This is a genomic window from Candidatus Planktophila sp. (assembly GCF_040402315.1).
Classification (GTDB): domain Bacteria; phylum Actinomycetota; class Actinomycetes; order Nanopelagicales; family Nanopelagicaceae; genus Planktophila.
Genome location: NZ_JBBAMU010000002.1, coordinates 1 through 57,671, shown reverse-complemented (window position 1 = coordinate 57,671; position 57,671 = coordinate 1). Strand labels below are relative to the sequence as shown.

Here is a 57,671-nt window from a genome sequence, read left to right as displayed (position 1 = left end):
CATCTTCAAATCTGAAGAGATACATATACGGACTGGGGTTATTGAGGCGCAGCATGCGATAGATATCTAAGGCATCTGCTGAAGTTGGCATGGAAAATCTCTGCGAGAGAACTATTTGGAAAGCTTCACCTGCTCGAATTTCCTCCTTCGCAATCTCAACCTTGCTTTTGAAATCCTGCTCGCTCATATTGCGATCAAATAGGGGTTTAGCAAAGGAGGGAAGAGCCGATACATCGCCAGCGATGGGACCAAGTAACTCCTGTTGCATCCGATCTAAGCGAGAGACTGCATCAAGATAAGAATCATCTACTCGTTCACCTGAGCCATCCCAGTTGATTGCATTTGCAATCAAGATGATGGTGCCATCTGAGTGATCCATGACAACCAGATCACTTGTGAGCATGAAGGAGATTTCCGGAAGTTCAATATCTCTCGCAGAACTTGTCGGCAACTTCTCTAATCTTCGCACCGCGTCATAGCCCATATAGCCAACAAGTCCCCCGGTCAGAGTTGGCAGGCCATCAATTTTCGGTGACTTTAAATGTGCAACGCTCTGACGTAGCGCTGTCAGTGGATCGACTCCAGTGGGAACTCCTACTGGGGGTTTTCCAATCCAGAGCGCTTGCCCATCTTTTTCGGTCAACGTGGTCTGACTTTTCACACCGATAAATGAATATCGCGACCAGACTCCTCCGTGTTCAGCCGACTCCAGCAGAAAAGTACCGGGCTTATTTTGAGCTAACTTCTTATAGATATTAAGTGGGGTTTCGCCATCAGCAAGAAGTTTTCGATAAACCGGAATGACATTGTGAGACTGTGCATGATTGCGAAATTCTTCAATCTTCATGTGATGCGGCCAATGCTTGGTGAAAACAAGTGCGGTCTCCTGTATGACAGGCGGCGCCCACTTGGTCAACGGTAATCAGAAGTGCATCGCCGTCACAATCAAGTGCCACCGAATGCACCATCTGGGTATGACCCGATGTTTCACCTTTAACCCAAATCTCATTGCGACTTCGGGAAAAGTAGGTTGCCTTACCGGTTGCAAGAGTCAGCGCAAGTGCGTCGGTATTCATATAGGCAAGCATGAGAACTTCTCGGGTATTAACATCTTGGGCAATCGCAGGAATCAAAGTTGTTGGGTCCTTCAAGAGCGCGAGTATTTCAGGGGAAAGTTCAGCTCTCATGTGCTTATTCTGCCTTACGCGCTCTGGGTATTGCGCACCGAATAATTGTGAGCATTCAGATATTTCTTTACATCCCCGATGCGATGCACCCCAAAGTGAAAGACGCTAGCTGCAAGTAGGGCGTCAGCGCCGGCATCTAGAGCGGCGCTGAAGTCGTCAAGAGAACCTGCCCCTCCGCTTGCAATTAGGGGAACCTTTGCCACGGCTCGAACCGCCTTGATCATTCCGATGTCATATCCGGCGCGAGTTCCATCGGCATCCATTGAGTTGAGCAATATTTCGCCAACTCCTAGTGCACATGCTTTTTCGACCCAGGTAAGTGCATCGATGCCAGCACTCTGGCGGCCGCCGTGAGTTGTTACTTCAAAACCAGATTCGGTTCGTGCCCGGCGGGCATCGATAGAGATCACAAGGACTTGCGAACCAAAACGATCTGCGATTTCAGAGATGAGTTCCGGTCTGGCAATGGCTGCAGTATTGATACTGACTTTATCCGCACCTGCACGTAGTAATCGGTCCACATCTTGCACCGTGCGAATACCGCCACCCACAGTCAGTGGGATAAAAACTTGTTCCGCAGTTCGGCGCACCACATCAAGCGTTGTTTCGCGTCCGGCAACACTTGCCGAGATATCTAAGAAGGTAAGTTCATCAGCGCCCTCTTTGTTATAGAGCGCAGCCATCTCAACCGGATCACCAGCATCAACGAGATCTGTGAAATTAACTCCCTTCATCACTCGGCCATCAGTGACATCAAGGCACGGAATGATTCGCACGGAAAGACTCATAATCGTGTCTGCTCGAGTGCTTGTTCCAGCGTGAAGGCACCGGCGTAAAGCGCCTTTCCAACAATCGCACCTTCCACGCCGAATGAGTTCAGCGCTGAAAGTGCAGCAATATCTGCCAAAGATGAAATCCCGCCAGATGCAACTACTGGCTTTGAAGTAACTGCGCATACCTCTTTTAGTAACCCAATATTCGGTCCTTGCAGAGTTCCATCTTTTGTCACATCAGTGACCACATAGCGCGCACATCCATCACGCTCTAAGCGTTCAATAGTTTCAAAGAGATCTCCACCTTCTTTAGTCCATCCACGTGCGGCAAGCACATGGCCGCGCACATCAAGGCCCACCGCAATCCGGTCACCGTGTTCAGCAATAACACGAGCAGTCCATTCCGGATTTTCTAACGCTGCGGTTCCAAGATTGACGCGAGTACATCCAGTTGCAAGTGCTCGCGCAAGTGATTCATCGTCACGAATTCCACCGGATAGCTCCACCTTGATATCGAGTCTGCCAACAACTTCTGCTAACTGTGCACTGTTCTCACCGATTCCGAAGGCGGCATCGAGATCTACCAGGTGTAACCATTCAGCACCTGCTGCTTGAAATTCAAGAGCGACTTCCAATGGATTTCCGTATGCAGTCTCAGCGCTGAGTTCACCTTGGACAAGTCTGACGGCGCGACCATCTTTGACATCCACTGCTGGAAGTAGTTCTAAATAACTCATAGCGTCTGCGCCCAATTCTTAATCAAATGTAACCCGGCATCGGAAGACTTTTCTGGGTGAAATTGGGTAGCGCTCAGTGCGCCATCTTCAATAGCGGCGATGAAATCTTCACCATGATGGGCAAGGGTAGGCATAGCTCCCACCGATTCTTTTGCTGCATATGAGTGCACGAAATAAAACGATTGATCTTCAACGCCAGCAAAGAGCGTGCTGCCTGCAGCAGGGCGGACGGTATTCCATCCCATATGCGGCAATATCGGCGCGTTAAGTTTCTCAACAGTGGCGCCCCACATTCCAACTCCCGCATGCTCGCCATGTTCAATGCCGCGCGCAAAGAGGATTTGCATACCAACACAAATTCCAAGAGTTGGACGCTTTGCCGCAAAACGTTCGCGCACAATCTGATCTCCGCGCACCTTTAGAAGTCCTTGCATGCATGCGGCAAATGCACCCACACCAGGAACTACTAAGCCTTCGGCATTGAGGGCAGTCTCGTAATCAGAGGTGATGAGAACCTCTTTGCCGGATGTTTCAAAGGCGCGTTGTGCCGACCGAAGATTTCCAGAGCCGTAATCGAGAATTGCAATCACGAAGCTAGAGAGATCCTTTTGTTGAAGGAATCCCTGCAACTCGTGGATCAATGGCAACGGCATCGCGCAGCGCACGTGCCACCGCTTTAAATTGCGCTTCGAAAACGTGGTGGGCGTTGCGCCCTTCAAGAACTCTTACATGCAGTGCAATTCGAGCCTCTGCAACGATGGATTCCCAAATGTGCTTACCCAGAGTTGTATCGAATGTGCCAATTAGTTCAACAATTTCTGGTTGACGGTGCACTAAATATGGTCGGCCTGATAGATCTACAGCAGCCTGAACCAGAACCTCATCGAGTGGAACCATCGCATCACCAAAACGTCGGATGCCAGCTTTATCACCTAGCGCCTCGCGTAGCGCCTGACCAAAAGCAAGAGAGGTATCTTCCACAGTGTGGTGTGAATCAACATCGACATCACCTGTTGTCTTCACGGTGAGATTAAATCCAGAATGTTTTCCGAGCTGTGAGAGCATGTGATCGAAGAAGGGAACGCCGGTATCTACTGAGATCTCACCGGTGCCATCGAGGTTGAGTTCAACAAGAACACTCGATTCTTTCGTAGTGCGTTCAACGCGTGCTGTTCTCATATTTCTACTCCTAGACATGCCGATAGTGAATCGATAAATTTCTTATTCTCGGCCACATTGCCAATGGTGACTCTTAGGTAGCCCAATAATCCCACATCTCTAATGAGAACTCCTCGATCAAGCAGTGCCTGCCAGAGTTCAGGCGATGACTGCTCAAAACCTGTGAAGAGTAGGAAGTTGGCGCTGCTTGGAAGAACGGTGAGGCCTAATTCTTCTAACTCCTGCGCCATCTGATTTCGCGCGCTGCGAAGCTGATCCACTGTCGCCAAGAGCTCTGTGCTGAAATCGAGAGCAACCTCGGCGGCGGCTTGGGTGAGAGCGCTTAGGTGATAGGGCAAGCGCACTAAAAACATGGCATCGATCACCGATGGGTGGGCCACTAGATATCCCACGCGCGCTCCGGCAAATGAGAAAGCCTTGCTCATTGTGCGAATGATCACTACGTGTGGATATTTCTCAATCAGAGTTATGGCAGATGCCTCATCAGAGAACTCTGCATACGCTTCATCAACAACAAGCAGCCCAGGGGTGTTGATAGCTAACTTCTCAATTTCATCGAGGGTGACTGCAGAACCGGTTGGATTATTGGGAGTTGTAATAAAAGTCAATGATGGTTTTGAGCTTTGAATCTGGGAAACTGCGCTATCAATATCAAGTGAGTAATCCTCTCTACGAGAACCATTGGTCCACGCAACCTGACACACGCCGGCAATAAGGGGGTGCATGGAATAGGAAGGAGTAAAGCCAATCGCTGATCCCCCACCGAAGGCTAGAAAGAGTGACTGAATAATTTCGTTGCTGCCATTAGCAGCCCATATATTTTTAGATGTGAAAGAGGTTGCAGAAAGATCATTCACAAACTCTGCCAGCTTGGTGCGCAGAGATATTGCGTCACGATCGGGATAGCGATTTAAGGAACTTGCAACAGTTAATACCCGTGTGGCAATTGCCTGCGCTAGCTCTGGTGAAGGCGGGTATGGATTTTCATTGGTATTCAAAACAGCATCGGCGGGTAACTGCGGTGCACCGTAAGCTGAAAGCTCGCGCAAATTACCGCGCAAGGGCAACCACGATGGCCAATCTTGGCTCATCATAGATTTTCCAATCGAGCAGTCATCGCTTCACCGTGTGCTGGAAGATCTTCAGCTTCGGCAAGAGTAATGACCGTACTTGCAATATCTGTAAATGCTTTCTGGTCATACTCGATGAAATGTAGCCCTCGTAGGAAAGTTTGCACTGAAAGTCCACTGCTGTGACAGGCACATCCCCCAGTGGGTAAAACGTGGTTAGACCCTGCTGAATAATCTCCCAGTGAAACTGGTGAGAAGCGACCAATAAATACCGCGCCTGCATTGCGAATCTGCAACGCATCGGCACTCGCATTTTTTGTCTGAATCTCTAAGTGTTCGGCCGCATAGGCGTTGACAACATCCAGACCCTGTTCGATTGAATCAACAAGTGCTATCGCCGACTGAATTCCTGAGAGTGCAGTTCGTATCCGCTCTGCGTGTTTCGTCTTTGCCACTCGCACCTTTAGCTCGGCAACTACATCTGCCGCAAGTGATTCCGATGTGGTCACTAATACTGCAGCGGCAATCACATCGTGCTCAGCTTGGCTGATCAGATCTGCCGCAACCTCTGCTGCGATCGCACTTTCATCAGCCAAGATTGCAATCTCAGTAGGACCAGCCTCTGAATCAATTCCGATGATTCCACGAAGTGCCCGCTTGGCAGCGGCCACATAAATATTTCCTGGTCCAGTGACCAAATCACATTTTGCGCAGAGATCTTTCATGCCATATCCGAAGAGTGCAATTGCTTGCGCTCCTCCCACTGCATAAACTTCCTTGATTCCAAGGAGCGCGCACGTTGCAAGAATTGTTGGGTGTGGCAGGCCACCGAATTCCTTCTGTGGCGGTGAAGCAACAGCGATACTAGAAACCTTCGCAATCTGTGCCGGAATCACGTTCATCATCACACTACTTGGATAGACCGCGCGTCCGCCTGGGACATAGAGCCCCACGCGATCAACGGGTATCCATTTTTCAGTGACGACGCCACCATCGACCACAGTGGTCTTGGAATCTGTGCGAATCTGATCGTTGTGTACTGTGCGAATGCGCGCCGCAGAAACTTCTAGAGCAGTGCGAATTGCCGGATCTAATTGGGCAAGTGCGTCATTCAGTGCTGATTGTGGAACTCTGATTGCTGCTGGCGTTACACCATCGAATTCTTGCGCAAGTGCAATCAGGTCTGCTTCGCTACCTTCGCGAACGCGCTTTAAAATAGGTTCGATTGCGACCATCGCTTGTGCAACATCTAGCGTGGCCCGTGGAAGCAGGCCTTGATAGCCAGCCTTATCAAGGCTCTTTCCACGCAAATCAAGGGTGCGAATCACGCCATCATTCTACTTTGTTAGCGCTGCATCACGTGACGTGATTACCGATGCCTTAAATCCGGACCAGGCACTCCGGCCCCAAAATTGCTTTGAGGTCGGCGCTCAAACTTGGCGATGATGTTACTAGCGCGTCAATTTTCAGAGTGGTGGTCTTCTGCTGATCGACCACGTGCAGATGGACTTCACGTATTCCAGGATGAGAACGCAGAATCTCTTTAATTCGCTCAACAATCGGAGGTGTCACTTGCGTTGCTGGCAAGGTGATAAGTAAAGGCCCTGTTGGTGCTCCGGAAATATCTGGCATCTTCATTTCCAGGGCGGTAAATCTGACTTGTTCATCAGTGCGGGAGAAGCGTCCCTTGACAACCACTACACGATCTTCGGTGAGTGAGAGCGCATATTGATTATATGTATTTGAGAAGAAGAGAACTTCAATTGCTCCTTCTAAATCCTCAACGTTTACCACTGCCCATGATGCACCTTGGCGAGAAACTTTTCGCTGGATGCCAGTTATTAGCCCACCGATAGTGACGACGCCATCAGGCAGACTTTCACCCAGTAGTTCGCTAATCGTCATATCCGTGTGTGAACGAAGCACGTGCTCCACCCCAAGCAGCGGGTGGTCAGATACATAGAGACCGAGCATTTCTCGTTCAAAGGTAAGCAGCGTGGACTTATCCCACTCCATTGCTGGAATCTCAATATCCATACTCGCCACTTGTGAAATTGAATCACCTCCGAATAAATCGAACTGACCAATTGCCTCCGCCCGTTTTGTTTCAATGACGGAGTCGATAGCTTCAAGATGGATAGCCATCAGACCCTTACGCGAATGACCTAAGGAGTCAAATGCTCCGGCTTTGACCAAAGATTCAATTGTCTTTTTATTACACACATTGGCATCGACCTTTGCCAGGAAGTCTCCGAAGGAAGTGAATGCTCCCTTAGTAGCGCGGGCAGTTTTAATGGAGGCAACTACGCCTTCGCCAACGTTGCGGATCGCAGCCAAGCCAAATCGGATATCCACACCACGTGGTGTGTACTCAGCATCTGATTCATTGACATCTGGTGGCAAGACTTTAATACCCATGCGCCGGCATTCCGAAAGATAGAGCGCTGACTTATCTTTATCATCGCGCACACTTGTCAGTAGCGCCGCCATATATTCAGTCGGGTAATTTGCCTTTAAGTAGGCCGTCCAGAACGAGACCACACCATAGCCGGCACTATGGGCTCGGTTAAATGCGTAGTCAGAGAAGGGAATCAAAACTTCCCATAGCCGTTCGATTGCAGCTTCGGAGAAACCGTTTGATTTCATTCCCGCTTCAAATGGAATGTACTCCTTATCTAGAATCTCCTTATTCTTCTTACCCATCGCCTTACGCAATAGATCTGCGCGACCCAGCGTAAAGCCGGCAACCTTTTGTGCAATCGCCATTACCTGCTCTTGATACACAATCAGACCATAGGTATCACCAAGAATTTCCTGTAGCGGAAGATTTAACTCAGGGTGAATCGGCTCAACCGGCTTTCGCGAATTCTTCCGATCGGCATAGTTATTATGCGCATTCTCACCCATAGGTCCTGGGCGATAGAGTGCAATCACAGCTGAAATGTCAGCAAAGGAATCGGGGGCCATGCTGCGAAGGAGTGCTCGCATCGGGCCACCGTCGAGTTGGAACACACCGAGTGTGTCACCTCGTGAGAGAAGTTCGAAGGTCTTCTGATCATGAAGAGGTAGATCTTCAAGAACTACATCAATATTTTGGTTCGCTTTAATATTAAGCAGCGCATCGTCTAATACAGAGAGATTGCGAAGTCCCAAGAAATCCATTTTGAGTAGCCCAGTAGATTCGCAGGCTCCCATATCGAATTGGGTAATGATCGCACCATCTGCTTCCCGGCGGTGAATTGGTATTACATCTAATAGCGGCTCGCGCGAAAGAATGACACCAGCTGCGTGCACGCCCCATTGACGCTTAAGGCCTTCTAAACCTTTGGCAAGATCCACCACTCGCTTGGAGTCTGGGTCAGTTTCATAGAGTTGTCTAAACTCCCCCGCTTCTCCATATCTAGCATCTTTACTATCGAATACTCCAAAGAGAGTGATGTCTTTCCCCATCACCGATGGTGGAAGTGCCTTGGTGAGTTTTTCTCCAACGGCATATGGGTATCCGAGAACTCGCGTTGAATCCTTCAGCGATTGCTTTGATTTAATAGTTCCGTAGGTGATGATCTGAGCAACCCGGTCTTCGCCATACTTTTCCGTTGCATAACGAATCATTTCTGAGCGACGACGTTCATCGAAGTCAAGATCGATATCGGGCATTGAGATTCGCTCTGGATTCAGAAAGCGCTCAAATAGAAGTCCGTGCTCAATCGGATCAAGGCCGGTAATTCCTAGTGCATAAGCCACAAGTGAACCTGCGGCCGAGCCACGTCCTGGGCCAACTCTAATTCCAACTTTTTTGGCATGTGCCACAAGGTCTGCAACGACGAGGAAGTATCCGGGGAAACCCATCTTGATCATGACATCAAGTTCGTAATGTAATCGCGTGATGTGCTCTGGTGATGCCTTATCTTTCATGCGTTCATGCAATCCCCGCTCTGCTTCTTTACGCAGCCAAGAATCTTCCGTCTCTGCTTCTGGCACAGTAAAGGCAGGCAAGAGGTTCTCATCTTCACGCAGTTTTACATTACAACGCTCGGCGATGAGCAAGGTGTTATCGCATGACTCTGGAATCTCTTTAAAGAGCTCGCGCATCTGCGCCGGAGTCTTGAGATAGAACTCATCGTTTTCAAATTTAAATCGCTTGGGATCAGCCAGGGTAGAGCCAGATTGCACACAGAGCAGAGCTTCGTGGGCTGCGGCATCTTCATGAAATGTGTAATGAAGGTCATTCGTTGCAAGCAGTGGCAATTTAAGTTCTTTGCCCAGTTTAAGTAAGTCTGCTTTCACGCGAGTTTCAACATCAATGTGGTGGTCCATCACTTCTAGAAAGAAGTTATTGGCACCGAAAATATCTCGATAATCACTGGCAGCACGCAGCGCCTCTTTGTAATTTCCCATACGCAGACGTGTTTGGATTTCACCACCCGGGCAGCCCGTTGTTGCTATGAGTCCATCGGCATATCTAGAGATCAGCTCGCGATCCATACGGGGCTTGTAGTAATAACCTTCTAGTGAGGCAAGAGAAGAGAGCTTAAAAAGATTTGCGAGCCCCTGATTGTTCTCAGCCAGAATTGTCATATGGGTATATGCCCCGCCACCGGAGACATCATCTTCGCCACCATCGGCCCACTGAACGCGCTTCTTATCAAATCGTGATTCAGGTGCAACGTAGGCTTCAATTCCAATAATGGGCTTGACGCCTGCTTTAGTGGCTTGCTTATAGAAATCAAAGGCACCAAATACATTGCCATGATCTGTCATTGCAATCGCCGGCATTTCTTGGCGAGCTACCTCATTAACGAGATCACCAACGCGCGCGGCACCATCGAGCATCGAGTACTCGGTATGCACATGTAGATGTACAAACGAGTCTTTCGTCGATGCCCGTGAAGCTGAAAAATCTTCAGATGACATGGTGGCGCAACATTAGCGCCTAAGGCAGAACTGCCTCGGATAGCAACGCCAAAGAGGCCTGTAGGTCGGGTGGGTACGGCGCAACCAACTCAAGTGGCACACCTGTAATCGGGTGGTTAAAGCGCAGCTCTAAAGCGTGAAGCCAAGGTCGAGATATCTTCATTTTTTTACCCAACACTGGATCTGCGCCATAAGTAGTGTCACCGACAAGTGGATGGTTTAGCGCCGAGAAGTGAACTCGAATTTGATGTGTGCGTCCAGTCTCTAACTCCACCTTTACTAAGGAGACAGAGCGGTAATACTCAATAACTTCATAGTGTGTGATGCTCTCTTTACCGGTTGCAACAACGGCAAAGCGATGATCTTCCTTTGGGTGTCTATCAATTGGGGCATCGATAGTTCCGGAAGAGGGATCCATATGTCCCTGAACAAGTGCGTGATAAGTTTTTTCGACATCATGATCGCGAAACATCTCTTTTAACTTTAAATAGGCAGCATCTGTCTTTGCAATAATCATGAGTCCAGATGTGCCGGCATCAAGACGGTGAACTACACCGGCACGCTCTGCCGGCCCTGATGTTGAGATTGTGTAACCGGCAGCCATAAGTGCGCCAACAACTGTTGGACCCATCCAACCTGGGCTCGGATGGGCCGCACATCCCACAGGTTTATCGATAACAACAATGTCATCGTCGTTATAAACGACAGTTAGGCCTTCAAGTGGGGTCAGCGGAATAGGGTCTTGATTTAGCGGTGCCGGCAGAAGAACTTCAATTACTTGTCCAGCGGTAACTCGATCAGATTTTTGCATAGCGCGTCCACCTGAATTGATATCACCATCTTCTAATAGCTTCACTACTGATGTGCGAGAGAGGCCGAGAACTCGGGTCAGGGCGCTATCAATTCGCTCGCCCTCAACGCCTTCCGGCACACTCAGCGTTCTTAACTCTCTACTCATATGTGACTACCTTACCGGTGTAATCGGTGGCACATTTTTGACGCTCAAAACGAATGCGATACCGGCAGCAATCACGATTGCGCAGTCCGCGAAATTAAATACTGGCCAATTCGGCAGTTGTATCCAATCAATGACATGTCCGCGGAAGAAAGCTGGCTCACGAAAGGCACGATCTGCGAGATTTCCCATTACTCCCCCAAGTAGCAGTCCTGCGGTGAGCTGCCACCCGTGAGATGAGATAGCGCGAGCAAAGTAGATGATAGTTAATATAACAGCGAGTGATAACAGGGAGAACAGAAGAGTTAAGCCAGTTGCAAAGCCAAAGGCTGCTCCCGAATTCTTCACCAGTGTAAGTTGAAGCCATGAACCTAGAATTTGCTTTGGTTCAACTCCTAGCACCGAAATCGCCCATTGCTTTGTTGCAAAGTCAAAGAGCCAAATAGTCCACGCTGTGAGAAAAATTCGGCGCACCTTAGCGCCGCTCTTCCTTCTGCTTGCAGATCATGCACAAAGTTGCGCGAGGGAAAACTTGTAGCCGAGGTTTACCAATAGCGGCGCCACAATCTTCGCAGAGTCCATAGGTCTTATTATCAATTCGTTCTAGCGCACGTTCGGTCTGTAAAACCATGTCGCGTGCATTGCTGACTAGTGACATCTCGTGTTCACGCTCGAAAGTCTTTGTTCCTGAATCGGCTTGGTCATCTCCAGCACCTTCACCAGAATCTGAAATCAATTCATTCATTTCAGCTTCAACTCTTGTGAGTTCTTTACGATAGCGCTCTAGATCTTTTGAAATCTCCGCCTTCACGATCTTAAGCTCTGCCGCACTCCAAGGCGCTTCACCTGCAGCTGCAAGCACTGGAGTAGGTGCGGCCTTGATTGGCTTCAGAGGTGCAACTTTCTTTCCACTTTTTTCTGGACGTGGCGGTGGTGGCATCACTAAGCGACGTTCTTCAACAACGGGCGCTGTAGTAGGTGCCATCACTGTTGCAACTGAGACAGTCTGTGATTTTTCATCTACCGTCAGGGTTGTCTTACCAATTTTCGATGGGAATGGGCGACCAGGTGCCTTATGTGCCGGGGCCTGCTTTGTCGCCACTTTCTTCGCTACAACTTTTTTAGCGGGCGCTTTCTTGGCAGCAGCCTTCTTGGCCGGTGCTTTCTTAGTTGCCTTTTTCGCAGGAGCCTTTTTCGCAGGAGCCTTCTTGGCGACAGCCTTCTTGGTTGCCTTCTTTCCTACTTTTTTTCCTGGCACGCCGCGCACCCTATGCTTTTTTCTCTTCGTAACCAACTTTGCCACGCATGGTTTAGACTTATGCTCGTATTACCTTGCAGGAAAAGTGCGTTGAAGAGGCGATCACCTCGGGAGCACGCTGGAAGATTCGCCCCAAAAGGGTGAGGTAGAACCAGTCGATGTGAGCTAACAAAGAGGTACTCACCGCATCAAGCGGTCAGTACAAGGCGGGTGGTACCGCGAACTGCCTGCAGTTCGTCCCTCCAAGAGTTCTTTACTTCTTGGGGGATTTTTTATGTCATCACCATTTCGCGCTATCGGCGCCCAGATTGATCTGCCAACAATGGAGCACTCAATCCTGAAATTCTGGCGCGATAACGAAATCTTCGAGAAGAGCACCCAATCTCGCGAGGGAAAAGCGCCATGGACTTTTTATGAAGGTCCACCGACGGCAAACGGAATGCCCGGAACACATCACATTGAAGCTCGAGTATTTAAAGATGTATTTCCTCGTTATCAAACAATGAAGGGAAAGTACGTCACCCGAAAAGCAGGCTGGGATTGTCATGGCCTGCCGGTAGAAATTGCAGTGGAGAAGGAACTTGGCTTCGCAGGCAAAGGCGACATCGAGAAGTACGGGATTGCACCGTTTAACGATAAGTGTCGTGAATCAGTAACCCGACATGTGGATGCATTTACGCAGATGACCGAGCGAATGGGTTTCTGGGTTGATTTCGATGAAGCATATTGGACGATGGCACCTGAATATGTTGAATCTGTGTGGTGGAGCCTGAAAGAGATTTGGAAGAAGGGCCTCCTTGTTCAAGACCATCGAGTCGCACCTTACTGCCCACGTTGTGGAACTGGGCTTTCTGATCACGAGCTCTCGCAAGGATACGAGACTGTTGTTGATCCATCTGTCTATGTGCGCTTTCCCATCACATCGGGCGAACTTGCTGATCTAAAAGCATCACTACTTGTCTGGACAACTACGCCCTGGACCTTGGTATCAAATACGGCGATTGCCGTGCACCCAGATGTTGATTACGTTGTAGTCAAAGCAACCGTTGATGATGTCAGTGAAGTATTGGTAGTTGCCGAGCCACTGCTCTCTGTCGTTGCAGGTGAACACGATATTCTCAAGACAATCAAGGGCGCCCAGCTAGAGCGCACCTCCTATACCCGTCCATTTACCTATGTTGATATTCCAGATTCTCACTTTGTTGTTCTAGCTACCTATGTCACAACTGAAGATGGCACTGGTCTGGTGCATCAATCCCCCGCATTTGGTGCCGATGACTTATTGGTTTGTCGTTCCTACGGACTACCGGTAGTAAATCCCATTGCACCAGATGGAACTTTCTTACCTGAGGTTGCAGTAGTTGGAGGGATGTTCTTTAAGGATGCCGATAAGCCACTAGTAAAGGAACTCAAAGCAAGTGGGGCGCTTTATAAGCACCAACCATATGAACATGAGTACCCACATTGCTGGCGCTGCCACACAGCGCTGATTTATTACGCCCAGCCTTCTTGGTATATCCGCACGACTTCCATTAAAGATGAGTTAATTCGCGAAAATGCCAAGACTGATTGGCATCCAGAGACTATTAAGACGGGACGCTATGGCGATTGGCTTAATAACAATATCGACTGGGCTCTTTCACGTAACCGCTATTGGGGAACTCCGCTGCCGATCTGGCGTTGTGAAAATAAGCATGAAGTCTGCGTTGATTCGCTAAAGGAGTTAGGTGAGCTTGCCGGCCAAGAGTTGAGCAACTTAGATCCACATCGCCCCTTTGTAGATGACATTTCATTTGCCTGCAGTGAATGCACATTGGTCATGAACCGGGTTCCCGAGGTCATCGATTGTTGGTATGACTCCGGTGCGATGCCTTTTGCACAGTGGGGATATCCACATCAGCCCGGCTCGGTCGAGAAATTCAAGGCTGCCTACCCAGCAGATTTTATCTGTGAAGCTATTGACCAAACTCGTGGCTGGTTCTACACCCTGATGACAATTGGAACACTGGTCTTTGATCAAAGTTCATATAAGAGCGTTCTCTGTCTTGGCCATATTCTTGATAAAGATGGTCGCAAGATGAGTAAGCATGTTGGCAATGTGCTGGAGCCAATTTCGCTCATGGACCAACATGGCGCAGATGCGGTCCGTTGGTACATGTTGGGAGCTGGTTCACCGTGGTCTGCCCGCCGCGTGGGACACGATGCAATCTCTGATGTTGTCAGAAAGACCCTACTTACCTACTGGAACACAATCTCATTCCACGCTCTCTATGCCGAGGCATCTGATTTCGAACTTTCCCAGAGCCCGGTCTTAAAAGATCGATCGCTAATGGATCGTTGGATTATCAGTGAACTAAACGCTTTGGTAGCTGAGGTTGACTCAGCGTATAACGACTTTGATTCACAGGCAGCCGGCAAAGTCTTAGCCCGTTTTATCGATGATCTATCCAATTGGTATGTGCGCAGATCACGTCGACGTTTCTGGGATGGTGATGTGGCAGCGCTTGCGACTCTGCATGAATGCTTGGTGACCTTAACCCAACTCTTAGCACCGATGATCCCCTTCATTACTGAACATGCCTGGCAAGAGCTCGTGCGAGTTGCTGATACTGGGGCATCTGATTCTGTCCATCTAACAAATTTCCCAACATCCGATGCAAAACTTATCGACCTGTCACTCAATGCTCATGTGGCAATGACCCGTCGCGTTGTGGAACTGGGCCGCTCAGCTCGCGCCGAATCTGGAATCAAGATTCGCCAGCCCCTCCAACGCGCTTTGATCTCAGCCCAAGGCTGGGCCCAGCTACCGGCAGATATGAAAGAGCAAATCTCTGATGAACTAAATGTCATCGACCTGGAAGATATCGCCGATGCTGATGGGGATCTGGTAGATATTTCGGTGAAGGCAAACTTCAAATCATTGGGTGCTAAATATGGAAAAGCAGTTCAGGATGTCGCCAAACTTATTGGCACAACTGATGCCACCGCACTAGTGAAGAAATTAAGAAGTGCAGGATCAGCAGAGGTTGGCCAGTTCACGCTCGGTTTAGATGACTTGGTAATTACCGAAGTCCCAAAAAGCGGTTGGATGGTGGCTAGCCACGATGGGGAGAGCGTTGCGCTAGACCTTGCTCTTAGCCCCGAACTCATTTCTGCCGGGCACGTGCGCGAAGTGATTCGCCTCATTCAAGAACGCAGAAAGAGTGACGGATTTGAAATCTCTGATCGTATTCACGTCAGGTGGAACGCACCTGCACAATTAGTTGCGACAATTAATTCCAATATCGCACACATCTCAGATGAAGTTCTCGCGCTCTCTATGACTGAAGATTCAGGTATTTCAACTATTGAGAGTGAACTCGGTGTGAATGTGGAGCTGAGTAAAGCTAAATAGTCGTAGCGAAAATTTACAGAACTATCAGAATTACTCGCTGCAGCAGACTCAAAGCAATTAAAATCACGATGAAAGAAAGATCAAGTGCTACTCCACCAACGCGCAGTGGAGGTACGAAGCGCTGGACAAACTTCATGGGTGGATCTGTGATCGAATAAATTACTTCAAATATGGATGAGATGAAGGGCGAGGGGCGCCAGTCACGCTTAAACATTCTTACGTAATCAATAATGATTCGGGCAAAGAGCGCAAATTTAAATAGACCGATTACTTGCAGTAGTAATGAGGTAATCATGAAGAACTACCTCAGCTCTGGTTGAAGAAGCTTGCTTGCGCAGCTGTCTTATCTTCGTTACTCACATTTACATTTGCAGGTGAGAGCAAGAAAACTTTTAGGCTAATACGCTCGATTCGACCATTCAGGCCAAATACAAGACCACTGGAAAAATCAACAAGGCGCTTACGTTCACTCTCTTCCATGTCATCTAAGTTGATGATGACTGGGTTACCTTCACGGTAGTACTCGCCCACTTTGCGGGCCTCTGAATAAGAACGTGGTTGCAGAGTAACAATGTTGTAATGAGCAGCTGACTCTTCCAGCATTGCAGGCTGACTTGCTGTATTGGAAGCGCTATGAGAACCAAGAACTGTGACGCCAGTGCGTTCGCGTTGTGCACGTGGGGCGGCAGGACGTGAAGGAGCTTCTGCGATTGCGGTCTCTTGGTCGGTATCGACGAGGCCGAGGAAGCCCATCATTTTATTGAGTGCTGACATGTGATTAGGTTACCCGTGGGGAGGGCGCATCCCGAGGATTTGGCTACCCACTCGAATATGTGTCGCACCACAATCGATGGCTACTTCAAAGTCGCCTGACATTCCCGCAGATAGAGATTTCGCGGCAGGAAATTCACCTTGAAAATCGCGATGGATTTTAGCGACTTCGGTGAAGCCGATCCGCGCTTCGATACCAAGTGGCAGTACACACATCACACCGACCAGATTCAAATTCGGCAAAATTTGCAGATGTGCACCAAGAGCGGCAAGCTCTGAATCCCTTACTCCCCCGCGTGTAGGGTCGCCATCGAGTGAGAGCTGCAAAAAAATATCGATCTCTTTCTCTGTCACAGAATTTAGCTTTGTGGCGTGAGCTGCATCATCGAGTGAATGAATGACATCTGCCCACCGCGCTATATCGCGTAGTTTGCGACTTTGGATTTCTCCTTGGAAATGCCACCGGCCCTCTACTTGTGCGGCTTTTTCCAGCCCTTCTTCGTTTCGATTCTCACCAAAATTTCTAATGCCTAGCTCATGCAAAATCTGGACATCACTTACCGGATAAGTCTTTGTTACAGCGATAAGAGTGATGTCGGGAACGGTAATTTTCCCCTGAACAGCCAATAGATTCTGAGCAATCTCATCGCGGCGGTTCATAGCCAGACCAACCCAGCCTGGCGCCCAGTGACTCCATCGCGCCGATATGAGAAGAGCTCACTATTTTCTACCGTGCAACCACCCACAATTTCAACTTCGATGTTCTGGCCCTCTAGTACCTTGACAAGTGCCGATGGTAAATCAAGGGCGAGGTTACCTCGCACACTTTTGGATGCGGCCGCAGGGTGGAGTGCGGTCACCTCGGTAAAGATTTCTGCTGAGACTTCATAACACACACCGCAGATTGCAGGTCCTGCTACTGCTCGGATATCGCTAGCTCCCATATCTCGCATTACTTCTAGTGCGCGTAAGGTCACTCCGTTCACGAGTCCCTTTCTTCCAACATGTACTGCCGCAACTGATTGCGAAGCGATGAGTAAGAGCGGAATACAATCTGCTACTTGCACCGCCAATGCTATTCCCAGAATTCCAGTAACAAGGGCATCGGCTGTGGGATCCACATCGCTGAGATCTTCAACGACCGCTACTCGATCGCCATGCACTTGTGTCATAAAAGCTACCGGGCCAAACTCTTCGAAAAGCTGTGCCCGATTTTGCGCTACCTGCTCTGGGTTATCCCCCACATGAAAACCCAGATTTGCAGATGCAAAAGCACCGGTGCTTGCGCCTCCGGTGCGATTGGTAAAGCGGTAATTCATAGTGCCGATTTCATGGCGATGAGCCCCTGGCCTACTTCATAAAATCTGGTACATCTATTTCATCTTCAGCAATCAACTCTTCAAAAGTCACGCGCTTACGTGGTCCAGATGAGTCGAGATCAAGTGCTACTGAAAGCGGATCGTTGGAAGGAATGGGGTCAGCCACCCCACCCAAAGTCGATGCGTTAATTACCGGCATCTGAACTTTTGTTGGTTCCCCGCTAGCAAAACCAGCTGCAATAACGGTAATGCGTACTTCATCACCGAGGGCATCATCAATAGTTGTACCGAAGATAATGCGCGCCTCTGGATGTGCTGCGCTCTGTACCAATTCACACGCTTCGTTAATTTCAAAGAGGCCAAGGTCAGAGCCACCTGCAACAGAGAGAAGAACTCCCATCGCTCCATCGATAGATGCTTCAAGGAGTGGACTCGAGATTGCTAACTCAGCCGCGCGCGTTGCCCGGTTTTCACCACGCGCAGAACCGATTCCCATCAGAGCAGATCCGGCATCAGTCATTACAGTCTTAACATCTGCAAAATCGAGGTTAATCAGACCCGGCTGTGTGATGATCTCTGTAATTCCTTGAACACCAGAGAGCAGAACTTGATCTGCACTCTTAAATGCATCTACTGCCGTAATTGAACGATCAGAGATTGCAAGGAGTCGATCATTTGGAATGACAATAAGAGTATCTACTTGTTCGCGAAGTAATTCGATTCCTTCATCAGCTTGACGAGAGCGAATCTTTCCTTCGAACGAGAATGGTTTCGTGACAACACCGATTGTGAGCGCTCCGAGATCTCGTGCGATTTTTGCAACGATGGGTGCACCACCAGTTCCTGTGCCACCACCTTCACCAGCAGTAACAAAGACCATGTCTGCTCCGCGAAGAATTTCTTCAATCTCTTCTATGTGATCGATTGCAGCTTGACGACCCTTTTCTGGCGCAGCTCCTGCTCCCAAACCCTTTGTTGATGTGCGACCAATATCTAATTTCACATCGGCATCACTCATTAATAAATGTTGTGCATCTGTATTAATGGCAATGAACTCAACGCCTTTTAAACCGACATCAATCATTCGGTTAATTGCATTTACTCCGCCGCCACCGATACCGACAACTTTGATGACAGCTAAGTAATTTTGTGGTGCAGCCACGTGAGTCCCCCTTGCGAACTGTAAACCTCGACTTGAGACTTACATTTCTTCTCTTTATCTTTGCGCTGAAGGTATGGCGTTAGGTAGTAGTAATCAAAGACCGCCACGAACTATTTTCTCAACTACACGTTGATAGATTGTAAGAAGAAATCAATGTAAAAAAGATTGATCACTCATCGCTATTTAACAATGGGTGCATGTGCAGCCGAGAGATCTACTCTGCGAAGATTCTTATTCTCCGGAAGTTTCATAAGAGCGTTAAATACTTGAACTTTCAAGGCACTTTTCTCGCTGGCGCCCCACTTCACCACCAACTCTCTGCCTTGATAAGCAAGGCGCATGGAGAAGTTGGATTCATTGCGTGCGGATAGCGAAATTATCTTGCCTTGAAATGACGGTGGAAGGGAGCTAAAGAGGGCGATGGCATCGACTCCAAGGGCTGGAGTTGCGGCGGCCACATAGGGCAGATCTGCTCCGTTAAATCCAGGGAGAAGAAATATCGTCCCCGTGGAATCGATAGTTTTGCCAGCAAAATACGCACTAGGTTTTCGAGGCTCGACCGTGATTCCCACATCGCCACTAATCCAGTTCCGCGAGACCTGAACGTCTTGAATCCATGTCAACGAACTCAAACGTTGGGCAACTGATCGCGGTTCGATGCGCGCCATCTTCTCTCCAACAAGAATGCCAGATGTCGTGAGCACTAACTTCTTTGACTCAACTGTTGGCGCACCAGATATCACAATGCTCTTGGCGGTAAATATTGGAGACCATGCAAATAGATAGATGAGACCAACAAAAATCAACAGAAGCGTTCCAGTGATAAGGGTGAGTCGATTAATTTTAGGCAAAGCGCTTGTTCAGCCCTTCAGCAATGATGGGGGCGAGTGAATTAACATCTCCAGCACCCAGGGTGATGATCACATCTCCAGGTTTGGCTAATTCGATCATGCGCTCTGCGGCAAGTGCAAAATTCGGAATAAAGTGTCCATGTTGCATCTTTTCGGCAATGAGTTCTGCCGAAATTCCAGGGATTGGTTTCTCACTCGCGGCGTAGATTTCTAGCAACGTGACATCATCAGCCTTATCTAGTGAGGTTGCGAATTCATTCAAGAAAGCCTGGGTGCGTGAATAGCGATGTGGCTGGAAGATGACCAGGACGCGTCCATCTCCTGCATATCTGCGTGCCGCATCTAAGGTCACAGATATTTCAGTCGGATGATGGCCGTAATCATCAATAATCCGGATTCCGTGTTCGGTAGCTTTAAGTTCAAAGCGGCGACCGGCGCCACGGAAACTATGCAGGCCAGCTAGCAGTTGGTGAATGGGCTCGCCCAGACTTAGCCCCATTGCAATACATGCAGCGGCATTTAGCACATTGTGATGGCCTGGTACTTGCAGCTCTAGCGTTCCCACCGTGCGACCATGCCAAATAACTCGAGCGCTGGAGCCCATGGGTAGAAGTGCGATCTGATCAAGGCGAAGGTCGGCGCCCTCATATTCGCCATAAGAGACAGTGGTGAATGGGTGTGATTGTACGCCTAGCTTCCGAGACCCCTCATCGTCGGCGCAGTAGATAAGAAATCCTTCGGCTGAAATGGTTGCCGCAAAGTTGGCAAAAGCAGCTGTTACCTCTTGTGGGGTATGAAAGAAGTCAACGTGATCGTGTTCAATATTGGTAACAATTGCCGATAGTGGTCTGTATTCAATAAATGAGCCATCAGATTCATCTGCTTCGGCCACAAAATATTGACCCGTGCCTCTATGTGCATTAGCACCCGATGCCATCAGGGTGCCACCAATCGCAAATGATGGATCGCTTCCACAAGCCTGCAAGGCAACGGTCAACATCGACGAGGTCGTGGTTTTTCCGTGCGTGCCGGCGACTGCGATGCTCTTTGTGCCAACCATTAATTGAGCCAGTGCTTGCGCACGGGTAAGGATTGGAATGGATCGCTCCACTGCATATGACATTTCTGGGTTGGTAGATGAGATAGCGGTTGAATAGATAACAACATCAGCTCCCACAACATTTTCAGCTGCATGCTGTGAATACACGGTGGCACCCAAAGCAACAAGGGCGCTGAGTACGGTGGAATCTTTTGAATCTGAACCACTTACCGTAATTCCATCGGAGAGGGCAATCCGTGCCAGCCCACTCATGCCAGAACCACCGATTCCGATGAAGTGAATCTTCTTACCGTGTAGGGAGTGCATCTATTTTCCGCCCGAGAGTACAAATTCCATCAGTGATGCAATCTTTGCAGCTGCCTGCATATCTTTATCTGATCCGCTGGCTGGGCGTTGGGAACTTTTTTCCAGAAGTCGGTCGATATTTGCGCTAAGCCAGATAGATGTGAATTCTCGCTGCTCACATATCTCGGCTCTCGAGTCACTTACCAACTCTGCGGCATTGAGGCTCTGTTCACCGTTACCAACAGGAAGGGGAATAAAGAGCGCAAATTTTCCTAAGGTGCTGACCTCGGCACAAGTCACAGCGCCACTTCTAGAAATAATGAGGTCAGCTGCTAAATATGCTGTTGCCATATCTGAAATGTACGGTTGAACCTGGTATTTCTCATCCGATGAGATGAGCTCAGCCGAGCCGCCAGCACCATGCAAGATTTGAAATCCTCGCACTGCCAACTCGCCTCTGCACTCAGTGATTACATTATTGATTGCCATGGAGCCTTGGGAACCCCCAAAGACAAATATCAGGGGCTGCTGCGTACTAAAGCCGAGTTCCGACTTAGCTGCTGCGCGCGCACCAGCCCAATTTTTTTCAGCGCGAGAAAATGCCAGCGCAATATTTTCTTTCAGAGGCAGACCCACAATGAGTGAATGCGCAAGCGAACCAGTCGAGACAGGGTAAGAAAGCGCAGTATTCTTGGTAAAAAGGACACCTAAGCGATTAGCGATACCTGGCTTGGCATTTGCTTCATGAATAACAATCGGAACGCGCCTGAGCGCAGCCGCAATATATGCAGGTCCAGAAACATAGCCACCAAATCCAACCAGGAGATCAACACCGCGCAGATGGGTCAGGCACTGCGCAATAGATTTAATCAAGGTAAATGGAGCAATAAGTAATGAAGGCGAAGGTGAACGAGCAATGCGCACTTTGGTGATGAGCAGCAGGTTAAATCCTGCCTCCGGAATAATTCTTGTCTCAAGTCCACTCGAGGTTCCCAGGAAATCAATGCGATCGTGGGGATGAGTTGATCTCCACTGACGAGCGGTGGCCAGAGCTGGTTCTATATGTCCTGCGGTGCCTCCCCCGGCGAAGAGAATTCGATTCACTTCTGGCGCTTCTTTACAATTTCTTTTCGAACTTCAGGATCACGCAGGGCCGCGCCAGCCACAAAGCCCAAAGCGGCAATCGTTGCAACGAGCGCCGAACCTCCGTAGGAGACTAACGGCAGCGTAACTCCAACGACAGGCAGAACGCTCGTTGCCGAACCAATATTGAGAAAAGATTGCACTGCGATCCAGACACCGATTCCGGCACATGCATATCTGGTCATAGGATCTTGTGCACGTAAGCCGATTCTAAAGATTGAATAAATCAAGGTTGCAATCAGTATGAGAACGCCTAGCGTTCCAACAAGTCCAAGTTCTTCACCTATTACCGAGAAGATGAAATCTGTATGTGCTTCGGGGAGATTTCCCCATTTTTGACGGCTGCCACCAAGGCCCACACCAAAGAGTCCGCCACTTGCTAAGCCAAGCAGACTGTGGGCCGGCTGCCACCCGAGGTCTTTGTAATCTTCAGGTGCAAATGGGTCGAGAAAGACTAAGAATCTCTGCATGCGATAGGTCGATGTCACTACGAGCCCTGCAAATATCAGTGCACCTGCTGCACAGAGCGTTCCAAAGACCCGCAATCTAATTCCTGAGACAAAGAGTAATCCAGCCAAAATCACCGCAATCACTGAGGCGGTTCCCAAGTCCCTACCTAACATCACTAAAAAAAGAATGAAGCAGAAGGCGGGAGCAATTAACTTAAGAACGTGGGTATCAAACTTGCCACTTACTTCTCGGCGAGCGAGTTGATGGCTTGCCCATAAAATCATAAAGAATTTTGCAAATTCACTTGGCTGAACATCAAAGTATTTGAAATTAATCCAGTTTGTATTTCCATTAACCGTCTTACCCACACCAGGAATCAGCAGAATCATGAGGACTAGAATCGAAATAATAAATCCCAATTTACCGATTGCATCCCATTTTTTACCGCTCATTTTTGCGAGAAAGGCTGCCAATGGAAGGGCCAATAACAAGAATAGAAATTGTCGTAAAACGATAGCTAGCGCGGTTCCGCGCGTATCAAGTGCGTGAATCGATGAAGCTGAAAAAACCATCACTAGCCCTAAGAAACTAAGGGCGCCGGCGCTGACTAATAACATATAAAGATGATTGACGGGCTTTGCTAGGAAAGTCTCTCGGGTCTTAATTGCCATTTTCAACTACCTTCTTTACTGCTTGGGTAAATCTATCTCCACGATCGGCGTAAGAGAGAAATTGATCCATGGACGCGCAGGCAGGTGCAAGTAGAACCGTGTCCCCTGGCAGCCCCTTTTCGCGCGCGCTTCTGACTACCGACTCCATAAGAGAGTTATCAGTTGCACCAATCTGATAGTTAGCAGGTGCATCAATCATGATGATTTCAATCTGCGGGGCGCGCAAACGCAGCTCTGATGCAATCAATTCACGATCGGCGCCGATAAGAATGGCAAAACGCACCCTACTTTTTACTCGCTCGATTAGTTCTCCCATAGCTGCACCTTTAGCTAACCCACCAGCAACCCAAATCACGGAGAGCGCTGACATGATTGATGCAGCTGCGGCATGCGGATTCGTAGCCTTTGAATCATTAATCCAGGTTATGTGATCTTTTTCTAGAACTGTTTCAATGCGATGTCGTCCGGGCCTAAATGTGGTAATCGCCACGCGAATCTTCGCGTGATCTATCCCAGCAGTTCTTGCCAGCCCTGCAGCCGCGAGGGCATTAGATACGTTGTGCGGAACGGTTGGTATTACTTCAGCGAGTTCACAGAACATGGCAGCCTCTTGGGCATCGGCCACAAATGCGCGATCGACAAGAAGTTCTTCCACGATACCGATTTCACCTGGTGCTGGCGTATCAAGTGAGAAAAATACTTTTCTTCCCTGCCAGTGAGCGGCATTTGTGACTACGCGCCCATCATCAGCATTAAGAATTGCGGTATTGCTCTTTTCTAAAATTGAAAACTTATCTGCGGCGTAGGCATCAAAACTTCCATGCCAATCAACGTGATCTTCAGCGATATTAAGGATTGCAACTGAGACAAAATGAGCATCTTCTAGCCAATGAAGTTGGAAGGATGAAAGTTCGAGAATGAGAAACTCATACTTTTCTGGGGATTCAACAGCTTCAATCACTGTTGTTCCTACATTTCCACAAGCGAGAGCAGAGGCTCCCCCGACGCGGATCATGTGTGCCGTGAGTTCTACCGTTGAAGTCTTTCCATTTGTTCCGGTCAGGCCAATCCATTTTTGGGCAGGACTTTTAAGGCTCCAGGCGAGGTCAATCTCATTAATTATTGGAACTTCGTGCCTTCTAGCAGAAACGACTAGTGGATGATCTTCACGCCATCCTGGTGAGAGAAGAAGTAAATCGAATTCTGAAATTTTTACACTAAGTGGCGGAAGCAATTCAAAGCCATCTAGTTCCAGCACTTTCTCATCAGTAATCGTTACCTTTGCTCCACGCTTGATAAGTGCACGCGCGGCGGCAATACCAGTGACGCCTGCCCCAGCTACCAGGATGCGTTTATCGGATAATTCAAGATATAAATTCTGTGGCATAGCTACCTGGTATTTATCCAGCAACCCACTGGGTATAAAAGAGTCCAAGTCCGAGCGCCACACTGAGTCCAGCAATGATCCAGAATCGCAGCACTATTGTGACTTCGCCCCAACCCAGCAATTCGAAATGGTGCTGCAGAGGAGCCATCTTAAATAGGCGTTTGCCACCAGTTGCTTTGAAGTAGATAACTTGCAATGCAACCGAAAGCGTGATGATGACAAAGATTCCGCCGAGCGGGATTAAGAGAAGTTCTACACGTAGTGAGGCAGCCATGCCGGCCAACGCTCCACCGAGTGCTAGCGAGCCGGTATCGCCCATAAAGATCTTTGCCGGCGATGCATTCCACCAAAGGAATCCGGTGCATGCACCTGCAAATGCGGCAGCAAGAACTGCGAGGTCAAGTGGATCTCGAACGTTGTAACAATTAGCTGTCAACGCTACCGCACAGCTTTGTCCAAACTCCCACACACCGATAAGTATGAAAGCAAGGAAAGTCATGACAGATGCTCCGCTAGCAAGACCGTCAAGGCCATCGGTGAGATTAACTCCGTTACTTGTAGCGGTCACCATAAATGCAATCCAGACCACAACCAGAATTGGACCAAGCGAAATGCTGGTATCGCGCAGGGTTGAGAGATTAAGTGAGACGGGAGTCAGGCCATCCTTATCAGGAAAGTGTGTTCCGAGATATCCAAAAATGGAAGCGAAAAATACTTGGCCAAAAATCTTCGCCCTACCTGATATTCCAGCTGAATTCTGTCTCGAGACTTTCATGTAGTCATCGAGAAAACCAACGAGACCAAGTGCTACGACCAGACCGAGAATAAGAACGGCGGAGACCGAGATAGTGCTTCCGAGCACTAGGTGGGCAAATAAATATGAAATGAGAGCGGAGAAAATAATGATGATGCCGCCCATAGTGGGGGTGCCACGTTTTGTATGGTGTGTAGTAGGACCGTCGTCTCTGATGATTTGCCCATATCCGCGTCGGGCAAGTACTTTGATCAGTACAGGTGTACCGAATAAAGAGAAAAAGAGTGCGAGGGCACCAGCAACCAAAATGAGTTTCACTCTGGGACCATCCTTTCACTCCATTGCACCGAAATCATTTGCGCTAACTCTTCAAGTTTCTCGGAACGAGACGCCTTCACTAAGACCACATCACCTTCGTTGATGTTGCGCGCAATTGCACTCGCCTCATCTTTGCTCGCACATAAATGGATTGTTGTGAGGGATCCATTTTCTGCTGAGCTCGCATACTCCGGTGCATTGACACAAACAAGATGGTCAATTCCAAGCTCAGAAGCAAGGGTCCCAATAGCGGCATGGTCGGATTGGGATGACTCGCCGAGTTCGTGCATCTTTCCCAAGAATGCCCACGACTCTCCCCCACGTTCTTGCGCAAAGAGAGCTAACGTGCCAAGAGCTGCAACCATCGACTCCGGACTGGCGTTGTATGCATCATTAATCAGAAGCAGTTGTGGAAGTTCAATAATTTCCATCCGCCATTTGGCACCAGATTCTGCAGTTGATAACCCACTGGCAATCTGATCAAGTGAGAGTCCGAGTTCGGTGGCAACAGCTGCAACAGCAAGTGCGTTGGCAACTTGATGCAAGCCAACGATGCGAAGTCCAACGGCGGTTCTTCCCTCAGGAGTAACTAAATCAAAGTGAGCGCGACCTTCACGAAATTCAATATCCTTCGCGCGGATATCGCAGCTACTTGTCTCACCAAAGAGTGAACTCTTTCCACTGTGAAGCGCGGCCATCTTCGGGGTAAAGTCATCATATGTCCCAAGGATGGCGACGGCGCTAGGCGCTAGTGCAGAAATTAACTCGGACTTAGTTCGCGCAATCGCTTCCGTTGATCCAAATTCACCTTTATGGGCAGAGCCAACTTTGAGCACCACGCCAATATTGGGCGCAGCAATGGCAGCTAACTTCGCAATATCACCTTCGTGACGTGCACCCATCTCCACAACACAGTAACGAGTCTGTTCTGTGCACGCTAACAATGAGATTGGCATTCCTAAGTCATTATTGAAATTTCCAGAAGGGGAAACTGTCTGAGCCACATTAGAAAGTACTGAAGCCAGTAACTCCTTTGTCGTTGTTTTTCCTTGTGAGCCAGTAATTGCAATAACTGTCAGGTTTGGCAATTGCTCGCGAACATAGTGAGCCAATTTTCCGACTGCGACAATGACGTCATCAACAATTATGTGCGGACCAGCCACTGCCTTGCTTCCTAGCGTGAGCACTGCACCGTGAGTGCTTGCATCTTCGACGAAATCATGACCGTCCACATTCTCGCCCTTGATTGCAAGAAAAATGGAACCAGCAACTGCTTGCCTAGAATTGATGACAGGTGCCTGAGTGACTATGACATCATCACCATGGAGTGTGCCACCGACAATTTCCGCGATTTTCATCGCTTGCAGAGGAATCATTTTTTCGCCTCAATCGCCTTGGCCAATGTGAGCCGATCATCAAAGGGTGTAATGACTCCAGATATTTCCTGTCCCTTTTCGTGGCCTTTGCCCAGAATCAAGACTGTATCTCCAGCGTGTGCTTGGCTTACCGCATAGGAAATTGCATCGAGGCGATCTTCAATAATCTTTGATGGTTCATTTATATCCACCTTCGCTGTCATCTGGCGCAAAATCTCTGCCAGGCTCTCACTTCGTGGATTATCGCTAGTAAAGATTGCGATATCACTACCGCTTACAAGTGCCTGGCCCATAAGGGGACGCTTAGAGGCATCTCGATCTCCACCACAACCTAATACCGCAATCACTTTCCCAGTTGTGAACTCGCGCGCTGCTGCAAGTACTTTCTCAACGGCATCAGGTGAATGCGCATAATCCACCAGGGCGGTGAAATTCTGTCCTAGTGAAATAGGTTCCACTCTGCCGGGGGCTCCGGTAAGCGAGGGAATAAGGGAAGCGATTTCAACGGGATCTATTCCGGACTCGTGTGCGATGGCAACTGCCATCAGTAGATTATCTAAGTTATAGCCACCGAGTAAGGAAGTTTTACTCTCAATCAGAATTCCGCCGTTACCTCTGATACTGATCTCCGCACCTGATGCAATGGTGTGAATCGCAGTAAAGTGCCACTGGGCTGCGCTATTGCTGCGCGAAAGTGTGGCAACTGGGATTTCACACTGCGCAGCCAGTCTTGCACCGTACTCATTATCAATATTGATAAAACCAAGATCGGCATACTCATAAGTAAATAGCTTTGCCTTAACCTTGAAATAGGATTCCATATCTTTGTGATAATCAAGATGGTCTTGCGAGAGGTTGGTAAAACCAACAATTGCAAAGTGGGAAGCTTTCACACGATTCATGGATACCGCGTGGCTTGAAACTTCCATTACTAGATGTCGCATATGTCGCTCGCGCATCACCGCAGCCAGTGATTGCAATTCAGGTGCTTCTGGCGTGGTTCTCACACTTTTGAGTACCTCAGCTCCAATCCTGGTTTCGATAGTGCCAATTAGTCCTGTGTCACGCCCCGCACCTGCAAAGAGTTGATAGAGCAAGGTAGATACCATGGTCTTGCCGTTGGTACCGGTGATGCCGATAGTGGCTAAGTCCCGAGTGGGATCTTTATAGAGTGATGAGGCAATCATGGCGCCAGCACTGCGAACATCTTTTACTACCAAGGTAGGTAGGGCGGTTGTGAGGGCTGCGCCAGCTAAATCAGTAACAACTGCAACTGCTCCCCGAGCAACAGCTGCTGCGATGAAGCTTGCCCCATGCACCTTTGTTCCTGGAATTGCTACGAAGATATCTCCAGCTTCAACTTCAGAATCAGAGTGCACTACTCCTGTGATTTCAATACCTGCAGCTAATTTCTTGATTGCCTCAATATTTTCAGCGCTTACAAGTTGCGCCACCTCAGATAGGTTGAGGGAGAAATTTGTAAGCGGGCGAATCATTGGGTTTTCGTCACAATCTGTGTGACGCGAGCTCGTGCCAGCTCTGATTTAGTCAGCGCTACCGGTAGGACTTTGGTTCCAGTGGGTGCAACATTTTCTGATTGCAATGCGAAAGTCATTACCTTCTTAAATACTGGTCCACCAAGTGATCCACCCCAGTGGCCATTCTTGGGATCCTGCAAAGTAACACTGATGACATAACGAGGAGCATCTGCTGGTGCGAATCCAATAAAGGATGCGGTGTAACCGCTGTAGCGACCAGTGTTAGGGTCGTATCGGTTTGCTGTTCCTGTCTTACCAGCCACTCGATAACCAGGAATTGCCGCACTCGGCGCCGTACCTTTGGCCGAAACAACGCTCTCCATCATGATTCGTAGCTTTACCGCCGTGTCCTCACTTATCACTCGTGTGGAACTTCTATTGGCAGCTGGCGTGAAATGTCCTGATGCATCACTTGTTCCGGCAATCACTGTGGGAGAAACACGAACTCCATTATTTGCAATGGTGGCAAAGACACTTGTCGCCTGCATCGCTGTGAGGGAATATCCTTGGCCGAAAGCAAATGTGGGAGCTGTTGTTCTAGACCAATCCGAGACGGGACGTAAGAGGCCAGCTGATTCACCCGGAAGTCCAGAACCGGTCTTTGAGCCAATTCCAAACTTTCGCAAGTAGCTATACAAGGTATCGTGGCTGAGAGTTTCGCCCACCTGAATAGTTCCAGTGTTGCTAGAGACGGCAAGAATTCCGGAAGTAGTCAGATGCTGAATGGGATGTTTTTCATGGTCATGAAATGCCTCACCACCACGTTTAAGCATGTATGGGACAGTAAAGACTGTCGTAGGCGAAACTGTCTTCTCTTCCAGCGCTGCTGCCATCGTCATTACTTTGCCAGTGGAACCTGGCTCATACACATCTTGTACTGATGGATTTCGCATCAATGAGAGTTCGACATTTTTTGTATCATTTGGGTTAAAGGTAGGTGCTGTTGCATGGGCAACGATTTCACCAGTTTTTGGATCCATTACGATCACGGTTCCATTCGATGCTGCCGAATCCTTTACCGCTGTCGCAATTGCCTCCGCTGCAACCCACTGAACATCACGATCAATTGTGAGACGAACATTAGTTCCTGATTTAGCCGCAACTAACTCGCGCTGCGAACCTGGAATTTCAGCTCCGTATCCACGTGCATAAGAGTAACGACCATCAGTACCAGTAATCACTGAGTTCTGCCCTGATTCCAGACCTGATGCACCAATGCCATCGGCGCGCACAAAACCGATTAGTGATGAGACCAGGGAACCAGATGGATATTCGCGAATGAATACCCGCTCTGGAAAGAAACCAATGATTCGATTCTCAAGTTCTTTACTTGCCAGTGTTTTGTTGTAGTTATAAAGCTCTTCTGTGAGTCGATCCCAGAGCGCTGGGCGGGCATTCTTAAGAACAATTGAGTACTTTCGAGTTCCGGTGATACTGCTTTGAATATCTTCTGCCGGTAAATTTAAAATCGGTGCCACAAAAGCTGCGACCCGGGCCGGGTCTGTAATCTGAGTTTGGTCAACCACAATGTTGATGGCAGAGACGCTGCGCGCAAAACCAATTCCATTGACATCGGTGATTTCACCACGAGGAGCCGGTATGACTCTCGTGGACTGCATCTCATTCGCTGCTTTAGCTTGATATGCGCTGGCTTGAATTACTTGCACGCGAACGAGTTGGCAGGCAAAGAGGATAAGTACACCAAAGATGACAGTAACAAGGATGGCAATCCGGGAATGCGCCAGGCGTAGATTACCCATTGGTTACTCCCGTCGCAGGAGTGAGATCTAGGAATACCGGTGTCTCAGATGGACGCATCCCAAGCAGAGTGGCAGCAGCAGCAAGATTTTCTGGCGCCGCATGTGAATCGATGGCGCGATTAATCGCATCTCGTTGATCCGCCAACTGCTTAGCTTCATTTTTGAGATTCGAGAGTGTGAAGGCATCCTGCGCTAGCAAAGTATTGATTCCAAGAAGCGCGAGAAATCCAACTAAGCTGACAATTGTCAGGAACTTAGCAAAGTATTTCTGAGTAGCGCGTGCTCCGCTATTCACATCAGGAAATAGCCCAAGAATGACATCGGCAGTTCGCTCCCCCACTGGTTTGCGATTCTTAGCTGGTGTGCGCGAAGGCAATAGCGCGCGGGCAGTGGCAAGTGACATTACGCAGCCACCCGTTCTATTGCGCGAAGGCGAACTGAGGCAGAACGTGGATTGCTTGCTAGTTCTTCCTCCGACGGAGTCTGACTTGAACGAAAAACGAGTGAGAATTTGGCCGCGTATTCCGGAAGTTCTATCGGAAGATTGCGCGGGCTCTTAGATGTTGATGCTTCGGCAAAAATCTCTTTTACGATGCGATCTTCCAACGATTGGAAAGACATCACAACTAGGCGTCCGCCGACCATTAATAAATCAAGGGCATCGGGAAGAGCGCGCGAAATTGCACCGAGTTCGTCATTTGCCTCAATACGTAGCGCTTGAAAGGTTCGCTTTGCTGGATTTCCACCTGTGCGCCTGGTGGCAGCAGGAATACTCTCTTTTACTAGGGTGGCAAGCTCAGTCGTTGAATTTATCGGCGCTTTGGTGCGGGCTTTGACAATGTTTTCAACGATGCGGGTGGCAAACTTCTCTTCCCCGTAGGCGCGAAGAATATGAACTAATTTGCCTGGTTCATAGGTATTAACAATTTCAGATGCGGTAATTCCTTGGCTGCGATCCATGCGCATATCAAGAGGTGCATCTTGTGAGTATGAAAAACCACGTTCTGACTCATCAAGTTGAATCGAGGAAACCCCTAGATCAAAGAGGGCGCCGTTGATGTGGTTATAGCCAAAGCTTTTCGCGACAGAAGAAATCTGATCAAAGACGCAATGGGCAGTCTTTAATCGATCTGCATATGGGCTAAGTCTTTCTTTCGCTCGGCTCAGTGCAATTTCATCGCGGTCAATGCCAATAACTGTGAGGTTTTCAAATCTCTGAAGGAGCGCTTCGGTGTGTCCACCTAAGCCAAGAGTTGCATCGATAACAACAGGGTTCTCTGATTTTTCAATTGCAGGGGCAAGAAGATCAACGCAACGATCGCGCATCACAGATATGTGTTGCATCTTCTCCCCCATTCCCATCCTTTGTCTTACTTACTAAGCGCTCAGCTCTGGTCACCGCCGGCCGACGGATCTATTGCGATAGCGACGCCGGGGAAGGGACGTCGCTGCCGGCCCAACTGGTATGGAGAGGTCGGCGGTGGCCACAAATGAGCGCTCTATTTAGTTTTTAACTTCTTATTCAGTTATAAATGTTTTTTGCTGATGTTTTAAAAAAGTCCCGGAAAAACTTCTTCAGAAACATCAGCAAAACTCTTTTCGCGATCAGCGAGATATTCATTCCAAGCAGCGCTATCCCAAATTTCAACGCGGGTATTTGCGCCAATTACTACGCACTCTTTTTCAAGACCGGCATAGGTGCGAAGTCCTTGTGGGATAGTCACGCGACCTTGGCGATCAGGAATTTCATCGTGGGCGCCGGCAAACATCACGCGCTGGTAATCGCGAGCGCTCTTTGCCGTAACAGGTGCTTGACGCAAAGTCTCGGTAATAGTTGCGAATTCAGTTGCCGGAAATACGTAGAGGCATCGCTCTTGTCCCTTAGTAATAACAAGGCCGGAAGAGAGCTCTTCCCGGAATTTGGCGGGAAGGAACAGGCGGCCCTTTTCATCAAGGCGTGGTTCGTGAGTACCGAGAAACATCGCTATCGAACCCCTTCCCCAAGTGGCGTAAGCGTGAAATTCCCGCTTAATTCCCCATTTTACACCACTTTCCTCCTTTTATCACCACTTTCTGCCATTATTTTCCCTCCCCCTCCCCCAGCGAGGTGAGCTGAAAAAGGGCGTAAAAAAGCCCCGACCGTGAGGCCAGGGCAGGTGCGGGCTTACTTACTTAGATATCTCGCTGGTCCCATCGATCATCAAATCGCTTGGAGAGAGATTTACGTGATGATTTGGTGCGTGGAGCGCTCTTGGTCACGGCGCCAATAGAGCGGATAAGGGTAAGGACTCCGGTCAGGGAGATAAGAAAGCCCACTACTCCCACTGGGGTGGTCTTCGAGATCAGGGCAGCAAATATGACGCCAATGCCTAGTACGACCAGGGCAAGTGCGAGCAGCAGCCGCGGCTTGGTAGCAGTCATGGTGGAGCCAGCCAACTTTGACTCTAGCCCTGGATCATCGGTAGCCAGGGCAGCTTCCATCTCGGCCAGTAAGCGGCGCTCGCGATCAGATAAAGACATATACACACTGTAGAACACTTCTTTTTCTTGCGCTACTTATGCCTCACTATCGCCAGAATCCCCCGTAATCAGCCGTCCGGGGCGCACGCTGCCCCCACCAAAACGGGCTTTCGCCTTATCGATAGCGGTATCGGCATCGCGCCACCCGCGCTCGCGCGCTCCAAGTTCTAGCTGCACCGGTGCCTCCTCAAGCAAATTACCCAGTGAGACCCCAACTAGGCGAATACGTGCACCTTCATTGTTAAGGGCTAGATATAACTTCTTCACAATTTCATAGGTCTCGTGTGTGCCATCGATTCCGATCGGAAGTGTTTTTGCCCGGCTCAGGGTTGTGAAATCTGCAAACTTAATCTTCATCGTCACAGTCTTTGCAAATAACCCTCGTTCTCGCAGGCGCGCCGTTGCCTTCTCTGCCATACGCAAGAACTCCGCCAATATCTCTTCCGGGCTATCAATATCTCGAGCAAATGTTTCTTCATTGCCAATACTTTTCTCTGGCTCATCTGGAATCACATTTCGATAATCACGACCCCAGGCAAGTTCATAGAGTGATTCACCTGTTGCATCTCCTAGTGCGCGCACCAGTGTTGACCGCGGAGTCTTAGCGATATCAGCAACAGTATGTAGCCCAAGTCGATCTAGTGATTCAGCTGTCTTAGGCCCCACTCCCCATAGCGCCCGCACCGGAAGTGGATGTAAAAACTCCAAGATTCGATCTGATTTGATTTCTAGCATGCCATTAGGTTTGCAGTGCTGGGATGCTAACTTTGCAATAAATTTAGATTGCGCAATTCCCACCGAACAGGTAATTCCCTCTTCCTGCTCTACCTGCGCCCGAATCTTGGCGGCAATTTCGCGTCCATCACCAAATAGTTTCTGGGACCCTGTCACATCAAGAAATGCTTCATCAAGTGAGATGGGTTCCACAAGGGGTGTGAAGGAGTTAAATATCGCCATCACTCGCTCTGAAATTTCGGCATAGCGATGATGCTCTGGTGCGATAAAGATGGCATGGGGCGCCATGCGTTTTGCTCGTCCCACCGGCATAGCAGCGCGAATACCGAATTTACGCGCTTCATAATTTGCCGAAAGAACTACGCCGCGCACGCCAGCGCCAACAACAAGGGCCTTACCTTTATATTGCGGGTTATCGAGCTCGGCCACAGATGCATAGAACGCATCCATATCTACATGCAAGATTGTTGCTTGCACCAGCTCTTCACTCATATCGCCACACTATCTCTATGCACGCGCCATTTTTCGTAGGCCAGGCTTAAGTCCCACACCGCTGTTGCCCGTATTGATATGCCACGTGCACCTGTGCGCCGAGTTTGCCCTCGCACCAAAAGCAGCGATGTCGAATACAAGGTAGATGCATGATCGACTTGGGCATCAGGAAAGAAGGTGGAATCACTACATCCATAGCCATCATCTAAGGTAAGAAAGATAACGCGGCGACCAGAGCGCACCGGCGGAGTTTGCAAAGCAACTTTCACGCCAGCCACAAGTACCTCGGACTTTGAACGCAAGGAAAGTAAATCTGATGATTTTACCGCCCCAATTGCATTAAGAAATGGTGCATAAAAGCTAAGCATATGTTCGGTGACATCCATTCCCAGATGCTTGATCTCACTACGAACTTTCTCGGCTGCATTCATAGGTGCCAGACCGCTACTTTCCAGTGCAGGTGCTGCAAAACCAAAGGTGAGCTGTGCGCCGGGAAGGTGGGCCACGGGAGATTTCTGAAGATCGCTAAAGTGAAGCAGCAGATCGCGTTGATTGCTGTGCACTGAATCAAAAGCTCCAGTAAGAATAAGGTTTTCAATCACCGGAGTTGAGGCGCCAGATCTGCGATAAAAGTCGGCGAGATCAATATAGGGCTGCCCGCTAATAATGGATGCAATTTCTTTTGCAGAAATTCCAGCAACGGTGGCGAAAGCTATCCGGATTGCATCACCATCGAGAGTGCGCTCCACGTGATAATCAGCAGCTGATTTATTGATATCAAGCGGTGCAATACCCACACCCAGTTGGCGCACTTCATCGAGCATGAGTCGCTTGGGATACATACCGGGGTCATGCGTTAAAACCCCAGCCATAAATGCAGCTGGGTGATGCGTCTTAAGCCAGGCTGATTGATAGGTAGGCAGGGCAAAGGCAGCCGCATGTGCCTTACAGAAACCAAAGGATGCAAATGCGCGCAATACTTCCCAGATTTCAGTAACCACCTGTAACTCATAACCGCGCTGGGTTGCAGCAGGAAAGAACCAATCGCAAACTTCTTGCTGACCGCCTCTGTCCCCGAGCGCTCTACGTTTCTCATCAGCTGCGGCAAGTGAGATACCAGTCATGACCGAGATAATTGAAATGACTTGTTCGTGAAAGACAACAACGCCTTCAGTTTCAGAGAGTATGGGAAGCAAATCAGGATGAATGATTCGCGCTGGAGTAAAGCCATGTCTGGCCTCAAGAAATGGGCGGATCATGTCACTTTTGACTGGCCCTGGTCGAAAGAGTGAGATATCGATAATCAGATCGCTAAATGTGCGCGGCTCTAACTTGCCCACAAGTTCGCGCTGGCCAGGACTCTCTACTTGAAAGATACCGAGCGTGCGCGTTGATTGAATCAGGTTATAGGTATAAGCATCATCAAGTGACACGGCATCGATATCAATTTCAGTATCTTCAATTCGCTTAATTTCATGCACCGCATGTGCAATAGCTGATTGCATCCGCACGCCCAAGATATCGAGCTTAAGTAAACCAATATCTTCCACATCATCTTTATCAAATTCCACCATCGGAAAGCCACCAGCGTTGAGTTGTATCGGTGCCCGGTCAAGGAAAGCTGCATCAGATAAGACCATGGCGCATGGATGCATGGCAAGATGTCGTGGCAGGCCATCAAGGCGAGCAGCGAGAGCAATCGTTGCCCGAGTTAAAGGCGCCGATGTATTCATATTCTTTAACTCAGGTAGCGAGTTCAGCGCGGCATCAATATTGCCGGCTCGAATATGTGGCATTGACTTTGCCAATAAATCAATCTCCATCGCGGGCATGCCCAGCGCCGCCCCCGCATCACGAATTGCATGACGCGCGCGATAGGTATCGACCATGGCAACTGTGGCACACCGCGAAAGAGCGCCGGGCTTGCTCCAATCTTGGGCACCATAACGCTTAAAGACCATCTCATAGATTTCAAGGCGTCTTGCAGATTCAACATCGATATCAATATCAGGTAGCGCCCGGCGAAGCGGTGAACAAAAGCGTTCCATAAGTAGCCCGTGTTGCATCGGATCAACGCCAGAGATTCCAAGTAGGTGACAGATCAATGAGCCCGCACCGCTGCCACGTGCTGCAACACGAATATCAGCAGCGCGCGCCATATCGGTGATATCGGCAACGGTAAGAAAGTAAGACTCATATCCCAGCGTTGCAACTGTTGCCAATTCATCATCAAGACGTGCCCGCGCCTTTGCAATGGTGGCGCCATCGTTATAACGCCAATTGATTCCAGCTTCAGCACGAGTGCGCAAAAGTGTGCGCATGGCAGCAGGTGAATCGGCGCCGACAACATGGGCTTCCGGTAGATGAATAGCACCTAATCCAATATCGCGATGCGGTGATAAGACTGCGCGTTCGGCCCACTGACGCGTTGTTTTAAGTAGTAAACGCGGCGTGCGCTCACCTGCTGCTCGTGCGATTTCAGCAGCGAGTGCAATCATTTCATCGCTGCTCTTTAAATACGCTTCCGCATTTCGACGTTCAACATTGCGTGGATGCAGCGGCACTAATTGGCGAGCGCAATCTAAGACATCAGCAACCGGACCATCAGCGCGATCACGCATCCGCACAGCGTTGGTAATCACCGCATCAATATCGTTATCGCGAGCAAAGATAAGACTGCGTGCTGCATGCACGGTAGAGCGCGGTCCATTACCGGCCACCAAGTGCGAGACGCATTCGATGGCATGGTCGGCAAAGAGATCGCGGGTCTGATTAAAGATATCAAGGGCGCTATCAAAGCGATGGGTGGCAATCGCCTGCGATACTGGTGATTCCGGGCCGTGAAGCAGATGCAGCTGAGATGTGTACTGGCTAAATTTTTCCAGGAGCTCGGGTGTGAGTACCGGCTTTCGGCTATCGGTATTCATATGTATGCCGGTCATCAAGCGCACCAAGCTGCGCCATCCCCCATCGCCATGCGCCAAGATTGTGATGCGCGGCAAGACACCCGATGTATCGCCAATTGCAATCGGCAGATTGATTCCAATAATCGGTGCGATGCCATGAGCTACACACGCTTTAGTAAAACGAATTGCGCCAGCTAGGCCATCGCGATCTGTCAGTGCCAAAGCCGGCATCTCAAATTCAGATGCGCGCGCAACAAGATCACGTGGTTGAGTAGTGCCATATTTAAATGAATAGGCACTTGCTGTACGTAAGTGAATAAAGCTCATACTTGATGTCTCACGGTTAGATAGCTCTAATAATCCATTGACCCGTTGTCTCATCACGTTCGAGTTGGAAGGTTGTCAGTGCGCCAATGGGCGCCGCCTCTACCGTCCAGAGTGCGCGTGCTTGATCATCAGGGCGAAACTTTCCATCGCTAATGCGATTCCACCATCCGCCTGCTTCGCACCATCTAGATAAAACTGCATGGATACGAAAACGCTTACCTTTAAAGGTGAATTCGATAGGTGTGAGTCCACCATCGGATAGGACCTCGTGCGGCCTTACTACTTCTGCTGCCATCTTTTACTACTTCCCCTGGTGCCTGTGGATATTCGAACAGATGTTCGAAAAGTAGTCCAGAGCTCTGACAAGGGCAACTCCTCCTCGATTCACGCTCAACTAGGCAGCCCGATCATGCGTGGCGTGGCGAAATATAGTTGAAATTTCAACTACTCTTAGAAGTAAGACCCACCCCAACCTTTAGGAGAATCAATTGGACGCAGTTCTAGTAATCGGGCGAATCCTCTTCGCACTTATTTTTGTGACATCAGGTATCGCTCACTTTGCAAAGCTTGAAGCGATGACAGGTTATGCCCAGTACAAGAAGCTACCGGCTGCAAAGCTTGGAGTCCTTATCTCAGGTCTCTTCTTCCTGCTCGGCGGTATCTATATCGCAGCCGGATTCTGGGTAGACCTTGGCGCGCTCTTGCTCGCAATCACGCTCATCCTGGCCGCAGTGATCTTCCACAACTTCTGGAAAGAGACTGACCCAACAACTAAGCAGAACGAAATGATCGCCTTTAACAAGGACATCGCACTTGCCGGAGCTTCACTTATCCTCTTCGCTCTCATCGCATGGGGAACACTGACAGAATTCGGACCAAGCATCGGAAATCTTGCATTCTTCAACTTCTAATTAGCCAGTAATTCACGAAAGCCCCTGCGAGAAATCGTGGGGGCTTTCGCATTCTCATGGAAAGATGCGGCTATGGAAATCCTCGGAGCCCTGATTGCCGGATCATTTATTGGCGCAGTTCTTGGCTTTGTTGGCGCAGGTGGAGCGATGCTCTCTGTGCCGATCCTCATCTATGGCTTTGGTTTTGACCCAAACGAAGCAACCACAGCCGCTATCGCAGTGGTCTTTCTAGCAGCTGCATCCGGTGTCATTCCGAAAGCACGCAAGAAGCAGGTGCTCTACCGCGATGCCTTAGTAATCTGGGCATTCGGGCTCATTACCAACCTCGGCTTCTCCTCGATTGCAGATAAATTACCTGATGCATTTATTACTTCTGGATTAGCTGTTGTGCTTGTAGTTGCCGGTGCTTCTATGTTGCGTCCGCCAAAGCTGGAAGAACAAAAGCGCATGCCCATACCTGTGCTCATAGTGATGTCACTAGTTATTGGCTCCATTACCGGACTCTTCGGAATAGGCGGCGGATTCATAGCGCTACCAGTGCTGGTGCTCTTCTTTGGAACACCGCAAGTAGTCGCTGCCGGAACCGCACTTTTTATTATCTGCATCAACTCACTCACCGCCTTCTTAGGCCGCCCAGATCAGTGGAACGATGTGCAGTGGCATATCCCAATCTTTATTGGAGCTGCAGCAATTGTGGTCGCCCAAATTGCATCATCACAGGCCCATCGCACAGATCCTAAAGTCCTGCGCGCATCTTTTGCCTACCTGCTCTTTGCCCTGGCCACCTTTACTGTCATTCAAACTTGGATCTAATTGATCTCGCGCACCTTATAGTCAGGGCACCCGAAGACATTTCGTGGCGCTATCTAATAAAGTTTACCTATGGATGGAATTTTGGAGAAAGCTGCGGTTAAAAGATTTCAAGAAGCTGCTCATTCACTAGGTGTTAACGGCCAAGTGAAAGTACTAGCTGAAACTGCCCGCACCGCAGTCGATGCCGCAAATAGTTTGGGAATTGAAGTTGGTCAGATTGCATCATCCCTGATCTTTAGACTTCCATCGGGTAATCCGCTCTTGATTATTACTAGCGGTCGTCATCGCGTTGATACCGAGTTAGTTGCTAAGAATTTAGGAATTACAGAACTAGGCCGCGCAGATGCCAATTACGTAAAAGAGGTTTCCGGTTATTCAGTCGGGGGCGTTGCACCACTTGGTTGGATTAGCCAACCTGAGAAGATTCTGATTGATCAAGCGCTAAACGATTACGACGTGGTGTGGGCGGCATCTGGCCATCCGCACGCTGTATATCCAACAACATATGCCGAACTCATTACCTCTACTGGCGCGCAGCCAATGGTTGTTGGTGATTAGGAATGAATAGTCTTGGGATGATTGCGATTGTAATTGATGATTACGATGCCGCCATTAAGCATTATGTTGAGGATTTAGGCTTCACTCTTTTTGAAGATACAACGCTCACTCCTGAAAAGCGTTGGGTAGTTGTAGCACCGAGTAATCAAGGGGCAAGAATTCTCCTTGCAAAAGCTGCAAACGAGACCCAAAAAGCTGCCATTGGAAACTCGACTGGCGGTCGCGTTGGATTCTTCATGTATACAACAAAATTTTCGCAAACTTATGAACTCTACAAGTCGAGAGGAATTGAATTTATAGAATCCCCCCGCCAAGAGGCATACGGCCAAGTTGTTGTATTCAAAGACAAATACGGAAACAAATGGGACTTAATCGAGCAGAACTAAAATGTTGTAGAAAATTAAGCGAGTAACTCCGCAAGTAACTTCTCGACTCGGCCCTTAATGTCATCACGAATCACCCGCACAGACTCAATTCCTTGACCTGCCGGATCATCTAAAACCCAATCTTCATATCGCTTACCTGGGTAGTACGGACATGCATCTCCGCAGCCCATTGTCACCACGGCATCTGATGCCTGAACAGCTTCTGGTGTAAGAATCTTGGGGGTGTTATTGGCAATATCAATTCCGATTTCAGCCATTGCAGCAACTGCAACTGGGTTGATGGAATCTTTTGGCGCAGAGCCGGCAGAGAGTACTTCCACGCGACCTTGGCCGAGCTCGCGCATAAAACCGGCTGCCATCTGGGAGCGACCTGCATTGTGAACGCAGACAAAGAGAACACTTGGCTTACTCATTTATTTTCCTGACTTTGATTTAGATGTGAGTGCTTTAAATCCAAGGTATCCGAGCAGGCCGCCGATAATTTCAGCTAGTACAAATAGCGGCGCTGACTTAGGTGCTATTCCAGAGAAGGTATCTGAGAACATGCGGCCAAAGACTGCTGCTGGATTGGCAAAGGAGGTTGAGGAGGTGAAGAAGTAGGCAGCTCCGATCCAGGCGGCAACCAGCCGGGCAATTTTCTTATCTTCCTTCTGCTTGAGCGCTAAGTGAATAATTAATATCAGACCCGCTGTAGCAACGACTTCACCGAGCAGTAGATGGGCACCGGTGCGCTCTTTTTCTGAAATATAGATTGCAGAGTATTCAAACATCAGATTGGCAACTATTGCTCCAACGGCAGCACCTGCCAGTTGCGCAATGATGTATAGCGAAAACTCTTTGCCCTTGATTTTCTTGGTAAAAAAATCAACTCCAGTAACAACTGGGTTGAAGTGGGCGCCACTGATGGGGCCAAGTAAGGTGATTAGGATGTAGAGGACAAAGACAGTTGCGATGGTGTTAATCAGCAACTGGATTCCAACATCGTTACTGAGCGCTGTGGCCATCGCTCCAGAACCCACAACCGTGGCAATGAGGGTGGCCGTGCCTAGAAATTCACTGGTTAACTTTCTGCTCAACACGGATGCTGGGTATCCTTTGCCTATGAGTAGCGATGAGAAGGTGGCGGTCGCGTACTTCTTTACGTTAAGAGCCAAGAGTATCCCCTTCGCCTTTATCAGCATGGCAGTCCACGCGCTGCGCGCGCGGATGTTCACCGGGATTTCATTCGCCAAGATGCTGGGCACCGGCAGCGGTGAGACATTTACACCCAATGATGCAAATCTTTATCGCTGGGGCATGGTGGTTGTTATTGGAAAAGACCAGGTTGCTACCTTTGATCAATCTTCGATTATCAAAGCTTGGCGCAGCCGTTCGACTTCTGAATTTCGCGCCGTGCTTACTCCCCTTTCATCGCACGGGCTGTGGGCGAAGAAGAACCCATTTGATTTCACAGCGCCGCAACTAAATGCTGATGCAAAGATTGCTGCGATTACACGTGCACGAATTAAGTGGAGTAAGAACTTCATCTTTTGGAAATCGGTACCTCCTGTTGTTACTGATTTGCATCAATCCCCCGGCTTTATTGCTGCCATAGGAATTGGCGAAGCACCTATCGGATTACAAGGGACTTTCTCACTATGGGAATCCGCATCTGCCCTGCGAGATTTTGCATATAAGGGCGCCGCGCATCAAAAGGCGATAGCGCAGACTAAAGATATTGATTGGTATAGCGAAGAACTCTTCGCCCGCTTTGAAGTCCTAGAACTTCGAGGTGAGATTTCTACGATTACCCATAAGTAAGGCAGACTTAACCTATGTCGATCCGCCATTACAACCCACGTCGCAGACGCCGTGGCGGAGTCTCCCCGAAAACTCGCAACTTCCTTTACGCACTCGTTGCACTCACTATTGCTCTGCAGATTTCATATCCACTGATCGGCGGTGAAGCGCTACGTATTGTCACAATCGCAACTGTCTATGCCGGGGCCTTTGCCATGATTTTGCATGGTCATCTCTCTTATGGATTCAAATATTCTTCGCGATATGTGCCAGCAGTATTTCTCTTTGGCCTAGGAATAGAATCCCTTGGCTTACATACTGGTTGGCCCTTTGGTACTTACGAATATGACTCATCGCTCGGTGTTGCACTCTTCGGTGTTCCACTCGTTGTTCCCTTTGCCTGGTTGATGATGGTGCATCCAGCACTCACCGCAGCGCGTCGAGTCACAACCAACTGGGTATTTATCTACGGCGGCGCACTTCTCATGGCTTGGGATCTATTTCTTGATCCGCAGATGGTTGCCGCCGGTCGTTGGACGTGGGAAGTACCTGGTGCGCACGTGCCCTTCACACCCGATATCCCACTTTCCAATGCATTCGGTTGGTTACTTTCCGGGTTAGTCATAACTGGAATTTTGCATCTGATTCTTCCGCGCGAGCGACGCAAAGAGAGCGCTTCACTTGTTGCTGTCGATGCGCTATTAATCTGGACGCTCTTCTCAGGTTTCATCGGCAATCTCTTGTTCTTTGATCGCCCAGGCTTGGCCGTCTTCGCTGGATTTGTGATGGGAGTGATTCTTACACCGTACTTCTTCTCCAGCTGGCTCGGCAATAAAGATTAGCCTCTGATGCGCTTTGCACTCTTTGTCCTGTGTTATCTCATCTTGCTCATCGCACTCTTTAACTTCTTCACCATTCGAATTCCTCGCAATAAGGCGGCGGTTTCCACGCCAGTAACCGTGCTGCTGCCTGTACGCAATGAGCAGGCCAATGTCGGCCCATGTGTTGCGGGGCTGATGGCACAAAAAGATGTGAAGCAGCTGCAAGTAGTCATCATTAATGATCAATCAACTGATAACACAGCTGAGGAGCTCAAGGCAGCAATTGGTGCAGATTCCAGGTTTTCTGTGATTGAAGCCGATGAGCCACGCGATGGATGGCTCGGAAAAGTTTCTGCTCTACAGACTGGGTTCGAGCGAAGTGCAGGCGAGATCATTATCTGCCTCGATGCCGATGTGCGATTAGAACCCGATGCTATTTCGAGCGCAGTCAATCAACTCGAAGATCTATCGCTAACTTTTATTTCACCATACCCGCGCCAAATCGCAGGTACTTTCAGTGAAAAACTGATTCAGCCACTACTTCATTGGTCCTGGATGAGCACTGTCATTCTGCGCCTTGCCGAAAAAGTCCCACATCGAAGTACCGCCGTGGCTAATGGTCAATTTTTTCTTATCCGCGCCAAAGCTTTGACTGCAATTGATGGTTTTACACCTGTCGCAGCCAAGATTCTTGATGATGTAGAACTAGCTAGGTCACTGATTACCGCCGGGTTTTCAGGCGTTGTGACCGAAGGTTCCGGGATTTCACACACGCGCATGTATACAAGTTTTGCTGAGATTTGCCAGGGCTACGGTAAATCTCTCCACAAAGCATTCGGGGGCGCACTCGGCGCCATTGTTGCCTCACTGTTTATTGCAGCGACCGGTCTCGCACCGCTACTACTCATACTCGATGGCTATTTCATTGGCTGGATCGCATTCTTCTGTATTGCATTGACGAGAGCACTGAGCGCTATTCGCGCTCGTTCCAATCCGCTCTACGCACTCTTGCATCCACTATCTGCGGCCCTTCTTCTCTATCTCATCGCTTACTCTTGGGCCAAGCGCGGAAGTATTCAGTGGAAAGGTCGCACCGTATGACCGGACGAGTAGGTAAAGTGGCGAAACCAGAGCGCATTGCAGTTGTGGGCGCAGGTATTGGTGGACTTTGCACCGCAGCTCGCCTAGCAAAAGCAGGTCATCTCGTGACAATCTTTGAAAGCTCGAACCGCACTGGTGGAAAATGTAGGACCGAATGGATCGGCCGCTATGCATTTGATACCGGACCTTCACTTTTAACACTGCCAGCTGTCTATCGTGATTTCTTTCAACGCACCGGAGATGTCATGGGTCGCGTTCTTGAAATTGAAGAGGTAAATCCTTCATTTGACTATCGCTTTCACGATGGCAAGAGCGTCAAATTTTCTAATCTTTCGCGAAAGAAAACTCTGGCATCTATTTCGGAGTCACTGGGAGAAGAAGCGGCCCGCGAATGGGATGAAGTAATGCTGCGAGCAGAGGCGATGTGGGATGTCTCGCGTGGACCATTTGTGGAATCAGAGTTGAAATCTCCACTCTCATTACTTAAGCGACCACAACTGATTCGTGATCTCAAGACGATTGCCCCCTGGAAATCACTGCGTGGAATCGGAATTCGCAATCCTTACTTGGCCAAGATTATGGATCGCTATGCAACATATAGCGGCTCAGATCCACGAGTAGCCCCTGCTGTACTTTCCACCATCGCCTTCGTGGAAGAGGCATTTGGTGCTTGGCATGTGAAAGGTGGCGTTGGCACGCTCTCTGAAAAAATCACAGAACGCTGTGAAAAACTTGGAGTCACTATTCGCCTCAATACCTACGTAGATGAAATCACAACCAAGTCAGGTGCTGTCACAGGTGTCGTGGTCCAGGGCCATCATGAAGAATTTGATCGCGTTGTCGCAAATGCTGATGCCCAATTTGTTTATAACAACCTGATGGCACCGACAAATAAAGTGGTAAAGATTCGTAAGCAGCTAGCTAAATCAGAGCCTTCCCTTGCTGGCTTTTCACTGCTCTTGGGGCTCAAGCCGAGTACAGCTGAACCACTTGCCCACCACACAATTCTCTTCCCCGAAAATTACGATCTCGAATTTGAATCAATCTTCACCAGCAAGACTCCCGTTGAAAAACCTACTATCTATATCTGCGCCCCACGAGATCCGCTAATGGTTAAAGATGCCGGACACGAAGCGTGGTTTGTCTTAGTTAATGCACCACGACATGACCCGTATGAAGGTGGTTTCGATTGGAGTGATGCTGAATTTAACCAACGCTATGCCCACTCAATCATCAATCAGATAGAGGCTGCCGGAATTTCGGTGCGTGAGCGGCTAGAAGTTCTTGAAATTCGCACCCCACTTGATTTACAAGAGAGCGTGCATGCACCAGGTGGTTCTATCTATGGAAGTTCAAGTAACGGAGCGCGCTCGGCATTCTCGCGTGCGAAAAATCGCTCTCCCATTAAGGGTCTCTATCTAGTTGGTGGCTCTGCCCACCCTGGTGGCGGCTTGCCACTTGTGGGATTAAGCGCCGAAATAGTTGCTAACGCAATTCTCGATTAAGACAAGGTGTTCTTGGCAACTCTCATTACCTGCACGAAGCTGACCAGAAGTAGAAGAATGAACGCATATGAAATATAAGTAACTCCTGGAATATCTAGAATGAAAATAATTAGAACAAGTGCCAGGAAGATTGCTCGCACCGGACGCTCTGTTGCTGTCACAACTCCAACTTCAGAGTGGCCAAGGGAGGCAAGTCGCGCCCGGGCATATTCCTGGGTTGATGCAATCGTCCACATCAGAATCCCCGCCCAGGCCGGAATTCCCACAGTCCACCCAAAGTAGAGCCAGCACGCTTCCGAGATGCGATCAGCAATGGAATCAAGAACTGCGCCCCACTTACTTTCGCGCTCCTGCACAATGGCAACACTTCCATCGATGCCATCGAAGAAGAGGGAAACTATAAGAAGAACTAGTGCGATGCCGGCACTAGATGAAAATGCCATCGCAACTGCAGTTGCAAGTCCAAGAAGAGTTAAGAAATTTGGTGTGAACTTCAGCGCCGTGCACACACGCGCAGCTTGATAGGAAAAACTCAGCCACCCCGCAACTGCGCCCTTAATAGCAGCTCCCCCGTGAAGTGCGCTCCAGCGCTCTTTGAATTCCTTCTCAGTCAGTGCACTCATCGTTCATCTTTAATCTGTGCATAAATCTCACGGGTGGCAGTTGATGAATTCATTGTGTAGAAGTGAAGTCCAGGAGCTCCACTTTCTAGTAATTGATGACAGAGATTTGTGGCTATCTCCACCCCTAACTTACTGACATCTTCTGGGCTATTTTCTACCGCTGCAAAGCGCTCTGCAATGGATGCCGGAATCGGTGTTCCACCCAACTCTGCCATCCGGTTAAGTTGTTTCACATTTGTCACCGGCAAGATGCCAGCGATGATGGGAAGGCTGGAACCCTTAGCCGCTAACTTATCGACCAGCGCTTTCCATTTATCTACCTCAAAGAAGAATTGCGTGGTGGCAAATGTTGCACCACGTCGCTGCTTTTCAAGTAAGACTTCAATATCTTTATCAATATCTCCAAGAGAACTCGGATGGCCATCAGGAAAAGCTGCAACTCCGATTTTGAATCCACCGAACTCTGCCGCCATGGTGACTAATTCATCCGCGTGATTGAGTCCACCTTGCGTTGGCACCCATGGTGCTCGCGGTCCGCCGGCCGGATCTCCGCGCAGAGCCAAAATACTTGTGATTCTGGCATCGCGATACTTTCCAAGAATCTCAAGTAACTCATCACGAGTTGAACCCACACAGGTTAAGTGTGCAACGGTGGGAATATGTGTGCGCGCAGTGATTTCTGAAGTAATGCGAATAGTGCGATCTCGCGTACTTCCACCTGCGCCATAGGTCACCGAGATAAAGTCAGGGGATATTGATTCCAGTTGTGACATCGCCGACCAGAGGCGCGCTTCACCTTCGACATCCTTAGGCGGGAAGAATTCAAAGGAGTACGTAACTCCACTTCGCACGCTGCTTTTATCCACCGCCTCAGAGTATCGTTGCGCCGTGGATAATGAGCTCACTTCAAGCATCGAAAGCGTGCGCAGCGCCGTGAAGGAAGAGCTCACCCACTACCTGGCAGAACAGCGCGACTATCTGACCAGCATCGCATCTGAGTTAATTCCGGTCTGTGATGCACTCGAAGATTATCTACTCGAAGGTGGCAAGCGACTTCGTCCGCTCTTTGCTTACGCCGGCTTCATGGCCGCCGGCGCTAAGCCCACTCGCACAGATATTCGTGCGATGGCCAGCCTAGAACTCTTGCAAGCATGCGCTCTTATTCATGATGACCTCATGGATGGATCAGATACCCGCCGCGGAAAACCTGCCATACATCGCCACTTTGAATCACTACACAGACAAGGGTCCATGGCGGGTGTTCCAGAACAATTTGGCGCAGCAGCTGCAGTATTACTCGGTGACCTAGCGCTGGTCTGGTCTGATCACATGTTGCATAACGCAGGTTTATCGCACGAGAGCTTGCTGGCAGCGCTGCTGATTCACGATGAGATGCGCATTGAATTAATGGCCGGTCAGTATCTCGATGTGCGAGAAGCCGGTGAGAAAGAATTTAGCGTGGAACGCTCCTTGCGTATTGCTCGGTATAAATCTGGCAAATACACCATCGAGCGTCCACTTCACCTGGGCGCAGTGATTGCAAGTCCTGCCCAGAGTGAACATGGCCAACTTCTCAATGTGCTTTCGGCATACGGGCTACCACTCGGAGAAGCCTTCCAATTACGTGATGATCTACTTGGAATCTTTGGAAATCCTGATGTGACGGGAAAACCGGCCGGTGATGATTTACGTGAAGGAAAGCGCACGGTATTGATGGCTATGACTCTGGAAAAAGCCAGTGCACCAGCGCGGCGAGAATTGCAACGTGACCTGGGCAACCCAACTCTCACCGTGCAGCGAATCGAGGAGTTGCGTACCATCATCACTGAAACTGGCGCCGTAGCAGAGGTTGAAAAGCTCATCGACGGCTTGGCGACAGAATCAAAGATTGCAGCTCAATCATCTGCCATTGCCGCAGATGCCCAACCGTTTCTATCGGCACTTGCCGATAGCGCTATCCGCAGGAGTCACTAATGGTTGCACGTGTAAAAGGCCCTACCGATCATGTTGTTGTTGTCGGAGCCGGTTTAGCTGGCCTCAGCGCAGCGATGCGACTTGCTGGCGCCGGGCGAAAAGTCACCGTCGTTGAACGTGAATCTGTGCCTGGTGGACGAAATGGTCTGCTTAAAAAAGATGGATACTCATTTGATACCGGGCCATCTGTGTTAACAATGCCATCCCTGATTCAAGATGCATTCTCATGTGTCGGTGAAGATATGAAGGATTGGCTTGAGCTAATGCCACTTTCTCCGTTATACCGCGCCTTCTATGCCGATGGTTCACAAATTGATGTCCATGCCAACACCGCGCAGATGGAAGAGGAGATTCGCACCAAGGTCTCGGCCGAAGAAGCACTTGGCTATCGTCGTTACGTTGATTTTGTCACCAAGTTATATAAGTATGAAATGAATGACTTTATTGATAGAAATATCGACTCCCCACTTAACTTACTCACACCTAACCTGGCGCGACTTATCGCACTGGGTGGGTTCAAACGTCTGCAACCAAAAGTAAATCAATTTCTGAAAGATCCGCGCCTGCAAAAGGTCTACTCATTCCAGGCGATGTATGCCGGCGTAAGTCCACAACAGGCTCTAGCAATTTATGCCGTAATTGCCTATATGGACTCAGTCAACGGCGTCTTCTTTCCTAAGGGTGGAATGCACGCAGTTCCTAGAGCTATGGCCGCTGCTGCAACTAAGCATGGCGTTGAATTTAAATATAACACCACAGTGACCTCACTTGATAAGCAGAACGGTCGCGTGAAGGCGGTACTTACCAATACCGGTGAACGCATTGAGTGTGATGTGGTTGTAATGAACCCAGATTTGCCGGTTGTGTGGCGCGAACTATTGGGCAAAACACCGCTGAATATCAAGCGCCTTAAGTACTCACCATCATGTGCGACCCTGCTTGTAGGCTCTTCCAAGAAATATGACCATATTGCCCACCACAATATTCACTTCGGTAAATCTTGGGATGGCGTCTTCGATGAATTGATTAAGAAGAAGCAGTTGATGTCTGATCCATCTGTGCTTGTCACAGTTCCATCTCATGACGACCCGAGCCTGGCACCAGCTGGCAAGCAGTCGTATTACGTTCTCTTTCCAACTCCTAACTTGACTGCAGATATCGATTGGAACAAACAGTCTGGGCCATATCGCGATTCCATGATTAAGACTTTAGAAGAGCGTGGATACACAGGTTTTGGTGATGCCATTGAGACTGAAGTGATGACAACGCCACTTGATTGGCAGAGACAAGGCATGGAGCAGGGTGCACCATTTGCTAGCGCGCATACCTTCTTCCAAACCGGTCCATTTAGACCTCGCAATATTGCCGCCGGTTTTGAAAACGTAGTCTTTGCCGGCAGTGGAACCCAACCAGGTGTTGGAGTTCCGATGGTTCTCATCTCAGGTCGTCTTGCCGCCGAACGCATTGTGGGTCCGGTCAAGTAAATGGATGCGTTGCTCCAAGCGTCTTACCTTGAATGCAAGCGCCTTAACTCGCTGCATGGCAAGACGTATTACTTAGCAACGTTATTGCTTCCGAAGAACAAGCGCCCATACGTGCACGCCCTCTATGGCTTTGCCCGTTACGCCGATGAAATCGTCGATGATTTAGCATCTACGCTCACGCCCCAAGAGAAGGCCGATGCACTTGGAACTTGGAGTACCGGTGTATTAAATGATTTAGCGGCAGGATGCTCAACCGATCACATTGGCAGAGCTCTGGTAGATACGGCCAAGAAGTTTGCTATTCCCCATCAGCACTTCGTAGATTTCTTGCACTCGATGGAGATGGACTTAACCGTTACGCACTACCAAACATATGAAGACCTACTTGAATATGTCTATGGCTCTGCTGCCGTAATCGGCCTTGAGATGGTGCCCATCCTTGGCTATTCCGATGAGCGAGCATTCGAAGCGGCTAAGAAGTTAGGTATCGCTTTTCAGCTCGCCAACTTCATCCGCGATGTGGGTGAAGATCTTGATCGAGGTCGGGTATATCTACCCTTGCAAGAACTTGCCCAATTCGGTGTTGATAGAGCGATGTTAGAACGCAGAAAGTTAACACCCGAGATTGTTGCAGCACTTAAGTTTCAAATTGCGCGGGTGCGCCAATTGCAAGCAGAGTCACAGATGGGAATCTCCTACTTGGACAAGGAGTCTCGCCCATGTATTCGTGCGGCGAGTGAGCTCTATTGCGGCATCGTCGATGAAGTCGAAGCCATTGGCTATGACATATTTAATAAGCGGGCCAAGACATCGACCGCTCGCCGCGCCAAAGTAGCTGGCCTTGCTTTTCTCCAGGCAATTGTGGCTCGTATCGGTTAGACTTTGAACGCACGGGAGCCAAGGTGGCTGAGAGGACTTCATTGAAGTCGACCGTCTGACTGGTCCGGTAATGCGGATCTAGAAATGGCAGGTGTATCTTGTTTTCAACTCTATTTACCGCATGGGGATATGACGTCTCTTATCTCGAATTCATCGCTTCCCTAGTCTCATTTATCGGCGTCGCACTAGGTATTACTCGAAAGCGAATAACTTGGCCATGGTGGGCGGCAAGCAGTGTTTTATATGGCATCTTCTTTTTGCAGTATGAACTCTATGCAAGTGCCGCCCTACAACTGATCTTTATTGCAGCCGCCATCATTGGTTGGTTTGGCTGGGAACCAACCGGTGCTAAACCAGGACCAGTAAAGAACTCTTATCGCATCTATACCTTGGCTGCAATTTTGATTTCCACTCTGGCACTTGGCCCAGTACTTAAATCTTTGGGAGCAGCCTCTACTTACGTCGATGCCATTCTCTTCTTTGGAAGTTTTGCGGCGCAGATGCTGATGGTCTATCAAAAGTACGAGACCTGGCCGCTATGGCTGGTAGTTGATGCTGGATACGTCGCCCTCTATGCCTCACAAGGGTTACTCTTTACAACGTTGCTCTATGTACTCTTTACAATCATGGCAGCACTGGGATGGAGCAGTTGGTATGGAGCTCACCGCCGCGCTACTAGATCTCTGTAAAGGTGTAACACAACCCGTCATTGCAATCGATGGACCGGCAGGTGGTGGCAAAACCACACTTGCACAAAACCTGGCACTCGCCTTTGCCACCTCACTTTCCACCACTGTGATTCATATGGATAATCTCTACAATGGCTGGGACGGCGCACTCGGTGAAGATTTCGCATCAGTCCTATCGCACATTGTCGGATTACATAAGAAATCAGAGAATATTTCCTACTCTTGCTATAACTGGAGTACTGAAAATTTTGATGAAACAGAAGTAGTGCCGCACTCGGATTTATTGATTCTAGAAGGCGTAGGAAGTGGTCAGAGTTCTATCCGCTCTTCACTCGCTGCCTTAATCTGGATAGATATCAACGATTCGCAAGGATTTGCGCGGGTTATTGCACGCGATGGTGAATCAATAAGAGTTCCGATGGAGAAGTGGCTCACACTGCAGGAGCAACACTTTCGCGTCGAAGGTACGCAGAACGCCGCGGATTTCATACTCACTACCTAGAATTTGTCTTATGTCTGACCTCACCGGCGAGCTAATCGATGGGCGTTATCAACTCATCCGCCAGATGGCCAGCGGTGGAATGGCAAGCATCTATGAGGCGGTAGATACCAGACTTGATCGCAAGGTCGCAGTCAAGATCATGCACCCACACCTTGCTCAAGATGAACAATTTGTGGAGCGTTTTATTCGCGAAGCAAAAGCTGCCGCATCCCTTGCCCATCCCAATATTGTCGCCGTGCAAGACCAGGGCTGGAACCAAAATGGAACGCCGGCAGTATTTCTTGTCATGGAGCTCATCGAAGGCCACACCCTTCGGGAATACCTCAATGAACGTGGAAAGTTATCAATCGATGATGGCATTAAATGCCTCTCTCCTGTCTTGAGCGCACTTGCTGCTGCTCACAAAATTGGCATTGTCCACCGTGATATCAAGCCTGAAAATATTTTGATCTCCAAAGAAGGTCGCATCAAGATTGCAGATTTTGGTCTAGCAAAAGGGCCACTGCTAGGCGGAACGATGACAGCTGAATCAAGTGTGATTCTCGGCAGCGTTTCCTACCTATCCCCCGAGCAAGTACAACGCGGAATTGCAGATGCGCGAAGTGATGTGTATTCCATTGGCATCACAGCTTTTGAAATGTTCACCGGAAATAAACCTTTTGAAGGTGATGCTCCTATTCAAGTGGCATATATGCATGTCAATAGCCGGGTGCCGAAGATAAGTTCAGTCTTGGATAACGTTCCCAAGGCACTGGATGAACTGATCTACCGGGCAACTAGTGCTAACCCTGATGAGCGTCCGCGCGATGCCGGAGCTTTTTTTGAAGAGCTGAGCGCATTGAACCCCAAGAAGAATCAAATGAGTCTTGAGTTAGATATTCCCATTGCACCAATGCGCCCGAAGAAGGAACCTAAATCACTGCGCAAGCGAGTGCGCGAAATTACCGCTGCGATTCCAGTTCCAAAAGCCCAGGAAACAACGGCCCAAGTGGAAAAGCGGAAAAAGATAAGTAAGCGAGTAAAGCGAAATAGATTTGTCGCACTCGGTTTGGCGGTCGCACTTGGAATATTCGGTTGGTATGCCCTGATTGGGCCAGGTTCCCGCGTTGTTGTTCCCTCCACCGTGGGTGCAACCCAAGATGAGGTGCGCGCGGCACTTGATCCACTCGGGCTCACCTTTGTCGTTGCTGAAAAACGATTTAGTGAAGAGATTGGCATAGATCGAGTTATTGAATCTTCTCCCGAAGGTGGCGGACGCATTGATCAAGGCGGAATCGTTGACCTCGTTATCTCTAAAGGACCAGAGCGTTATGCGATTCCGCAATTAGCTGGCCTGACTCCAAAAGCTGCCGCGAATTTAGTGAAAAAACTACCACTGTCGCTACAACCAAATATTGAAGAATTTAACCCAACTGTTCCCAAGGGTTATGTCATTGGCTCGGTGCCAAATTCTGGCGAGAAAGTAAAACGTGGCACCGCAATTACTATCCGTATCTCTAAAGGAATTGAGCAAATTGCAATTGCATCATATGTGGGCAAGAGTGCAGATCAAGCGCTCAATGAACTTACCGAAGCTGGTTTCATGGTGAGCTCGATCTACGGCTTTAGTGAGTTGCGACTTGCCGGTGAAGTTATCTCCCAAAAGCCCGAGGGTGGAAAGAACGTTAATAAAGGTTCCGAGATTGAGCTCGTAGTTTCTAAAGGTTCACAATTTGCCTACATTCCTAATGTCTTCTCCATCGAGGAATCGCTAGCGATTCAAAGCCTGAAAGATCTTGAACTCAAAGTTGTCGTGAAGAAGATTGGCAAAAAAGCGATAAAGAAAGTCACTTCTGTTTCACCGAAGGTAGGCACGAAGGTTAAACGTGGCAGTACTGTAACCATCACAGTAGGGTGAGTCGGTGAAGAAACCTCGTATCGGCGCCCACACCCCCACATCTGGCGGAATGGCTAAGCGATCTATCGCCTATGCAGAGCTGACCGGTGCTGAAGCTATTCAAGTCTTCACATCTAATCCCCGCGGCTGGGCGATGCCGGAAACAAACCACGAAGCAGATGCCATCTTCCGGGAAAAAGCTGCGGCACTTGATCTAGAAACGTATGTGCATGCACCATTTCTGATCAATCTAGGTTCTCCCACCGAAGGTACCTATAAGAATTCATTGGCATCAACTGAGTACTCGCTCAAGCGCGGTAAGGAGATTGGTGCGTTAGGTGTGGTGGTTCATACCGGCTCGGCAGTTAATGAAGACTTTATTGATAAAGCGTGGAAGCAGATCAACAAAGGCATGATGCCAATTCTTGAGGCGCTCTCAGATGATGCACCATACCTGCTGCTAGAACCCACCGCCGGGCAGGGGCAATCGCTAGTAAAGCGCATCGAAGATCTTGAATACTATTTAAAGGCCCTTGAATATCATCCAAAGGTCGGCATTTGTCTTGACACTTGCCACGTCTTTGCCGCAGGCCATGACATTGCAAAAAAGGGTGGGATGAAAGATACGTTGGATCTCTTAGTTGAAGTTGCTGGCATTGAACGTATTCAACTGATTCACGCCAATGATTCAATGGATGTGTGTGGGGCGCTTAAAGATCGCCACCAAAATATTGGTGAAGGATTTATCGGCGTTGACCCATTTAAAGAACTCTTACATCACCCAGCTGTTGCCAACGCTCCCCTGATTCTTGAAACTCCAGGAATGGAGCCCGAGCACGGTGCTGAAATTGCACTGCTAAAGAAGTTGCGGGGATGAGTTCTTCGCATGCGCTAAAGATGCGCCTTGCGCCTTGGGCGCTGCTCCTAGTTTCTGCATCATGGGGCCTTGCCTTTGTGGTCATGAAAGATGCGATCGAGCGACAGAGCGTGAACAGCTTTCTCTTCACCCGTTTTCTGGTCGCCGTGATTGCCATGTTCTTACTTAAACCCACTGTCATTCAAGTAATTAACCGGGAAATACTACGGAAAGGATTTATCGCAGGTCTTTTTCTAGCAGCTGGATACATTTTGCAGACGCTAGGTCTGGCACTTACCGGCGCCGCCGTTACCGGATTTATTACCGGGCTCTATGTTGTCGCCACACCAGTGATTGCCGCACTCGTTCTACGTGTGCGAATCACTGCCTTCACCTGGGGATGCGTTCTGCTAGCCACCGTTGGTCTAGCTCTTCTCTCACTTAAAGGGTGGAACCTTGGCTATGGCGAGTTCTTAGTCTTCTTATGTGCCATCGCCTTTGCCGCTCACATCATCGCCTTAAGTAAATGGAGCAATGGACTTGATGTCTATGCCATGACCATCGTGCAACTTGCAACGTGTGCGCTAGCAACAGGTGTCATCTCACTTATTCAAGGCTATGAAGCACCTCCAGATAGCAACGGTTGGTATGTCGTTCTCTTCACCGCCATCATTTGCACAGCCGTCGCCTTTGTTGTGCAGACTTGGTCGCAGGCACATATGTCAGCTACCAAAGTCGCCGTTATTTTGACCATGGAAGTTGTCTTTGCCGCCCTATTTGCCGTGGTTTTCGGCGGAGAATCCCTCTCGCTTCGCACCTTCTTTGGTGGTCTGCTCGTACTGATTGCTATGTTTATGATTGTGCTTAAGGAGGCTTAAAGATGGCAATTGATTTACGTTCAGATACCGTCACTGCGCCGAGTACTGGGATGCGAGCTGCGATGGCTGGCGCTGCTGTCGGTGATGATGTTTACGGCGATGATCCCACCGTTAATTCACTAGAAGAGCGCGTTGCCGCACTCTTTGGCCACGAGGCCGGTCTATTTAGCCCTACTGGTTCACTTGCAAATCAATTAGCAATTCGCACTTTGGTTAAACCTGGCGAAGAGTTACTAACCGAAACTAGTTCTCACATCGTGCGCGCCGAACTCGGAGCCGCGGCAACATTTAGCGGAATCACTACTCGCACCTGGCAGTCCACCCATGGTGTGTTGCGCGCCGAGGACCCACTTGCAATTGCTCATGAAAATGCTGGTCCATATTTAGTATCAACAACTGCTATCGCAGTTGAGAACACGCACAACTTTGGTGGCGGAACGATTCAACCCATTGATGAGATTGCAGTTCTGGCTCGAGCCGCGCGTGCTCGTGGAATTTCTATGCACCTAGATGGTGCCCGCATCTGGAATGCCCACGTCGCATCAGGAGTTTCACTGATCGAATACGGAAAGCACTTTGACACTATTAGCGTTTGTCTTTCAAAGGGGCTGGGTGCGCCCATTGGTTCACTTATGCTTTCGACTAAAGCACGCGTGGCAGAGGCGCGCATCTGGCGCAAGCGCTATGGCGCTGGAATGCGACAAGTAGGAATCATCGCAGCTGCCGGCCATTACGCACTGGATCAGAACATCACTCGGCTTGGCGAAGATCATGTTAAGGCAAAGAAGATTGCCCGCGCAATGTATGCACTGAATCCATCGCTTGTGCATCCAGATAATGTGCACACAAACATTGTGGGACTAGACCTTGTTGGTATTGGCATGACAGCGGCCGAGTTAAATACCCGCTGCCGCGAAGCTGGGCTATGGATTAGCGCACTTGGTAAACATTACGCACGTCTTGTTACTCATATGGATGTCAGTGATGGGCAATGCGATGAAGCAATTGCGATATTACAACGCGCCCTCGTGGCGAAGTAGCCACTCTTTCTTCTCTAACCCATACGCGTAATCACCGAGTGCTCCCCCGGTCTTTACTATTCGGTGACACGGCACCACCAGCACAATTGCATTCTTGGCACACGCACTTCCCGCCGCCCGAATCGCTGCCGAACTTCCGGCCCTCACAGCAAGCTCGGCATAGGAAATGACTTTGCCAGGGCGAATCTTCTTCATCGCCTTCCATGCCTCTTGTGAAAAATGACCACCCGATTGACGCACATGTATTGAACTTAAGGCAGCGATATCACCAGCAAAGTAATCGGTGAGCAAATCAGTGATGACTGGAATCTTCTTCACACTAGTGATTTCTCGCACCGAGTCTTCTTGACTCAAACTTTCTTTGAGCGCCTTCACGCTAGATAAATTAGCAGCGAGTAGAACATGCTCATCTGCGATGAGATTGAGAGTTCCGATCGGGGTGTGGAAGGTGGAGAGAAGCAACGTCACGCTGGCAAAGTTAGCGGTCGCGCAACATTTCGGCAACCAAAAATGAGAGTTCAAGTGACTGCGAATGATTCAGGCGTGGGTCGCACGCTGTCTCATAGCGGGACTCGAGATCCTTTTCCGAGACCTCATTGCCCCCGCCAAGACACTCGGTGACATCATCACCGGTGAGTTCGATATGGATTCCACCTGGGTGTGTCCCTAGTTTCTTATGCACCTCGAAGAAGCCACGCACTTCATCTAGTACATCTTCAAAGTTACGGGTCTTATAGCCATTCTTTGATTCAAAGGTATTGCCATGCATGGGATCACAGACCCAGAGCACTTGTGCACCGCTTTTAGTAACGCCTTCGACAAGTTTGGGAAGTACTTCGCGAATTGTCTTGGCGCCCATACGCGTAATAAAGGTAATGCGCCCTGGTTCATCATCGGGGTTGAGTTTGGCGATCAGCGCTAGCGCATCTGCCACAGTTGATTTCGGCCCTAACTTCACTCCGATCGGGTTACGCACCTTAGATGCGAAGTCCACATGTGCACCGTCTAGTTGTCTTGTGCGCTCACCGATCCAGATGAAGTGCCCGGAAACATCGTAGGCAAGCTCTGTTCGTGAATCAATACGCGTCAACGCCTTCTCGTATTCGATGATGAGGGCTTCATGGCTGGCATAGAAATCAACGGCCTTAAATTGCTCCGGATCAACACCGGCAGATGCCATGAAGGCAAGTGCTCGGCCAATTTCGGTTGCCATCTGTTCGTACTTCTCACCGAACTTTGAATCGCGGATAAATCCCTTATTCCATTCGTGCACCTGACGAAGATCTGCAAATCCACCACGCGTAAATGCTCGAACCAAGTTCAGGGTTGCCGCAGAGGTGTTATAGACGCGCACCAAACGTTGTGGATCTGGTGTGCGAGAACTTTCAGTGAACTCAATATCGTTGACCGCATCGCCTCGGTAGGCAGGAAGTGTGACATCACCGCGAGTTTCAAGATCATTAGAACGTGGCTTAGCAAACTGCCCCGCCATCCGGCCCACCTTGATGACCGGCAAACTTGAGTGATATTGCAATACAGCCGCCATCTGCAAGATTGTCTTAATTCGATTACGAATGGAATCTGCTGTGGCAGATGCAAATGTCTCTGCACAATCTCCACCTTGTAACCAAAAAGCTCGACCTGCTGCAGCTTCGGCAATCTTTGCTTTCAGATCATCGCACTCACCAGCAAAGACAAGTGGCG

At 49.2% G+C, this 57,671-nt stretch carries 57 protein-coding genes (1 of these 57 running past the window's edge); 18 read left to right on the top strand and 39 right to left on the bottom strand.

What is annotated here, in order from left to right:
- The 12 genes in view from AC9UEP_RS00980 to AC9UEP_RS00925 are tightly spaced (at most 52 nt apart) and all read right to left on the bottom strand, a layout consistent with a single transcriptional unit that may run on beyond the window.
- On the bottom strand, nucleotides 1-847 hold the 5' portion of the coding sequence (locus AC9UEP_RS00980; protein WP_509543191.1) for an anthranilate synthase component I. It extends 635 nt beyond the left edge of the window; 847 of the gene's 1,482 nt are visible here — the first part of the coding sequence; its start codon is at nucleotides 845-847; its stop codon lies beyond the left edge, outside the window.
- A complete protein-coding gene (gene hisI, locus AC9UEP_RS00975) occupies nucleotides 837-1,187 on the bottom strand; it encodes a phosphoribosyl-AMP cyclohydrolase (RefSeq protein ID WP_509543188.1) in 351 nt (116 codons plus the stop codon). Before hisI ends, AC9UEP_RS00980 begins: the two co-directional genes overlap by 11 nt.
- A gap of 14 nt (nucleotides 1,188-1,201) precedes the next feature.
- Nucleotides 1,202-1,975 (bottom strand): imidazole glycerol phosphate synthase subunit HisF, encoded by a 774-nt coding sequence (hisF, locus tag AC9UEP_RS00970; protein ID WP_509543186.1) that lies wholly within the window; start codon nucleotides 1,973-1,975, stop codon nucleotides 1,202-1,204.
- Nucleotides 1,972-2,697 (bottom strand): bifunctional 1-(5-phosphoribosyl)-5-((5-phosphoribosylamino)methylideneamino)imidazole-4-carboxamide isomerase/phosphoribosylanthranilate isomerase PriA, encoded by a 726-nt coding sequence (priA, locus tag AC9UEP_RS00965; protein WP_509543184.1) that lies wholly within the window; start codon nucleotides 2,695-2,697, stop codon nucleotides 1,972-1,974. Before priA ends, hisF begins: the two co-directional genes overlap by 4 nt.
- Nucleotides 2,694-3,287 (bottom strand): imidazole glycerol phosphate synthase subunit HisH, encoded by a 594-nt coding sequence (hisH, locus tag AC9UEP_RS00960; protein WP_509543182.1) that lies wholly within the window; start codon nucleotides 3,285-3,287, stop codon nucleotides 2,694-2,696. The genes priA and hisH overlap by 4 nt, the downstream gene beginning before the upstream one ends.
- 4 nt (nucleotides 3,288-3,291) lie before the next feature.
- Complete coding sequence (hisB, locus tag AC9UEP_RS00955) at nucleotides 3,292-3,876, bottom strand: imidazoleglycerol-phosphate dehydratase HisB (RefSeq protein ID WP_509543180.1); 585 nt, start codon at nucleotides 3,874-3,876, stop codon at nucleotides 3,292-3,294.
- Nucleotides 3,873-4,967, bottom strand: coding sequence for a histidinol-phosphate transaminase (locus AC9UEP_RS00950; RefSeq protein ID WP_509543178.1), 1,095 nt, complete (start codon nucleotides 4,965-4,967; stop codon nucleotides 3,873-3,875). Before AC9UEP_RS00950 ends, hisB begins: the two co-directional genes overlap by 4 nt.
- Nucleotides 4,967-6,274 (bottom strand): histidinol dehydrogenase, encoded by a 1,308-nt coding sequence (hisD, locus tag AC9UEP_RS00945; protein WP_509543176.1) that lies wholly within the window; start codon nucleotides 6,272-6,274, stop codon nucleotides 4,967-4,969. The genes AC9UEP_RS00950 and hisD overlap by 1 nt, the downstream gene beginning before the upstream one ends.
- 52 nt (nucleotides 6,275-6,326) lie before the next feature.
- Complete coding sequence (gene dnaE / locus AC9UEP_RS00940) at nucleotides 6,327-9,860, bottom strand: DNA polymerase III subunit alpha (RefSeq protein WP_509543174.1); 3,534 nt, start codon at nucleotides 9,858-9,860, stop codon at nucleotides 6,327-6,329.
- A gap of 19 nt (nucleotides 9,861-9,879) precedes the next feature.
- Nucleotides 9,880-10,818 carry an RluA family pseudouridine synthase gene (locus AC9UEP_RS00935; protein ID WP_509543172.1) on the bottom strand — a complete coding sequence of 313 codons (939 nt, stop codon included), beginning with the start codon at nucleotides 10,816-10,818 and terminating at the stop codon, nucleotides 9,880-9,882.
- 6 nt (nucleotides 10,819-10,824) lie between these two features.
- A complete protein-coding gene (locus AC9UEP_RS00930; protein WP_509543170.1) occupies nucleotides 10,825-11,289 on the bottom strand; it encodes a signal peptidase II in 465 nt (154 codons plus the stop codon).
- Nucleotide 11,290: 1 nt separating this feature from the next.
- Nucleotides 11,291-12,073 (bottom strand): TraR/DksA family transcriptional regulator, encoded by a 783-nt coding sequence (locus AC9UEP_RS00925; RefSeq protein WP_509543168.1) that lies wholly within the window; start codon nucleotides 12,071-12,073, stop codon nucleotides 11,291-11,293.
- Nucleotides 12,074-12,347: 274 nt separating this feature from the next.
- On the opposite strand from AC9UEP_RS00925, the gene ileS reads away from it, so the two are divergent.
- A complete protein-coding gene (gene ileS, locus AC9UEP_RS00920; protein ID WP_509543166.1) occupies nucleotides 12,348-15,467 on the top strand; it encodes an isoleucine--tRNA ligase in 3,120 nt (1,039 codons plus the stop codon).
- A 13-nt stretch (nucleotides 15,468-15,480) separates the two neighbouring features.
- Here ileS and AC9UEP_RS00915 read toward each other — a convergent pair whose 3' ends face one another.
- From AC9UEP_RS00915 to AC9UEP_RS00815, 21 genes are all read right to left on the bottom strand, one after another.
- Nucleotides 15,481-15,762 carry a YggT family protein gene (locus tag AC9UEP_RS00915; protein ID WP_509543164.1) on the bottom strand — a complete coding sequence of 94 codons (282 nt, stop codon included), beginning with the start codon at nucleotides 15,760-15,762 and terminating at the stop codon, nucleotides 15,481-15,483.
- An 11-nt stretch (nucleotides 15,763-15,773) separates the two neighbouring features.
- Nucleotides 15,774-16,241: a cell division protein SepF gene (locus AC9UEP_RS00910; RefSeq protein WP_509543162.1), complete on the bottom strand. Its 468-nt coding sequence runs from the start codon at nucleotides 16,239-16,241 to the stop codon at nucleotides 15,774-15,776.
- 9 nt (nucleotides 16,242-16,250) lie between these two features.
- Complete coding sequence (locus AC9UEP_RS00905; RefSeq protein ID WP_509543160.1) at nucleotides 16,251-16,898, bottom strand: YggS family pyridoxal phosphate-dependent enzyme; 648 nt, start codon at nucleotides 16,896-16,898, stop codon at nucleotides 16,251-16,253.
- Nucleotides 16,895-17,557, bottom strand: coding sequence for a peptidoglycan editing factor PgeF (gene pgeF, locus AC9UEP_RS00900; protein WP_509543158.1), 663 nt, complete (start codon nucleotides 17,555-17,557; stop codon nucleotides 16,895-16,897). Before pgeF ends, AC9UEP_RS00905 begins: the two co-directional genes overlap by 4 nt.
- A gap of 31 nt (nucleotides 17,558-17,588) precedes the next feature.
- The gene (gene ftsZ, locus AC9UEP_RS00895) at nucleotides 17,589-18,719 is read right to left on the bottom strand and encodes a cell division protein FtsZ (protein WP_509543156.1); all 1,131 of its coding nucleotides are present in this window, start codon (nucleotides 18,717-18,719) and stop codon (nucleotides 17,589-17,591) included.
- A 179-nt stretch (nucleotides 18,720-18,898) separates the two neighbouring features.
- On the bottom strand, nucleotides 18,899-19,570 hold the full coding sequence (locus AC9UEP_RS00890) for a cell division protein FtsQ/DivIB (RefSeq protein WP_509543154.1): 672 nt from the start codon (nucleotides 19,568-19,570) through the stop codon (nucleotides 18,899-18,901).
- Nucleotides 19,563-20,936 carry a UDP-N-acetylmuramate--L-alanine ligase gene (gene murC / locus AC9UEP_RS00885; RefSeq protein ID WP_509543152.1) on the bottom strand — a complete coding sequence of 458 codons (1,374 nt, stop codon included), beginning with the start codon at nucleotides 20,934-20,936 and terminating at the stop codon, nucleotides 19,563-19,565. The genes AC9UEP_RS00890 and murC overlap by 8 nt, the downstream gene beginning before the upstream one ends.
- Nucleotides 20,937-22,019 (bottom strand): UDP-N-acetylglucosamine--N-acetylmuramyl-(pentapeptide) pyrophosphoryl-undecaprenol N-acetylglucosamine transferase, encoded by a 1,083-nt coding sequence (locus tag AC9UEP_RS00880; RefSeq protein ID WP_509543150.1) that lies wholly within the window; start codon nucleotides 22,017-22,019, stop codon nucleotides 20,937-20,939.
- Nucleotides 22,016-23,179 (bottom strand): putative lipid II flippase FtsW, encoded by a 1,164-nt coding sequence (ftsW, locus tag AC9UEP_RS00875; protein ID WP_509543149.1) that lies wholly within the window; start codon nucleotides 23,177-23,179, stop codon nucleotides 22,016-22,018. The genes AC9UEP_RS00880 and ftsW overlap by 4 nt, the downstream gene beginning before the upstream one ends.
- On the bottom strand, nucleotides 23,169-24,566 hold the full coding sequence (gene murD / locus AC9UEP_RS00870; protein WP_509543147.1) for a UDP-N-acetylmuramoyl-L-alanine--D-glutamate ligase: 1,398 nt from the start codon (nucleotides 24,564-24,566) through the stop codon (nucleotides 23,169-23,171). Before murD ends, ftsW begins: the two co-directional genes overlap by 11 nt.
- 13 nt (nucleotides 24,567-24,579) lie before the next feature.
- Entirely contained in the window at nucleotides 24,580-25,638 is a 1,059-nt protein-coding gene (mraY, locus tag AC9UEP_RS00865; protein WP_509543145.1) for a phospho-N-acetylmuramoyl-pentapeptide-transferase, read from the bottom strand.
- The gene (locus tag AC9UEP_RS00860) at nucleotides 25,635-27,014 is read right to left on the bottom strand and encodes a UDP-N-acetylmuramoyl-tripeptide--D-alanyl-D-alanine ligase (protein WP_509543143.1); all 1,380 of its coding nucleotides are present in this window, start codon (nucleotides 27,012-27,014) and stop codon (nucleotides 25,635-25,637) included. Before AC9UEP_RS00860 ends, mraY begins: the two co-directional genes overlap by 4 nt.
- Nucleotides 27,011-28,468 (bottom strand): UDP-N-acetylmuramoyl-L-alanyl-D-glutamate--2,6-diaminopimelate ligase, encoded by a 1,458-nt coding sequence (locus AC9UEP_RS00855; protein WP_509543141.1) that lies wholly within the window; start codon nucleotides 28,466-28,468, stop codon nucleotides 27,011-27,013. The genes AC9UEP_RS00860 and AC9UEP_RS00855 overlap by 4 nt, the downstream gene beginning before the upstream one ends.
- Nucleotides 28,469-28,506: 38 nt before the next feature.
- Entirely contained in the window at nucleotides 28,507-30,312 is a 1,806-nt protein-coding gene (locus AC9UEP_RS00850; RefSeq protein WP_509543139.1) for a peptidoglycan D,D-transpeptidase FtsI family protein, read from the bottom strand.
- Complete coding sequence (gene ftsL, locus AC9UEP_RS00845) at nucleotides 30,305-30,715, bottom strand: cell division protein FtsL (protein ID WP_509543137.1); 411 nt, start codon at nucleotides 30,713-30,715, stop codon at nucleotides 30,305-30,307. The genes AC9UEP_RS00850 and ftsL overlap by 8 nt, the downstream gene beginning before the upstream one ends.
- Nucleotides 30,715-31,668, bottom strand: a complete 954-nt coding sequence (gene rsmH, locus AC9UEP_RS00840) for a 16S rRNA (cytosine(1402)-N(4))-methyltransferase RsmH (RefSeq protein ID WP_509543135.1) — start codon at nucleotides 31,666-31,668, stop codon at nucleotides 30,715-30,717. The genes ftsL and rsmH overlap by 1 nt, the downstream gene beginning before the upstream one ends.
- Nucleotides 31,669-31,862: 194 nt before the next feature.
- The gene (mraZ, locus tag AC9UEP_RS00835; protein ID WP_509543133.1) at nucleotides 31,863-32,294 is read right to left on the bottom strand and encodes a division/cell wall cluster transcriptional repressor MraZ; all 432 of its coding nucleotides are present in this window, start codon (nucleotides 32,292-32,294) and stop codon (nucleotides 31,863-31,865) included.
- A 190-nt stretch (nucleotides 32,295-32,484) separates the two neighbouring features.
- Entirely contained in the window at nucleotides 32,485-32,832 is a 348-nt protein-coding gene (locus AC9UEP_RS00830) for a DUF3040 domain-containing protein (protein ID WP_509543131.1), read from the bottom strand.
- Nucleotides 32,833-32,868: 36 nt separating this feature from the next.
- On the bottom strand, nucleotides 32,869-34,059 hold the full coding sequence (gene dinB, locus AC9UEP_RS00825; protein WP_509543129.1) for a DNA polymerase IV: 1,191 nt from the start codon (nucleotides 34,057-34,059) through the stop codon (nucleotides 32,869-32,871).
- Nucleotides 34,056-37,292, bottom strand: coding sequence for a DNA polymerase III subunit alpha (locus AC9UEP_RS00820; protein ID WP_509543127.1), 3,237 nt, complete (start codon nucleotides 37,290-37,292; stop codon nucleotides 34,056-34,058). The genes dinB and AC9UEP_RS00820 overlap by 4 nt, the downstream gene beginning before the upstream one ends.
- A gap of 16 nt (nucleotides 37,293-37,308) precedes the next feature.
- Nucleotides 37,309-37,587, bottom strand: a complete 279-nt coding sequence (locus tag AC9UEP_RS00815; RefSeq protein ID WP_095674681.1) for a DUF6504 family protein — start codon at nucleotides 37,585-37,587, stop codon at nucleotides 37,309-37,311.
- 193 nt (nucleotides 37,588-37,780) lie between these two features.
- Here AC9UEP_RS00815 and AC9UEP_RS00810 point away from each other — a divergent pair, with 193 nt between their 5' ends.
- The 4 genes from AC9UEP_RS00810 to AC9UEP_RS00795 all read left to right on the top strand — a co-directional run bounded on the left by AC9UEP_RS00810 (nucleotide 37,781) and on the right by AC9UEP_RS00795 (nucleotide 39,960).
- Entirely contained in the window at nucleotides 37,781-38,203 is a 423-nt protein-coding gene (locus AC9UEP_RS00810; protein WP_095674680.1) for a DoxX family protein, read from the top strand.
- A gap of 72 nt (nucleotides 38,204-38,275) precedes the next feature.
- Entirely contained in the window at nucleotides 38,276-39,016 is a 741-nt protein-coding gene (locus AC9UEP_RS00805) for a sulfite exporter TauE/SafE family protein (protein ID WP_509543124.1), read from the top strand.
- 69 nt (nucleotides 39,017-39,085) lie between these two features.
- Nucleotides 39,086-39,574: a YbaK/EbsC family protein gene (locus AC9UEP_RS00800; RefSeq protein ID WP_509543122.1), complete on the top strand. Its 489-nt coding sequence runs from the start codon at nucleotides 39,086-39,088 to the stop codon at nucleotides 39,572-39,574.
- Nucleotides 39,575-39,576: 2 nt separating this feature from the next.
- Nucleotides 39,577-39,960 (top strand): VOC family protein, encoded by a 384-nt coding sequence (locus AC9UEP_RS00795; protein ID WP_509543120.1) that lies wholly within the window; start codon nucleotides 39,577-39,579, stop codon nucleotides 39,958-39,960.
- 14 nt (nucleotides 39,961-39,974) lie between these two features.
- Here the strand turns inward: AC9UEP_RS00795 and AC9UEP_RS00790 are convergent, their stop codons facing one another.
- Both AC9UEP_RS00790 and AC9UEP_RS00785 read right to left on the bottom strand, forming a co-directional pair.
- The gene (locus AC9UEP_RS00790; RefSeq protein WP_422688855.1) at nucleotides 39,975-40,373 is read right to left on the bottom strand and encodes an arsenate reductase ArsC; all 399 of its coding nucleotides are present in this window, start codon (nucleotides 40,371-40,373) and stop codon (nucleotides 39,975-39,977) included.
- On the bottom strand, nucleotides 40,374-41,114 hold the full coding sequence (locus AC9UEP_RS00785; RefSeq protein WP_509543118.1) for an aquaporin: 741 nt from the start codon (nucleotides 41,112-41,114) through the stop codon (nucleotides 40,374-40,376). It abuts the gene before it with no gap.
- A gap of 25 nt (nucleotides 41,115-41,139) precedes the next feature.
- On the opposite strand from AC9UEP_RS00785, the gene AC9UEP_RS00780 reads away from it, so the two are divergent.
- The 4 genes from AC9UEP_RS00780 to AC9UEP_RS00765 are packed head-to-tail and all read left to right on the top strand — an operon-like array spanning nucleotide 41,140 to nucleotide 45,166.
- The gene (locus AC9UEP_RS00780) at nucleotides 41,140-41,760 is read left to right on the top strand and encodes a spheroidene monooxygenase (RefSeq protein ID WP_509543116.1); all 621 of its coding nucleotides are present in this window, start codon (nucleotides 41,140-41,142) and stop codon (nucleotides 41,758-41,760) included.
- Nucleotides 41,761-41,774: 14 nt separating this feature from the next.
- On the top strand, nucleotides 41,775-42,581 hold the full coding sequence (locus AC9UEP_RS00775) for a carotenoid biosynthesis protein (RefSeq protein WP_509543114.1): 807 nt from the start codon (nucleotides 41,775-41,777) through the stop codon (nucleotides 42,579-42,581).
- A gap of 6 nt (nucleotides 42,582-42,587) precedes the next feature.
- Nucleotides 42,588-43,661 carry a glycosyltransferase family 2 protein gene (locus AC9UEP_RS00770; RefSeq protein WP_509543112.1) on the top strand — a complete coding sequence of 358 codons (1,074 nt, stop codon included), beginning with the start codon at nucleotides 42,588-42,590 and terminating at the stop codon, nucleotides 43,659-43,661.
- Nucleotides 43,662-43,678: 17 nt separating this feature from the next.
- Entirely contained in the window at nucleotides 43,679-45,166 is a 1,488-nt protein-coding gene (locus AC9UEP_RS00765; protein ID WP_509543110.1) for a phytoene desaturase family protein, read from the top strand.
- Here AC9UEP_RS00765 and AC9UEP_RS00760 read toward each other — a convergent pair.
- A complete protein-coding gene (locus AC9UEP_RS00760) occupies nucleotides 45,163-45,789 on the bottom strand; it encodes a CDP-alcohol phosphatidyltransferase family protein (protein WP_509543108.1) in 627 nt (208 codons plus the stop codon). The genes AC9UEP_RS00765 and AC9UEP_RS00760 overlap by 4 nt on opposite strands.
- Entirely contained in the window at nucleotides 45,786-46,655 is an 870-nt protein-coding gene (gene metF, locus AC9UEP_RS00755) for a methylenetetrahydrofolate reductase [NAD(P)H] (protein ID WP_509543106.1), read from the bottom strand. The genes AC9UEP_RS00760 and metF overlap by 4 nt, the downstream gene beginning before the upstream one ends.
- 22 nt (nucleotides 46,656-46,677) lie before the next feature.
- On the opposite strand from metF, the gene AC9UEP_RS00750 reads away from it, so the two are divergent.
- From AC9UEP_RS00750 to AC9UEP_RS00710, 9 genes are all read left to right on the top strand, one after another.
- The gene (locus AC9UEP_RS00750) at nucleotides 46,678-47,763 is read left to right on the top strand and encodes a polyprenyl synthetase family protein (RefSeq protein ID WP_509543105.1); all 1,086 of its coding nucleotides are present in this window, start codon (nucleotides 46,678-46,680) and stop codon (nucleotides 47,761-47,763) included.
- The gene (gene crtI, locus AC9UEP_RS00745; protein WP_509543103.1) at nucleotides 47,763-49,247 is read left to right on the top strand and encodes a phytoene desaturase family protein; all 1,485 of its coding nucleotides are present in this window, start codon (nucleotides 47,763-47,765) and stop codon (nucleotides 49,245-49,247) included. Before AC9UEP_RS00750 ends, crtI begins: the two co-directional genes overlap by 1 nt.
- The gene (locus AC9UEP_RS00740; protein ID WP_509543101.1) at nucleotides 49,248-50,126 is read left to right on the top strand and encodes a phytoene/squalene synthase family protein; all 879 of its coding nucleotides are present in this window, start codon (nucleotides 49,248-49,250) and stop codon (nucleotides 50,124-50,126) included.
- Nucleotides 50,127-50,224: 98 nt separating this feature from the next.
- Nucleotides 50,225-50,815, top strand: a complete 591-nt coding sequence (gene pnuC / locus AC9UEP_RS00735) for a nicotinamide riboside transporter PnuC (protein WP_509543099.1) — start codon at nucleotides 50,225-50,227, stop codon at nucleotides 50,813-50,815.
- Nucleotides 50,781-51,317 (top strand): uridine kinase family protein, encoded by a 537-nt coding sequence (locus tag AC9UEP_RS00730; RefSeq protein ID WP_509543097.1) that lies wholly within the window; start codon nucleotides 50,781-50,783, stop codon nucleotides 51,315-51,317. Before pnuC ends, AC9UEP_RS00730 begins: the two co-directional genes overlap by 35 nt.
- A gap of 10 nt (nucleotides 51,318-51,327) precedes the next feature.
- Entirely contained in the window at nucleotides 51,328-53,214 is a 1,887-nt protein-coding gene (gene pknB, locus AC9UEP_RS00725) for a Stk1 family PASTA domain-containing Ser/Thr kinase (RefSeq protein WP_509543095.1), read from the top strand.
- Nucleotides 53,215-53,218: 4 nt separating this feature from the next.
- Entirely contained in the window at nucleotides 53,219-54,070 is an 852-nt protein-coding gene (locus AC9UEP_RS00720; RefSeq protein ID WP_509543093.1) for a deoxyribonuclease IV, read from the top strand.
- The gene (locus AC9UEP_RS00715; RefSeq protein WP_509543091.1) at nucleotides 54,067-54,927 is read left to right on the top strand and encodes a DMT family transporter; all 861 of its coding nucleotides are present in this window, start codon (nucleotides 54,067-54,069) and stop codon (nucleotides 54,925-54,927) included. The genes AC9UEP_RS00720 and AC9UEP_RS00715 overlap by 4 nt, the downstream gene beginning before the upstream one ends.
- 2 nt (nucleotides 54,928-54,929) lie before the next feature.
- Nucleotides 54,930-55,967 (top strand): threonine aldolase family protein, encoded by a 1,038-nt coding sequence (locus AC9UEP_RS00710; RefSeq protein WP_509543089.1) that lies wholly within the window; start codon nucleotides 54,930-54,932, stop codon nucleotides 55,965-55,967.
- On the opposite strand, the gene AC9UEP_RS00705 is transcribed toward AC9UEP_RS00710, so the two are convergent.
- Complete coding sequence (locus AC9UEP_RS00705) at nucleotides 55,941-56,435, bottom strand: methylated-DNA--[protein]-cysteine S-methyltransferase (protein ID WP_509543087.1); 495 nt, start codon at nucleotides 56,433-56,435, stop codon at nucleotides 55,941-55,943. The two genes, AC9UEP_RS00710 and AC9UEP_RS00705, sit on opposite strands and share 27 nt — an antisense overlap.
- A gap of 10 nt (nucleotides 56,436-56,445) precedes the next feature.
- Nucleotides 56,446-57,671: class II 3-deoxy-7-phosphoheptulonate synthase (locus AC9UEP_RS00700; RefSeq protein WP_509543085.1), on the bottom strand; the 1,226-nt coding region annotated here is incomplete at its 5' end.

What these genes read in the sequence shown, in the direction of transcription:
- AC9UEP_RS00710 (WP_509543089.1), top strand. Translation starts at nt 54,930, where the DNA reads ATGGCAATTGATTTACGTTCAGATACCGTCACTGCGCCGAGTACTGGG.
- AC9UEP_RS00915 (WP_509543164.1), bottom strand. Translation starts at nt 15,762, where the DNA reads ATGATTACCTCATTACTACTGCAAGTAATCGGTCTATTTAAATTTGCG.
- rsmH (WP_509543135.1), bottom strand. Translation starts at nt 31,668, where the DNA reads ATGGGGGAGAAGATGCAACACATATCTGTGATGCGCGATCGTTGCGTT.
- hisF (WP_509543186.1), bottom strand. Translation starts at nt 1,975, where the DNA reads ATGAGTCTTTCCGTGCGAATCATTCCGTGCCTTGATGTCACTGATGGC.
- pgeF (WP_509543158.1), bottom strand. Translation starts at nt 17,557, where the DNA reads ATGAATTACCGCTTTACCAATCGCACCGGAGGCGCAAGCACCGGTGCT.
- AC9UEP_RS00715 (WP_509543091.1), top strand. Translation starts at nt 54,067, where the DNA reads ATGAGTTCTTCGCATGCGCTAAAGATGCGCCTTGCGCCTTGGGCGCTG.
- AC9UEP_RS00780 (WP_509543116.1), top strand. Translation starts at nt 41,140, where the DNA reads ATGGCAGTCCACGCGCTGCGCGCGCGGATGTTCACCGGGATTTCATTC.
- hisB (WP_509543180.1), bottom strand. Translation starts at nt 3,876, where the DNA reads ATGAGAACAGCACGCGTTGAACGCACTACGAAAGAATCGAGTGTTCTT.
- crtI (WP_509543103.1), top strand. Translation starts at nt 47,763, where the DNA reads ATGGTTGCACGTGTAAAAGGCCCTACCGATCATGTTGTTGTTGTCGGA.
- pknB (WP_509543095.1), top strand. Translation starts at nt 51,328, where the DNA reads ATGTCTGACCTCACCGGCGAGCTAATCGATGGGCGTTATCAACTCATC.
- ftsL (WP_509543137.1), bottom strand. Translation starts at nt 30,715, where the DNA reads ATGTCACTTGCCACTGCCCGCGCGCTATTGCCTTCGCGCACACCAGCT.
- AC9UEP_RS00905 (WP_509543160.1), bottom strand. Translation starts at nt 16,898, where the DNA reads ATGAACCGCCGCGATGAGATTGCTCAGAATCTATTGGCTGTTCAGGGG.
- AC9UEP_RS00830 (WP_509543131.1), bottom strand. Translation starts at nt 32,832, where the DNA reads ATGTCTTTATCTGATCGCGAGCGCCGCTTACTGGCCGAGATGGAAGCT.
- AC9UEP_RS00790 (WP_422688855.1), bottom strand. Translation starts at nt 40,373, where the DNA reads ATGAGTAAGCCAAGTGTTCTCTTTGTCTGCGTTCACAATGCAGGTCGC.
- AC9UEP_RS00860 (WP_509543143.1), bottom strand. Translation starts at nt 27,014, where the DNA reads ATGATTCCTCTGCAAGCGATGAAAATCGCGGAAATTGTCGGTGGCACA.
- murD (WP_509543147.1), bottom strand. Translation starts at nt 24,566, where the DNA reads ATGCCACAGAATTTATATCTTGAATTATCCGATAAACGCATCCTGGTA.
- AC9UEP_RS00850 (WP_509543139.1), bottom strand. Translation starts at nt 30,312, where the DNA reads ATGGGTAATCTACGCCTGGCGCATTCCCGGATTGCCATCCTTGTTACT.
- dinB (WP_509543129.1), bottom strand. Translation starts at nt 34,059, where the DNA reads ATGAGTGAAGAGCTGGTGCAAGCAACAATCTTGCATGTAGATATGGAT.
- AC9UEP_RS00805 (WP_509543124.1), top strand. Translation starts at nt 38,276, where the DNA reads ATGGAAATCCTCGGAGCCCTGATTGCCGGATCATTTATTGGCGCAGTT.
- AC9UEP_RS00820 (WP_509543127.1), bottom strand. Translation starts at nt 37,292, where the DNA reads ATGAGCTTTATTCACTTACGTACAGCAAGTGCCTATTCATTTAAATAT.
- AC9UEP_RS00770 (WP_509543112.1), top strand. Translation starts at nt 42,588, where the DNA reads ATGCGCTTTGCACTCTTTGTCCTGTGTTATCTCATCTTGCTCATCGCA.
- AC9UEP_RS00910 (WP_509543162.1), bottom strand. Translation starts at nt 16,241, where the DNA reads ATGTCAGCACTCAATAAAATGATGGGCTTCCTCGGCCTCGTCGATACC.
- hisI (WP_509543188.1), bottom strand. Translation starts at nt 1,187, where the DNA reads ATGAGAGCTGAACTTTCCCCTGAAATACTCGCGCTCTTGAAGGACCCA.
- murC (WP_509543152.1), bottom strand. Translation starts at nt 20,936, where the DNA reads ATGCACTCCCTACACGGTAAGAAGATTCACTTCATCGGAATCGGTGGT.
- AC9UEP_RS00740 (WP_509543101.1), top strand. Translation starts at nt 49,248, where the DNA reads ATGGATGCGTTGCTCCAAGCGTCTTACCTTGAATGCAAGCGCCTTAAC.
- AC9UEP_RS00760 (WP_509543108.1), bottom strand. Translation starts at nt 45,789, where the DNA reads ATGAGTGCACTGACTGAGAAGGAATTCAAAGAGCGCTGGAGCGCACTT.
- mraZ (WP_509543133.1), bottom strand. Translation starts at nt 32,294, where the DNA reads ATGTTTCTCGGTACTCACGAACCACGCCTTGATGAAAAGGGCCGCCTG.
- AC9UEP_RS00800 (WP_509543122.1), top strand. Translation starts at nt 39,086, where the DNA reads ATGGATGGAATTTTGGAGAAAGCTGCGGTTAAAAGATTTCAAGAAGCT.
- ftsW (WP_509543149.1), bottom strand. Translation starts at nt 23,179, where the DNA reads ATGGCAATTAAGACCCGAGAGACTTTCCTAGCAAAGCCCGTCAATCAT.
- AC9UEP_RS00935 (WP_509543172.1), bottom strand. Translation starts at nt 10,818, where the DNA reads ATGAGTAGAGAGTTAAGAACGCTGAGTGTGCCGGAAGGCGTTGAGGGC.
- dnaE (WP_509543174.1), bottom strand. Translation starts at nt 9,860, where the DNA reads ATGTCATCTGAAGATTTTTCAGCTTCACGGGCATCGACGAAAGACTCG.
- ileS (WP_509543166.1), top strand. Translation starts at nt 12,348, where the DNA reads ATGTCATCACCATTTCGCGCTATCGGCGCCCAGATTGATCTGCCAACA.
- AC9UEP_RS00795 (WP_509543120.1), top strand. Translation starts at nt 39,577, where the DNA reads ATGAATAGTCTTGGGATGATTGCGATTGTAATTGATGATTACGATGCC.
- priA (WP_509543184.1), bottom strand. Translation starts at nt 2,697, where the DNA reads ATGAGTTATTTAGAACTACTTCCAGCAGTGGATGTCAAAGATGGTCGC.
- AC9UEP_RS00775 (WP_509543114.1), top strand. Translation starts at nt 41,775, where the DNA reads ATGTCGATCCGCCATTACAACCCACGTCGCAGACGCCGTGGCGGAGTC.
- AC9UEP_RS00815 (WP_095674681.1), bottom strand. Translation starts at nt 37,587, where the DNA reads ATGGCAGCAGAAGTAGTAAGGCCGCACGAGGTCCTATCCGATGGTGGA.
- AC9UEP_RS00730 (WP_509543097.1), top strand. Translation starts at nt 50,781, where the DNA reads ATGGAGCTCACCGCCGCGCTACTAGATCTCTGTAAAGGTGTAACACAA.
- AC9UEP_RS00950 (WP_509543178.1), bottom strand. Translation starts at nt 4,967, where the DNA reads ATGAGCCAAGATTGGCCATCGTGGTTGCCCTTGCGCGGTAATTTGCGC.